General features: G+C 68.0%; 55 protein-coding genes (2 of these 55 only partly in view). 32 read left to right on the plus strand and 23 right to left on the minus strand.

What is annotated here, in order from left to right:
• Nucleotides 1-280, plus strand: partial view of a methylglyoxal synthase gene (locus tag MZV50_RS08150; RefSeq protein WP_252633909.1) — the 3' portion only. The gene continues 101 nt to the left of window position 1, outside the view; 280 of the gene's 381 nt are visible here — the last part of the coding sequence; its start codon lies off the left edge, out of view; its stop codon occupies nt 278-280.
• Here MZV50_RS08150 and MZV50_RS08155 read toward each other — a convergent pair whose 3' ends face one another.
• The gene (locus MZV50_RS08155) at nt 281-760 is read right to left on the minus strand and encodes a ribonuclease H (RefSeq protein WP_252633910.1); all 480 of its coding nucleotides are present in this window, start codon (nt 758-760) and stop codon (nt 281-283) included. It abuts the gene before it with no gap.
• Nucleotides 761-1141: 381 nt separating this feature from the next.
• Between MZV50_RS08155 and MZV50_RS08160 the strand changes: the two genes are divergently transcribed.
• Both MZV50_RS08160 and MZV50_RS08165 read left to right on the plus strand, forming a co-directional pair.
• Nucleotides 1142-2521, plus strand: coding sequence for a hypothetical protein (locus MZV50_RS08160; protein ID WP_252633911.1), 1380 nt, complete (start codon nt 1142-1144; stop codon nt 2519-2521).
• Between the two features lie 61 nt (nt 2522-2582).
• Complete coding sequence (locus MZV50_RS08165) at nt 2583-2885, plus strand: energy transducer TonB (RefSeq protein ID WP_252633912.1); 303 nt, start codon at nt 2583-2585, stop codon at nt 2883-2885.
• An 85-nt stretch (nt 2886-2970) separates the two neighbouring features.
• Here MZV50_RS08165 and MZV50_RS08170 read toward each other — a convergent pair whose 3' ends face one another.
• Both MZV50_RS08170 and MZV50_RS08175 read right to left on the minus strand, forming a co-directional pair.
• Complete coding sequence (locus tag MZV50_RS08170; protein WP_252633913.1) at nt 2971-4503, minus strand: PAS domain-containing hybrid sensor histidine kinase/response regulator; 1533 nt, start codon at nt 4501-4503, stop codon at nt 2971-2973.
• Between the two features lie 19 nt (nt 4504-4522).
• Entirely contained in the window at nt 4523-5329 is an 807-nt protein-coding gene (locus MZV50_RS08175) for an alpha/beta fold hydrolase (RefSeq protein ID WP_252633914.1), read from the minus strand.
• Nucleotides 5330-5579: 250 nt separating this feature from the next.
• Here MZV50_RS08175 and fliQ point away from each other — a divergent pair, with 250 nt between their 5' ends.
• The 5 genes from fliQ to MZV50_RS08200 all read left to right on the plus strand — a co-directional run bounded on the left by fliQ (nt 5580) and on the right by MZV50_RS08200 (nt 11511).
• Nucleotides 5580-5843 (plus strand): flagellar biosynthesis protein FliQ, encoded by a 264-nt coding sequence (gene fliQ, locus MZV50_RS08180; RefSeq protein WP_252633915.1) that lies wholly within the window; start codon nt 5580-5582, stop codon nt 5841-5843.
• Nucleotides 5844-5865: 22 nt separating this feature from the next.
• Nucleotides 5866-6621: a flagellar biosynthetic protein FliR gene (fliR, locus tag MZV50_RS08185; protein ID WP_252633916.1), complete on the plus strand. Its 756-nt coding sequence runs from the start codon at nt 5866-5868 to the stop codon at nt 6619-6621.
• A gap of 9 nt (nt 6622-6630) precedes the next feature.
• Nucleotides 6631-7728 carry a flagellar biosynthesis protein FlhB gene (gene flhB, locus MZV50_RS08190; protein WP_252633917.1) on the plus strand — a complete coding sequence of 366 codons (1098 nt, stop codon included), beginning with the start codon at nt 6631-6633 and terminating at the stop codon, nt 7726-7728.
• Nucleotides 7729-7829: 101 nt separating this feature from the next.
• Entirely contained in the window at nt 7830-9914 is a 2085-nt protein-coding gene (cckA, locus tag MZV50_RS08195) for a cell cycle histidine kinase CckA (protein WP_252633918.1), read from the plus strand.
• A 52-nt stretch (nt 9915-9966) separates the two neighbouring features.
• Nucleotides 9967-11511, plus strand: coding sequence for a DUF5605 domain-containing protein (locus MZV50_RS08200; RefSeq protein WP_252633919.1), 1545 nt, complete (start codon nt 9967-9969; stop codon nt 11509-11511).
• Here the strand turns inward: MZV50_RS08200 and MZV50_RS08205 are convergent.
• The 3 genes from MZV50_RS08205 to MZV50_RS08215 form a co-directional block, all read right to left on the minus strand.
• Nucleotides 11508-12026, minus strand: coding sequence for a DUF4199 domain-containing protein (locus tag MZV50_RS08205; protein ID WP_252633920.1), 519 nt, complete (start codon nt 12024-12026; stop codon nt 11508-11510). The genes MZV50_RS08200 and MZV50_RS08205 overlap by 4 nt on opposite strands.
• Nucleotides 12027-12144: 118 nt before the next feature.
• Nucleotides 12145-12558 carry a response regulator transcription factor gene (locus MZV50_RS08210; RefSeq protein WP_252633921.1) on the minus strand — a complete coding sequence of 138 codons (414 nt, stop codon included), beginning with the start codon at nt 12556-12558 and terminating at the stop codon, nt 12145-12147.
• 43 nt (nt 12559-12601) lie between these two features.
• Nucleotides 12602-12931, minus strand: coding sequence for a hypothetical protein (locus MZV50_RS08215; protein WP_252633922.1), 330 nt, complete (start codon nt 12929-12931; stop codon nt 12602-12604).
• Nucleotides 12932-12965: 34 nt separating this feature from the next.
• Between MZV50_RS08215 and MZV50_RS08220 the strand changes: the two genes are divergently transcribed.
• Nucleotides 12966-13310 (plus strand): (2Fe-2S) ferredoxin domain-containing protein, encoded by a 345-nt coding sequence (locus MZV50_RS08220; RefSeq protein ID WP_252633923.1) that lies wholly within the window; start codon nt 12966-12968, stop codon nt 13308-13310.
• Nucleotides 13311-13686: 376 nt separating this feature from the next.
• Here the strand turns inward: MZV50_RS08220 and MZV50_RS08225 are convergent, their stop codons facing one another.
• Entirely contained in the window at nt 13687-14211 is a 525-nt protein-coding gene (locus tag MZV50_RS08225) for a GNAT family N-acetyltransferase (protein WP_252633924.1), read from the minus strand.
• 71 nt (nt 14212-14282) lie between these two features.
• On the opposite strand from MZV50_RS08225, the gene MZV50_RS08230 reads away from it, so the two are divergent.
• Entirely contained in the window at nt 14283-14660 is a 378-nt protein-coding gene (locus tag MZV50_RS08230; RefSeq protein ID WP_252633925.1) for a YybH family protein, read from the plus strand.
• Nucleotides 14661-14870: 210 nt separating this feature from the next.
• Nucleotides 14871-16694, plus strand: a complete 1824-nt coding sequence (locus MZV50_RS08235; RefSeq protein WP_252633926.1) for a DUF885 domain-containing protein — start codon at nt 14871-14873, stop codon at nt 16692-16694.
• A 48-nt stretch (nt 16695-16742) separates the two neighbouring features.
• On the opposite strand, the gene MZV50_RS08240 is transcribed toward MZV50_RS08235, so the two are convergent.
• Nucleotides 16743-18347: a sensor domain-containing phosphodiesterase gene (locus tag MZV50_RS08240; RefSeq protein WP_252633927.1), complete on the minus strand. Its 1605-nt coding sequence runs from the start codon at nt 18345-18347 to the stop codon at nt 16743-16745.
• A 261-nt stretch (nt 18348-18608) separates the two neighbouring features.
• Between MZV50_RS08240 and recA the strand changes: the two genes are divergently transcribed.
• The 3 genes from recA to MZV50_RS08255 all read left to right on the plus strand — a co-directional run bounded on the left by recA (nt 18609) and on the right by MZV50_RS08255 (nt 23378).
• The gene (recA, locus tag MZV50_RS08245; protein WP_252633928.1) at nt 18609-19679 is read left to right on the plus strand and encodes a recombinase RecA; all 1071 of its coding nucleotides are present in this window, start codon (nt 18609-18611) and stop codon (nt 19677-19679) included.
• Nucleotides 19680-20096: 417 nt separating this feature from the next.
• Entirely contained in the window at nt 20097-22742 is a 2646-nt protein-coding gene (alaS, locus tag MZV50_RS08250; RefSeq protein ID WP_252633929.1) for an alanine--tRNA ligase, read from the plus strand.
• A 123-nt stretch (nt 22743-22865) separates the two neighbouring features.
• Nucleotides 22866-23378: a hypothetical protein gene (locus MZV50_RS08255; RefSeq protein WP_252633930.1), complete on the plus strand. Its 513-nt coding sequence runs from the start codon at nt 22866-22868 to the stop codon at nt 23376-23378.
• Between the two features lies 1 nt (nt 23379).
• Here MZV50_RS08255 and MZV50_RS08260 read toward each other — a convergent pair whose 3' ends face one another.
• The 4 genes from MZV50_RS08260 to MZV50_RS08275 form a co-directional block, all read right to left on the minus strand.
• On the minus strand, nt 23380-24687 hold the full coding sequence (locus MZV50_RS08260; protein WP_252633931.1) for a PepSY-associated TM helix domain-containing protein: 1308 nt from the start codon (nt 24685-24687) through the stop codon (nt 23380-23382).
• Nucleotides 24688-24700: 13 nt separating this feature from the next.
• A complete protein-coding gene (locus MZV50_RS08265) occupies nt 24701-26800 on the minus strand; it encodes a TonB-dependent siderophore receptor (protein WP_252633932.1) in 2100 nt (699 codons plus the stop codon).
• Nucleotides 26801-26885: 85 nt separating this feature from the next.
• Nucleotides 26886-27830 (minus strand): AEC family transporter, encoded by a 945-nt coding sequence (locus MZV50_RS08270; RefSeq protein ID WP_252635208.1) that lies wholly within the window; start codon nt 27828-27830, stop codon nt 26886-26888.
• Between the two features lie 27 nt (nt 27831-27857).
• Nucleotides 27858-28436: a DUF2939 domain-containing protein gene (locus tag MZV50_RS08275; protein ID WP_252633933.1), complete on the minus strand. Its 579-nt coding sequence runs from the start codon at nt 28434-28436 to the stop codon at nt 27858-27860.
• 347 nt (nt 28437-28783) lie between these two features.
• On the opposite strand from MZV50_RS08275, the gene MZV50_RS08280 reads away from it, so the two are divergent.
• On the plus strand, nt 28784-29401 hold the full coding sequence (locus MZV50_RS08280; protein ID WP_252633934.1) for a CAP domain-containing protein: 618 nt from the start codon (nt 28784-28786) through the stop codon (nt 29399-29401).
• A 70-nt stretch (nt 29402-29471) separates the two neighbouring features.
• On the opposite strand, the gene MZV50_RS08285 is transcribed toward MZV50_RS08280, so the two are convergent.
• Nucleotides 29472-30686 (minus strand): NADP-dependent isocitrate dehydrogenase, encoded by a 1215-nt coding sequence (locus tag MZV50_RS08285; protein WP_252633935.1) that lies wholly within the window; start codon nt 30684-30686, stop codon nt 29472-29474.
• 128 nt (nt 30687-30814) lie between these two features.
• Entirely contained in the window at nt 30815-31810 is a 996-nt protein-coding gene (locus MZV50_RS08290) for a serine hydrolase (RefSeq protein WP_252633936.1), read from the minus strand.
• Nucleotides 31811-31885: 75 nt separating this feature from the next.
• On the opposite strand from MZV50_RS08290, the gene MZV50_RS08295 reads away from it, so the two are divergent.
• From MZV50_RS08295 to MZV50_RS08305, 3 genes are all read left to right on the plus strand, one after another.
• A complete protein-coding gene (locus tag MZV50_RS08295; protein WP_252633937.1) occupies nt 31886-32683 on the plus strand; it encodes an RNA methyltransferase in 798 nt (265 codons plus the stop codon).
• Between the two features lie 108 nt (nt 32684-32791).
• Nucleotides 32792-33208: a host attachment protein gene (locus tag MZV50_RS08300; protein ID WP_252633938.1), complete on the plus strand. Its 417-nt coding sequence runs from the start codon at nt 32792-32794 to the stop codon at nt 33206-33208.
• A gap of 106 nt (nt 33209-33314) precedes the next feature.
• A complete protein-coding gene (locus MZV50_RS08305; RefSeq protein WP_252633939.1) occupies nt 33315-34598 on the plus strand; it encodes a DUF1254 domain-containing protein in 1284 nt (427 codons plus the stop codon).
• A gap of 8 nt (nt 34599-34606) precedes the next feature.
• Here the strand turns inward: MZV50_RS08305 and MZV50_RS08310 are convergent, their stop codons facing one another.
• Nucleotides 34607-35011: a Dabb family protein gene (locus MZV50_RS08310; protein WP_252633940.1), complete on the minus strand. Its 405-nt coding sequence runs from the start codon at nt 35009-35011 to the stop codon at nt 34607-34609.
• A gap of 49 nt (nt 35012-35060) precedes the next feature.
• Complete coding sequence (locus MZV50_RS08315) at nt 35061-35951, minus strand: LysR family transcriptional regulator (RefSeq protein ID WP_252633941.1); 891 nt, start codon at nt 35949-35951, stop codon at nt 35061-35063.
• Nucleotides 35952-36065: 114 nt separating this feature from the next.
• Between MZV50_RS08315 and MZV50_RS08320 the strand changes: the two genes are divergently transcribed.
• The 7 genes from MZV50_RS08320 to htpX all read left to right on the plus strand — a co-directional run bounded on the left by MZV50_RS08320 (nt 36066) and on the right by htpX (nt 41020).
• Complete coding sequence (locus MZV50_RS08320; RefSeq protein WP_252633942.1) at nt 36066-37175, plus strand: S-(hydroxymethyl)glutathione dehydrogenase/class III alcohol dehydrogenase; 1110 nt, start codon at nt 36066-36068, stop codon at nt 37173-37175.
• A complete protein-coding gene (locus MZV50_RS08325; RefSeq protein ID WP_252633943.1) occupies nt 37175-37522 on the plus strand; it encodes an energy transducer TonB in 348 nt (115 codons plus the stop codon). Before MZV50_RS08320 ends, MZV50_RS08325 begins: the two co-directional genes overlap by 1 nt.
• Entirely contained in the window at nt 37519-38367 is an 849-nt protein-coding gene (gene fghA / locus MZV50_RS08330; RefSeq protein WP_252633944.1) for an S-formylglutathione hydrolase, read from the plus strand. Before MZV50_RS08325 ends, fghA begins: the two co-directional genes overlap by 4 nt.
• A 39-nt stretch (nt 38368-38406) precedes the next feature.
• Nucleotides 38407-38679: a hypothetical protein gene (locus MZV50_RS08335; RefSeq protein WP_252633945.1), complete on the plus strand. Its 273-nt coding sequence runs from the start codon at nt 38407-38409 to the stop codon at nt 38677-38679.
• A gap of 175 nt (nt 38680-38854) precedes the next feature.
• A complete protein-coding gene (gene rpsD / locus MZV50_RS08340; RefSeq protein WP_223393853.1) occupies nt 38855-39472 on the plus strand; it encodes a 30S ribosomal protein S4 in 618 nt (205 codons plus the stop codon).
• A 281-nt stretch (nt 39473-39753) separates the two neighbouring features.
• Nucleotides 39754-40062: a TFIIB-type zinc ribbon-containing protein gene (locus MZV50_RS08345; protein ID WP_252633946.1), complete on the plus strand. Its 309-nt coding sequence runs from the start codon at nt 39754-39756 to the stop codon at nt 40060-40062.
• Nucleotides 40063-40072: 10 nt separating this feature from the next.
• The gene (gene htpX, locus MZV50_RS08350; protein WP_252633947.1) at nt 40073-41020 is read left to right on the plus strand and encodes a zinc metalloprotease HtpX; all 948 of its coding nucleotides are present in this window, start codon (nt 40073-40075) and stop codon (nt 41018-41020) included.
• Nucleotides 41021-41026: 6 nt separating this feature from the next.
• Here htpX and MZV50_RS08355 read toward each other — a convergent pair whose 3' ends face one another.
• Nucleotides 41027-42166, minus strand: a complete 1140-nt coding sequence (locus MZV50_RS08355) for a serine hydrolase domain-containing protein (protein WP_252633948.1) — start codon at nt 42164-42166, stop codon at nt 41027-41029.
• 93 nt (nt 42167-42259) lie between these two features.
• Here MZV50_RS08355 and MZV50_RS08360 point away from each other — a divergent pair, with 93 nt between their 5' ends.
• Nucleotides 42260-42637, plus strand: coding sequence for a hypothetical protein (locus MZV50_RS08360; protein WP_252633949.1), 378 nt, complete (start codon nt 42260-42262; stop codon nt 42635-42637).
• Here MZV50_RS08360 and MZV50_RS08365 read toward each other — a convergent pair.
• Genes MZV50_RS08365 through MZV50_RS08380 form a run of 4 tightly spaced genes read right to left on the minus strand, consistent with a single transcriptional unit; the run spans nt 42621 to nt 44552 of the window.
• Nucleotides 42621-43040 (minus strand): acyl-CoA thioesterase, encoded by a 420-nt coding sequence (locus MZV50_RS08365; protein ID WP_252633950.1) that lies wholly within the window; start codon nt 43038-43040, stop codon nt 42621-42623. The genes MZV50_RS08360 and MZV50_RS08365 overlap by 17 nt on opposite strands.
• Before the next feature lie 7 nt (nt 43041-43047).
• Nucleotides 43048-43389: a Grx4 family monothiol glutaredoxin gene (gene grxD / locus MZV50_RS08370; RefSeq protein ID WP_252633951.1), complete on the minus strand. Its 342-nt coding sequence runs from the start codon at nt 43387-43389 to the stop codon at nt 43048-43050.
• 51 nt (nt 43390-43440) lie between these two features.
• The gene (locus tag MZV50_RS08375) at nt 43441-44307 is read right to left on the minus strand and encodes a hypothetical protein (protein WP_252633952.1); all 867 of its coding nucleotides are present in this window, start codon (nt 44305-44307) and stop codon (nt 43441-43443) included.
• Between the two features lie 8 nt (nt 44308-44315).
• Nucleotides 44316-44552: a BolA/IbaG family iron-sulfur metabolism protein gene (locus tag MZV50_RS08380; RefSeq protein ID WP_223393871.1), complete on the minus strand. Its 237-nt coding sequence runs from the start codon at nt 44550-44552 to the stop codon at nt 44316-44318.
• Nucleotides 44553-44628: 76 nt separating this feature from the next.
• On the opposite strand from MZV50_RS08380, the gene MZV50_RS08385 reads away from it, so the two are divergent.
• On the plus strand, nt 44629-45561 hold the full coding sequence (locus tag MZV50_RS08385) for a M20/M25/M40 family metallo-hydrolase (protein ID WP_252635209.1): 933 nt from the start codon (nt 44629-44631) through the stop codon (nt 45559-45561).
• 115 nt (nt 45562-45676) lie between these two features.
• Complete coding sequence (locus tag MZV50_RS08390) at nt 45677-47506, plus strand: PAS domain-containing hybrid sensor histidine kinase/response regulator (RefSeq protein ID WP_252635210.1); 1830 nt, start codon at nt 45677-45679, stop codon at nt 47504-47506.
• Nucleotides 47507-47580: 74 nt separating this feature from the next.
• On the opposite strand, the gene MZV50_RS08395 is transcribed toward MZV50_RS08390, so the two are convergent.
• Entirely contained in the window at nt 47581-49368 is a 1788-nt protein-coding gene (locus tag MZV50_RS08395; RefSeq protein WP_252633953.1) for a methyl-accepting chemotaxis protein, read from the minus strand.
• Between the two features lie 354 nt (nt 49369-49722).
• Here MZV50_RS08395 and MZV50_RS08400 point away from each other — a divergent pair, with 354 nt between their 5' ends.
• The 4 genes from MZV50_RS08400 to MZV50_RS08415 all read left to right on the plus strand — a co-directional run bounded on the left by MZV50_RS08400 (nt 49723) and on the right by MZV50_RS08415 (nt 56156).
• Nucleotides 49723-51018, plus strand: coding sequence for an MFS transporter (locus tag MZV50_RS08400; RefSeq protein WP_252633954.1), 1296 nt, complete (start codon nt 49723-49725; stop codon nt 51016-51018).
• Nucleotides 51019-51072: 54 nt separating this feature from the next.
• Nucleotides 51073-52221, plus strand: a complete 1149-nt coding sequence (locus MZV50_RS08405) for an ROK family transcriptional regulator (protein ID WP_252633955.1) — start codon at nt 51073-51075, stop codon at nt 52219-52221.
• A gap of 99 nt (nt 52222-52320) precedes the next feature.
• Nucleotides 52321-55071, plus strand: a complete 2751-nt coding sequence (locus MZV50_RS08410) for a TonB-dependent receptor (RefSeq protein ID WP_252633956.1) — start codon at nt 52321-52323, stop codon at nt 55069-55071.
• A gap of 113 nt (nt 55072-55184) precedes the next feature.
• Nucleotides 55185-56156 carry a glycerophosphodiester phosphodiesterase family protein gene (locus tag MZV50_RS08415; RefSeq protein ID WP_252633957.1) on the plus strand — a complete coding sequence of 324 codons (972 nt, stop codon included), beginning with the start codon at nt 55185-55187 and terminating at the stop codon, nt 56154-56156.
• Between the two features lie 68 nt (nt 56157-56224).
• On the opposite strand, the gene MZV50_RS08420 is transcribed toward MZV50_RS08415, so the two are convergent.
• Nucleotides 56225-56739 carry the 3' portion of a hypothetical protein gene (locus MZV50_RS08420; RefSeq protein ID WP_252633958.1) on the minus strand. 217 nt of this gene lie beyond the right edge of the window, so only the last 515 of its 732 coding nucleotides appear in the window; its start codon lies beyond the right edge, outside the window — the gene reads right to left on this strand; its stop codon occupies nt 56225-56227.

The raw sequence follows: 56739 nt of genomic DNA on the forward strand, positions 1-56739 counted from the left end.
GCTGTTCGCCACCGGCACCACCGGCGGCCGGATCCTGGAGGCGATGCCGCTACTCAATCTGGTGCGGCTAAAGAGCGGGCCGCTGGGCGGCGACCAGCAGCTGGGCGCGATGATCGCCGAGGGGCGGCTGGACGTGCTGATCTTCTTCGTCGACCCGCTGTCGCCCCAGCCGCACGACGTCGACGTCAAGGCGCTGATCCGCCTGGCGACCCTGGCCGACATTCCGTTCGCCTGCAATCCGGCGACGGCCGACCTGATCGTGGCCTGCCGTCCGGCCTGATCAGCCCGGGAACTTCATCAGGTTCGGCTTGGGGATCGCGGCCTTGAAGCTGCCCCGCGACTTGGACGTATCCAGCCCGAATTCGGCCCAGGCGTTGAGAAACCCGGTCGGCGCGTCGGCGGGGGCGGCGGGAACCAGTTCCAGAACGGGACGGGCCGCGACGGCGGCGCGGGCGGCGGCCCAGGCCTCGGGCTCGGCGCTGGCGTAGTCGCCGTCCGAGGCCACCAGCTGGCCGGCGAGATCGGGATCCAGGAACCGCAGGGTCACCGCCGCATCGGCGGCCACGTCGGAGAGCGCGTCCAGCGCCTCGGCCAGGGCCGACAGGCTCATCCTGGCGCTGCTGGCTCGGCGCTCGCCGCCGGCCGCGCCCCTGATCGCGGCGGCTCCGGTCTCGCCGTCGGTTCGCCGCACCCAAGCCCAGCCGCCATAGCCCGGATCGGGACGGCAGAGGCTGGCGATCCAGACGGTGACGGCGGCCATGAGAAAGCTCCGGAATCGACGATGGTCAGCGTTTTCTAGACCGTTTTTCAGGAATGAGGGGAGGGCGTCCGTGAACGAAAGGTAAACTTTGGCTTAAAACTTAGGGTTAACGTCATTTTTAGTTCGGTGAACAAAGTTCTAAGATTTTAGCCCTTCAGGCACTCAGACCTGTATTCGTCGCAGCAAGAAGTGTGCCATTTCACTACGTGTTCAACCATTTTGGCTGGAATTGGGGTACAGGTATAAAAATATGGAAAATATCTATGGTTAACGCGCCGTAAACACCTCTTAACCACTTGTTAAGTGTGCTGGCTCCGGTTTTGCTGATGACGCGTTGAACCTCCGTTGGGCTGTCCCGACGTGGGACGATCCGCAGGCGGAGTGCGCGAAGCGATGTTCGAATTCGGACGGGATCTGAAGCGGTTGTTCGGCGTCGAGGCCGAAGGCGGTTTCAAGGGGGCCTGGCGTGAGGGCCTGACCGGCGGCGACACCTCGCTGCTGGAGCTGCTGGACATTCGTCTGCTGACCAACGAGGCCCGCTCGGCCGACGTGGTCGCCGGCCGGATCGGCGCCAAGGATCGCGGCGCGCGCCTTCTGGAGGCCGCCGTGGTCTGGCGGGAGATGGCCCGCCGCAGCGGCGACGCCGCCGCGCTGCGCAAGGGCGCCGTCCAGGCCGAGGCCGCCGTGAAGCTCTTCGAGACCGAGCGCCGTCATGACGCCCTGGCCGCCGCCCGTTGCGAGCAGGCGGTGCTGGCCGTGCTAGGCGCGGACCTGTTCGGCGACGAGGGCCTGGTGGCCGCCGCCACCGCAACCCTGGCCCGCACGCCCGCCAACCAACGCACGGCCCTGTGCGGCGCCCTGGCCGCCGGCCTAGAGGGGCGCGCGGCGCTGGCGGAAAACGATGTCGACCGGGCCTTGGCCGCGGTCCAGGCCTATGACGCGCCGCTGCGCGCCCTGGCCGCCGCCAAGCGCGTGAAGGGCGGCGCCGCCCGCCTGCAGCTGGCCGACCAGCGCGGCGCGCGGATCGAGCTGATCCTGGCCTGCGCCGAGCGCCTGAAGGACCGCGCCCTGGCGCAACTGGCCGTGTCGGAGGCCAAGAGCGCCGCCGGCGTGCTGGATCCCGATTTCGAACCGCTGGCCTGGGCCCGCCTGGAGGGCCTGCGCGGCTCGGCCCTGGCGCTGCTGGGCGAGCTGGACGGCGAGCTGTCGCTGCTCGCCGACGGTGTCGAGGCGCTGAGCGCGGCCGTCGACGTCCTGGCGGTCGACCACAGCCCGATGGACTGGGCGCGGCTGCACGCCGCCATGGGCTCGGCCCTGCAGGCGGTGGGCGAGGCCTCGACCAGCGAACGCGCCTTCGAACAGGCCGTCTCGGCCTATGACCGCGCCACCCAGATCCTGAAGATCCAGCCGGCCCTGGCCCTGCGCGCCGTGGTCGCCAACAACCGGGCCCTGTGCCTGGCGCGCTGCGCCGAGCTGACCGCCGACCTGGCGGTGCTGGACGCCGCCGAGCTGTCGTTCAAGGCCGAGCTGGCCGCCGCGCCGGGCGCCCGCGACCCGGCCAGCTGGGCCGTGGCCCAGATGAACCTGGCCCGTCTTTACGAGGCCCGGGTCGAGATCACCGGCCGCGACGATGGCCGCCTGGCCCGCGCCGGGGCGGCCCTGGCCTGCGCCTTCGACGTCTTTTCCGAGCTGGGTTTGCGCTCGCTCACGGACTTGGCGGCACAAGGCCTGCAACGTCTGAAGCAGGCCCAGGCCGCCTGATCCGAAACGGGACAGGTGGCCAAGAGGCCAGCCGATAAAAGACAAAGTAAGGGATGAACTCGTGATCGCTTCGCTCGTTTTCGCCGCCGCCGTCGTGACCAGCGCCGCTCCGGCCAAGGCCCCGTCGGACATGCTGACTCCCGTCTCCGAGCCGCGCGTCGCCGTCGCCCTGCTGAACTGCCTGGTCAAGCGGGACGGTCACCTGACCGCCTGCACCGTCCAGCAGGAGAGCCCGAACGACCTGGGCGTCGGCCAGGCCGCCCTGTCGATGGCCTCGCAATTCCAAGTCGATCTGCTGGGCCCCGACGGCAAGAGCCGCGAAGGCTCGTACATCCAGGTGCCGGTCAGCATCCGCATTCGCTAGAGCGGAAGCACCCTTGGGTTCGATCTGGGCCCCGGCTTTCGCCGGGGAAATCGGATTTGGGGTCGCTCGAAGTTCAATGTTGGCCCTAGCCGGCGGCGAGGGCCGTCTGGATGCCTTCGAATAAGCCGCTGGCCGAGATCGGCTTGGCGATATGGATGTCGGCGCCGGCCGCGATCGCTTCGGCGCGATGATGGTCCATCGCATTGGCGCTCAGCACCGCGATCGGCGTCCTGGGCCGGTCCGGCCGCCGCGCCTCCTCGGCCCGCATGGCGCGGATCGCGGTCAGCCCGTCCATGACCGGCATCTGCATGTCCATGAGGACGAGGTCGAAGTCCGAGGCGCGCCAGGCGTCCAGCCCTTCGGCGCCGTTGTTGGCCATGGCCAGGTCGACGTCCGCCTCCGCCAGGATCATGCTGACGACCCGCTGGTTGGTCTCGTTGTCCTCGACCAGCAGAATCCGCAGCGGTCGCTCCATCTCCGCGGCCTCGACCGGGGCGGCCTCGGGCGTCTCGGTGATGGCCTCGAGCGGCGCGCGCACCGTGAAGGCGCTGCCTTGGCCAGGTGTCGAGGTCGCCTCGATCGCGCCGCCCATCAGATCGACCAGGGCCTTGCAGATCGACAGCCCCAGGCCGACGCCGCCGAACCGGCGACTGATCCCCGCGTCCGCCTGCTGGAAAGGCTGAAACAGCGCCTCGGCGTCCGCCGGATCGAAGCCGATGCCGGTGTCCTCCACGGTCATCACCAGAACGGCGCTGTCCATCGTGTCCTCGACGGCGACCAGGACCCGCACCGTTCCGCGCTCGGTGAACTTGATGGCGTTGGAAGTCAGGTTGTTGAGGATCTGCTTGAGCCGGACGGCGTCGCCGAGGAACCGGTGTTCCAGCCCGGCTCCCCGGACCTCCTCGAACGCCAGGCCCTTGGCGTGCGCCGAGAGCCGGGCAAGGTCCAGGACGCCGCCCAGGTCGTCGATGGGCCTGAACGGGCGAAGATGCAGCGCGAGGGCGGCGGCCTCGACCCTGGAAATCTCCAGGATGTCGCCGACGAGCCGCTCCAACGTCACGGCCGACGATTCGATCAGGGCGACCATCTCGCGCTGCTCGGGCGTCATGTCGGTGCGCTGCAAGGCCCCGACCACGCCCACCACGCCGTTCAGCGGCGTGCGGATCTCGTGGCTGACATTGGCCAGGAAGTCGGCCTTGACGCGCTGGGCCGCCTGGGCCTCCTGCCGCGCCTTGGGCGCCTCGGCCTCGTAGGCGCGCTTGGCGACCGCGCGCAGGATCGACATGTGCACCAGGCCGGGGCCGCCGTCGGCGTCGCGTTCCTGCATCGCGTTCATCATCACCGGCACGCGCGCGCCGTCGGGGCGGGCGATGTCCAGCGCGATCTCCTCGACCCGCCCGCCGAGCGCCAGTTGGGCCTGCAATCGTCCCTGGACATAGATGCGGCTGGCCACGGTCAGCAGGGCAAGGAGGGACGGCGGATCCGACGACCCCTCCGCGCCCACGCCGGCCAGCTCCCAGAAATAGGGGTTGGCCGACAGGACGGTCAGTTCCCGGTCCAGGGTCAGCAGGCCGCAGGGCGCTTGTTCGTAGAGCCGGCCTAGCGCGTCGAGCGGCATGGAGCGCATCGCCGGAGCCTCAGCTGGCCGTGGTCGGGCTGGCCTGGGTCTCCAGGAAGTCTCGCATCGCGGCGACCACCGCCGCGGGCGACGTCAGGTGCGGGCTGTGGCCGGTGGCCTTCAGGATCACGCGACGACTGCCGCCGATCGCCGCTTGCACGAACGCGCCGACCTGGGCCGGGGCCAGGGTGTCGTCGCTGCATTCGATCAGCAGGGTGGGGGTCGTGACTTGGCCGCAGTCGGCGCGATGATCCGACAGGAAGGTGGCCCGCGCGAAATCCCCGGCGATGACAGGGTCGACCCGGCACACGCTCTCGCGCCATTCCGATTGCCAGGCGGCGTCGTCGACCACCGCCGGGGCGATGGCCGCGGACCAGTCCAGCTGGTTCTTCTCCAGCAGGTCGAGCAGTTCCTCCAGATCCCGCATGTCGAAGCCGCCGACATAGTCGCCGTCGTTGGCGAAGCGGGGCGAGGCGCCGATCAGCACGAGGCCAGCGAACAGATCGGGCCGACGCGCGGCGGCCAGGACGCCGATCATCGCGCTGACGGAATGCCCGACGAACACGACGTTCCGGAGGTTCAGGGTCTCGCAGATCTCCAGAACGTCGTCGGCATAGCCGCCCAGGCCGGCGTATTTCTCGGGATCATAGGCGCTGGCGTCCGAACCGCCCGCGCCGATGTGGTCGAACAGGACCACCCGGGTACCGTCGAAATGGGGAGCCACAAGCCGCCACATGGTCTGATCGCACCCAAGGCCATGGGCGAACAGCAGGGTTTGTTCGCCTTCGCCGTGGAGGGTGACGTTGTTCCGGCGCAGCACATCCATCGGCGAGGCCTTCGAGCGGTTGCAACGGACGCGGATGCCGTCACCCACTTGAGGTGGTAGTGCGACAGGCGGGGGGAGACAAGGGACGCACGCCCCCGGGCGTCTCCGAATCGGGGCCCGCGACCCACCGTCGCGCCTCGCGTTTCAGGCGTCCCAAAGGGCAACTCCTAACGCCCTGTTAACCATATTTCGCCCATCTTCCAGCCTCGAATCCAAGCGGCCAGTACGGCCGATTCCCACGAGGCTTTGCATGACGGGCGCCGAGGTTCTTGATGTCGGCCGCGACGCGATCTGGCTGACGCTTCAGCTCTGCGCGCCCTGCCTGATCGTCGGCCTGGTGGTCGGCGTCGCCATCGGTCTGTTCCAGGCCCTGACCCAGATCCAGGAACAGACCCTGGTCTACGCCCCCAAGATCGTCGCCATCTTCGTCTCGCTGCTGATCTTCCTGCCGATGATGGGCGCGCTGATGAGCGGCTTCATGCGCCAGATCGCCGCCCGCATCGCGGGCATGTAGGCGGAAAGGGCAGGGGCCACCCGTGAACTCATTCGCCACGGCGTTTCAGGTCTATGTCGCCGCCCTCGTGTTCTCGCGGGTGGGCGCCATGGTCATGACCATGCCGGGCATCGGCGACCAGTCGGTGCCGCCGCGCATCCGCCTGTCGTTCGCCCTGCTGATGGCCCTGCTGTTGGGCCCGCTGGTGGCCAACACCGTGCCGCCGATCCCCAGCACCCTGGGCGGCCTGATCGGGGCGGTGATCCACGAGATCCTGATCGGCCTGATGATCGGCTCGGTGCTGCGCCTGTTCATGATCTCGCTGACCACGGCCGGCGAAATCATCTCGATGCAGACGACCCTCAGCTTCGCCCAGAGCGTGAACCCCTCGATGCAGGGCTCGAGCACGGCGGTGGCCACCTTCCTGTCGATGCTGGGCCTGACCCTGATCATGGCCACGGGCCTGCATCACCTGTTCATCGGCGCGATCGTCAAGTCCTACACCCTGTTCCCGTTCACCCGCCCCGTGCCGATCAACGACGCCGTCACCCTGGCGGTGCGGACCGTGGCGCAGTCGTTCACCCTGGGCGTCCAGCTGGCCGCGCCGGTGATCGTGTTCTCGCTGGTCTTCAACCTCGCCACGGGCCTGGTCGGCCGGGTCATGCCCGCCTTCCAGATCTTCTTCGTGGCCTCGCCGCTCAGCGTGATCCTGGGCCTGTCCCTGCTGGCGCTGTCGCTGGGCGGCATCGCCATGGTCTGGACCGACCGCTACCGCGAACTCCTGAACGTGTTCAGCTAGGGGCGGGGCATGGCGGACGATACGGATCCCGAGTCGAAAACAGAAGAACCGTCAGCCAAGAAGCTGTCGGACGCCCGCGCCAAGGGCGACGTCGTCAAGTCGGCCGATATCGCGCAGCTGGCCTCGCTGGCCGGGGCCGTGTCGGTGATCCTGATCGCCGGCGGCTGGCTGACGCGCGACCTGATGGCCGCGCTCTATCCGTTCATCGCCCACGCCGGGACGATCGAGCTCAGCAGCGGCGGCGCGATGCTGGTCATGAAGCAGGCGACCCTGGCCGCCCTGCCGCCGCTGGTGCTGGTCATGGTGGTCAGCGCCGCCCTGGGCGTCATCGCCAACGTCGCCCAGACCGGCTTCATGCTGACGCCGGAGAAGATCAAGCCCGACCTCAACAAGCTGGACCTTCTCAAGGGCCTGGGCCGCATCTTCGGCATGGACGGCATGGTCCAGTTCGCCAAGTCGATCGTGAAGATCGGCGTCACGGCGTTCATCGCCTGGATGGTGCTGAAGCCCAATGTCGGCGAGGTCCGCAACCTGGTCGGCCTGGACGTCGCCTCGATCATCCCCGAGGTGCTGAAGCTGTCCAAGAAGCTGCTGATCATGGTGATCATCTTCCTGGTCGCCACCGCCGCCTTCGACTGGTTCTGGCAGCGCATGCGGTTCATGAACCGCATGCGGATGACCCTCCAGGAGGTCAAGGAAGAGTTCAAGCAGTCGGACGGCGACCCGCACATCAAGGGCAAGCGCCGCCAGATCCAGATGCAGCGCTCGCGTCAGCGGATGATGCAGGCCGTGCCCAAGGCGACCGTGGTCGTCATGAACCCGACCCACTACGCCGTGGCGCTGAAGTATGAGCCCGGCGAGACGCCCGCGCCGCTGTGCGTGGCCAAGGGCGTCGACGAGCTGGCCCTGAAGATCCGCGCCGTCGCCGAGGAACACGGCGTCACGGTGCTGGAGGATCCGCCCCTGGCGCGGGCCCTCTACGCCAGCGTCGAGGTCGACGAGGAGATCCCCGTCGAGCACTTCGAGGCCGTCGCCAAGGTCATCAGCTTCGTCATGAACGGCAAGAAGCCGCAGGCCCGCCAACCGGCCCGCGCCCGTCCACTCTGATACAAAACCGCAATAACTGACCTATCGTCTGGGAAAGGCTATTGTTTCTTGGAACATCGGTGAGTCGCAGCCTTGCCGTAACAAAGGTGACCATCCCGCCCATGGCCGATTTTCAGCTTCAGGACAAAGCTTCGACCGGCGCGCCGCGCCGGCGCTTCGATCCGTGGCTGGTGGGCGCGGCGGTATTCTTCGTGGCCGCGGCCGCGTTCTCGGCCGCCCCGGCGCTGAAGGCTGGCCCCACTACCCTGGCGGGGCTGCTGCTGCTGCTGGGCGTGGGAGGCGTGTCGATCCTGGGCCTGGTGGCCATCAAGGGTTCGGGCGCCGCCGCCAGCGACGCTGACCAGGCCGAGGGCTTCATCGACGCCTTGAGCGAGCCGGCCGCCCTGGCCGCCGCCGACGGCCGCCTGCTGGCCGCCAACCCCGCCTGGCGCGAGGTGATGGGCGACCAGCGCCGCCTGCCCAAGGGCGTGGCGGGCTCCAGCCTGTTCGCCGCCCTGGTCCAGGCCCGCAAAGGCCAGATGGCCGAGGGCGTGCTGCGCGCCAGCGGCGTCGACCATACCGCTAAGGTCTCGCGCCTGGCCGGTGGGCGCCTGCTGATCCGCCTGACGCCGATCGCGCCGATCGAACAGGTCGCCGAGTCGTCGATCCCTGCGCCGACGGTCGAGCGCGCCGCGCCGCCGCCGCCGACCTCCCTGGACGCCTTCGCCGGCGCCTCGCCGTTCGGCGCGGCGCTGCTGGATGGGACCGAGCCGTTCAAGTCGCGGATCCTGGAGAACAATCCGGCCCTGACCACCATGACCGGCGCCCAGGTCGGCGGGGTGTTCGGCGACCTGATCGACCCCAACTCGCGCGCCGAGGCCGAGACCCGCCTGAACGAGGGCCGGGCCGGTCCGTTCGAGGTGCGCCTGGCCCGCGACGCCAGCCGCATCGCCCACCTCTATCTCTACCGCGCCGACGGTCGCGTCGTGGCCTACATGATCGACGTGTCCGAGCAGAAGCAGATGGAACTGCAGCTGGCCCAGGCCCAGAAGATGCAGGCCATCGGCCAGTTGGCCGGCGGCGTGGCCCACGACTTCAACAACCTGCTGACCGCCATCCAGCTGCGGCTGGACGAGCTGCTGCACCGCCATCCGGTCGGCGATCCGTCGTACGAGGGCCTGAACGAGATCCGCCAGACGGGCGTGCGCGCCGCCGACCTGGTCCGCAAGCTGCTGGCCTTCTCGCGCAAGCAGACCGTGCAGCGCGAGGTGCTGGACCTGGGCGAGCTGATCAGCGAGTTCGAGGTCCTGCTGCGCCGCCTGCTGCGCGAGGACGTCAAGCTGATCACCGACTACGGCCGCGACCTGCCGCGGGTGCGGGCCGACAAGTCCCAGCTCGAGACGGCGGTCATGAACCTGGCCGTCAACGCCCGCGACGCCGTGCGTGCGGCCAAGGGCGGCGGCGTCGTGCGCATTCGCACCGCCCGCCTGACCCGCGACGAGGCCATCCAGCTGGGCTTTCCGGCCGCCGAGGGCGACACTGCCTTCATCGAGGTCAGCGACGACGGTCCCGGCATCCCGCCCGACGTGATGGGCAAGATCTTCGACCCGTTCTTCACCACCAAGCCGGTGGGCGAGGGCACGGGCTTGGGCCTGGCCACGGTCTACGGCATCGTCAAGCAGAGCGACGGCTGGATCCATGTCCACAGCCGTCCGGGCGAGGGCGCGGCGTTCCGCATCTTCCTGCCGGTGCACGAGCCGTCCACAGCCGCCCTGGTCGCCGCCGAGGCCGCCGCCGCCGAACCGGTCAAGCCGCGCGCCGCCCGCGACCTGTCGGGCGCCGGCCGCATCCTGTTCGTCGAGGACGAGGACGCCGTGCGCAGCGTCGCCGCCCGCCTGCTGCGCGCCCGCGGCTACGAGGTGCTGGAGGCCGCCGACGGCGAGGAGGCCCTGATCATCGCCGAGGAGAACGCCGGCACGATCGACCTCTTGATCTCCGACGTGATCATGCCTGGCATCGACGGCCCCACCTTGCTCAAGAAGGCGCGGGGCTATCTGGGAACCGCGCCGGTGATGTTCATCTCCGGCTACGCCGAGGCCGAGTTCAGCGACCTGCTGGAAGGCGAGACGGGCGTGACCTTCCTGCCCAAGCCGATCGACATCAAGACCCTGGCAGAGCGGGTCAAGCAGCAGTTGCAGGCGGCTTGATCCTGATCCTCCCTCGCTTGGGGGAGGATCATGAATCGTGCCTACTGCGGCCATGCGTTCGCTTTCCCTGACCCGCCGCGCCGCCACCGGCTTCGGCCTCGCCGCGCTCGCCGCGCCGGCCATCGCCGCCGGTCCGACCGTCCCGCGCTGGGGCGTGCACGAGATCACGCTGAAGGCGGCCGTCCCGGGCAATCCGTTCGACGTCGCCCTGACCGCGACCTTCACCGACGGCAGAACGACGCTGAAGGTCCGGGGCTTCCATGACGGGGAGGGGATCTGGCGCCTCCGCTTCAGCCCGCCCCGCGAAGGCGTCTGGCGCTGGCGCACGACCAGCCCGGTCAGGGCGCTGAACGGCCAGGCCGGAACGGTGAGCGCGACGGCGCCGCGCCTCGGCGACCACGGCCCGCTCCACGTCGCCGGCGGCTACCACTTGGCCCACGCCGACGGGACGCCCTTCCGCCAGGTCGGCACCACCGCCTATGCCTGGGCCCAGCAGAGCGACGCGTTGTGCGACCAGACCCTGGCCACGCTGCGGGCTTCGCCGTTCAACAAGGTGCGGATGTGCGTCTTCCCGAACGTGGCCGCCGAGCCGATCTTCCCCTTCGAGAAAGCCGGCGAGGGCTGGGACTATGACCGTCTGAACCCGGCCTATTTCCGTCGGCTGGAAGACCGTGCCCGACGGCTGGGCGATCTCGGGATCCAGGCCGACCTGATCCTGTTCCATCCGTATGACGGCAAGACCGGCTGGCACGCCATGACGCCGGCCCGCGACGACCGCTACGTCCGCTACATGGTCGCCCGCTTCGCGGCCTTCTCGAACGTCTGGTGGTCGCTGGCCAACGAGTGGGATCTGGTCAAGGCCAAGTCGGTCGCCGACTTCGAGCGCCTGGGCCAGCTAGTCAGGGCCGAGGACCCTTACGGCCGTCTCTGCTCCATCCACAACTGGCGCGAACTCTACGACAATGGCCGCCCGTGGATCAGCCACGCCAGCATCCAAAACGGCGCGGCGGTCATGGACGACACCCGAGCCGAGCTGCTGCGCAGCGTCTGGAAGAAGCCGGTGATCTATGACGAGGTCCGCTACGAGGGCGACATCGACAAGCGTTGGGGCGACCTGACGCCCCAGGGCATGGTCGAGCGCTTCTGGCACGGCCTGGTCGCCGGGACCTATGTCGGTCACGGCGAGATCTATAAGGGCGACGACGGCTGGACGGCCAAGGGCGGCCGGCTGCATGGCGAAAGCACGCCGCGCCTGGCGTTCCTGAAGTCGGTGATGGACGCCGGCCCGACGCCCGGCTTCGAGCCGATCGACAAGTGGTGGGACCAGCACCTGGGTGGCCAGCTCGGGAGCTATTACCTGCGCTATTTCGGCGAGACGGCCCCGACCGAATGGACGCTGGCTTTGCCCAAGGAAGAACTGAAGGGCGGCGAGCGCTTCAAGGTCGATGTGCTGGACAGCTGGAGCATGACCATCACGCCGGTCGATGGCGAGTTCGTCATGGCCAGGAAGGACGCCTACTTCATGCATGACCCGAACCGGCCGGCCGTGGCGCTGCCGGGCCGGCCGTGGATGGCGGTGCGGGTGACGCGGGTCTAGGTCCGCGCCGGCAGGAAGCGCGGATTGCGCAGCAGCGCCGCGCTGACCAGGGCGACCAGCGCGCCGACCGGGAAGATCTCCGTGAACGTCATCGGCATCCGATACAGCGGATTGGCGTAGTTGCGCTTCATCTGAGCGGTCTCGGCGACCAGCTTGTCCCAGGCCGCGCCGGACAGGCCCTCGGCCTTCTTGGCGGCCAATATGCTGGCCGTGTAGTCGTCCATGAAGCGGTAGTGGGTGAGCGCCAGATAGGCCTCCCAGATCGCCACATAGGCCACCCCGGCCACGACGGCGACGCCTAGGCCGATCAGCAGGGCGGGCCAGAACCTGATCACCCCGCCCAGGGTCCGGTCACGGTGCGACTTGATCGCCAGCAGGATCGCCGACAACCCCACCAGCATGATCAGATAGCCCAGCCACAGGCTGTGCTGGGCCGACAGCACGATCGTGCTGATCATGCCCAGGATGATGATCGTCCCCGAGACGAGGCCGTAGGTCAGTATGGTGCGCGACATCGGATTTCCCTCCTCAGCGTCGCCCTCAGTGCGACGCGTCCCGACGCTGCCTGTCCGGCGCGCCGGGCGGTATCACCCGAACGGGTGAATTCGATCGTCCGCGGCGTCCGGCGACGGATTAAGGGATCAGCGCCAGCGCGCGCGCCTTGCCGACCGCCTGGGTTCGCCGACTGACCTCCAGCTTGCCGTAGAGATTGCCGACATGGGTCTTGACGGTATTGGGCGACAGGCCCAGGTCGCGGGCGATCTCCTTGTTGGAGCGACCGGCCGCCAGGCGCTCCAGCACCTTCACCTCCTGGCCGGTCAGGCCCAGCGAGGCGAGGGCGGCGTCGTTGCGGGCGAAGGTCTCGGGCCGCGCGCGCGCGGCCAGCCTCCAGCCGAGCCAGACGCCGCCGGCCGCGAAGACCAGGCCGATCAATCCGACATAGACCTGCCAGGAAAAGGCGCGGACCAGGAACCGGTACTCCAGCCATTGCAGCGCGAAGGCGCCGAGGGCCAGCACCAGCGCCCAGAGGAGGACGGTGCGGATCATGGCCGCGAGGGTGCGCGATCGCGCGGCGGCGTCAATGGGGCCTCTAGCCGAGACGGGCCTTGGCTTCGGGCGGGGCGACCTGGTCGAACAGGATCTTCAGATGCTGATCCTTGGCGTGGTCGTTGTGCAGCTCCCACGACAGCGAGACCGGCAGGCGCAGGCGGCCGCCGTCGGGCAGGCGCGCGACCAGCACCCGCCAGGAAAAGCCCTCGCCGGGATCGCCCAGCGGATCCTTGAACTCGACCAGCGCCGGGTCGCGCAGGCGGAAGCGCCGCTCGGGATGGGCTTCGAACCAGGCGCGGTCGGCCTCGGCGGTGGGATCGCCGACCAGCTTGTTCTTCGAAACGGTCTTGGCGGTGACTTTGCGAACCATGGCGTCGTCCTAGCACCGTTCCCATCTTCAGGTCATGAGCGATCCCCTTGAAAGCAGGCCGATCAAGCGCGTGAAGGCCGACTGGCGCGAGGTGGTGCTGGTGTGCCGCAAGTGCTCGAAGAAGCTGAAGGGCGGTTTTGGCGCTGATGGCGACCAGACGCTGGCCAAGGCCTTGCGCAAGGCGCTCGGCGTCAAGGGCACGGGCCGCAAGACGCCAAACCGCAAGGCCAGCGCCGCGGTGATCGAGGTCGATTGCCTGGACGTCTGCCCCAAGGGCGCGGTCGTGGTGGTGCGAGCCTCGGCGCCGGGCGAGTGGGTGGTGACGCCGCGCGGAACGCCGGTGGCGGCGGTGTTGGCGCGGCTGGAGCTGGGCGAGTAGCGACGTTCCAGGACCAGCGCCGCATGCCCCCACCTGACCACGCTCTGCGTGGTCGTCCGCCCCCAAAGGGGGCGGAAGGTGATCCGTCTTCCCCCTCCGGGGAGGAGCGCCGCAGGCGCGGAGGGGGCGAGAAGACGAGGGGGCGGCCAGCCAAACCAACGCGTGTCATCCCGGCCGAAGCGCAGCGTAGAGCCGGGACCCAGGGGCGGGCGGCACAGCGTTCACGCCCCCCATCCTCACGGCCAAGAACAGCCTGGCGGAGCGGACGTCCGAGCCGAAACGCAAAACAACACTCACGGTCTCCGGGTTCGCCCGGCCGCTCCGTCGCCTCCCCAGCAACCTTCAGCGGTTTCCGCGTGAAGCCGAGATGTCGTGTCTATCGCCGCCGCCGTTCCATCACCACGATCGGCGAGCCCTTGTAGGTCGCGTGGGTCTTGATCACGAAGCCCATCTTGGCCGCCAGGGCCAGGGAGGCGGCGTTTTCGACGTCGATGATGCAGGGCACGACCTCGGGCGCCAGGGCCTGGTCGATCCAGGCCAGGCCCGCGCCGACGGCCTCGGTCCCGAAGCCCTGACCGTGCGACCAGGCCGCCAGCACCCAGCCCATTTCCGGCAGGCCGTAGAGGCTGGGCTCGAGCTCGCGACGCAGGTCGGCGAAGCCCACCTCGCCGACATAGCGGCCGGTGGCGGTCTCGCGCACCGCCCAATAGCCGAAGCCCAGCAGGTCCCACAGGCCGCGCGCCCGCATCAGGCGGGTCCAGCTTTCCTCCTCGGTGAAGGCGCGGCCGCCGACATGCTTGACGACCAGCGGGTCGGCCCACATGGTCATGCTGTCCCCGAAGTCCGACAGCCGGGGCGGCGACAGGGTGAGGCGGGCGGTGGTCAGGGTCGGGGCGATCATGACGACTCGGGTTTGCGGAGACGGCGCGCCGCAAGCTACACCGGCTGGCCCAACAGAAAAGCCGCGCCGCCATGACCACGCCCGAAGACGCCATCGCCGCTCGCCGCAAGCTGACCAACAAGCTGATCGCGGCCAAGGACGCCGCGCGCCTGAGGCCGTTCTTCGATCCGCGCATGACCCTGATCGCCGGCGACGGCTCGCTGCTGCTGGGGGCCGAGGACGTGCTGGCCGCCTTCGCCAGCCAGTTCGCCGATAGGGGCTTCGTGGCCTATGTCCGCACGACCGAGGACATCCGCGTGAACGCCGAGGGGACCCGCGCCGCCGAGCGTGGGCGCTGGGTGGGATCCTGGAAGGACGCGGCCGAGCAGTCGGGGACCTATCTGGCCACCTGGAAGAAGGTCACCGGCCAGTGGGTGATCGAGAACGAGCTCTATGTGACCCTGGCTTGAGTGGCTTGAGCGCAATCATGGCTGGATTTCGCTGCATGACTCGGAATTAATTTCGCCAAAGCTGGGCGCTAGGCGTACGCCTTCGCCCTCCAATCCGGCTCCCCGAAGCAAGATCGCTTCGCGAGCCTTGCTTCAGAAACGAATATTTTGAGCGTGACTGTCGCCGAAACCGCTCACACTTTCGGCTGTCACGCTCAAGGAGGGAAAGCCTTGCTCAATCGTCGTCATATGATGTTCGCCACCGCCGCCGCGGGCTTCGCGGCCACGGGCGGCCTGCCGTCGCTCGCCCTGGCCCGCGAGGGCGAGGTCGCCAAGCTGAACGCCTTGTTCGACGACATGATGGCCAAGCAGCTGCGCCAGTCGCCGGAGACGGCCACCGGCCTGGGTCTGGACACCGGCGACCTGGCCTGGACCAAGGGCCTGCTCAGCGACCGCTCGTTCGCCGCCATCAAGGCCGGCGCGGCCCAGACGTCCGAGCAGCTGGCCGCCCTGCGCGGCATCGATCGCCGCGCGCTCAAGGGCATGGACGCGGTCAATTACGACACCGTCGAGTTCGTCCTGTCGGTGCAGGACGAGGGCAACAAGAAGTTCAGCTATGGCGGCGGCGGTTCGGGCGCGCCCTACGTCCTCAGCCAGCTGACCGGCAGCTACCAGTACATGCCCGACTTCCTGGACACCCAGCACAGCATCGAGACCAAGGCCGACGCCGACGCCTATCTGGCGCGGATGGAGGGTTTCGCCCGCCTGATGGATCAGGAAAGCGCCATCGCCAGGCAGGACTACGCCGACGGCGTGATCCCGCCGGACTTCATCATCGACAAGGCCCTGATCCAGATGAAGGCCTTCGCCGGCACGCCGACGGCCGACGCGCCGCTGGTGAAGTCGATCGCCCGCCGGACCAAGGAAAAGAACATCGCCGGCGACTGGGCGGCCGAAGCCTCCAAGGTCTACGAGAACTCGGTGCTGCCGGCCCTGAAGCGCCAGATCGCCCTGCTGGAAAGCGTTCGCGCCCAGGCCACGCACGACGCGGGCTGCTGGCGGCTGAAGGACGGCGGCGACTACTACGCCGTGTCGCTGAAGAACTACACGACCTCGGACCTCAAGCCCGATGAGATCCACCAGCTGGGCCTGGACCTGGTGAAGTCGATCTCAGCCGAGGCCGACAAGCTGTTCAAGAGCATCGGCATGACCAAGGGCAGCGTCGGTGACCGCATGCGCGAGCTGGGCAAGGACATCTACGAGAACACCGACGCGGCCAAGGAACAGCTGATCAAGGACCTGAACGTCAAGGCGGCTTGGATCCAGAAGCAGCTGCCGGCCTATTTCGGCGCCCTGCCCAAGGCCCCGCTGGAGATCCGCCGCGTGCCCAAGGCCATCGAGGCCGGCGCGCCGGGCGGCTACTACAATTCGCCCTCGCTGGATGGCAAGCGCCCGGGGATCTACTGGATCAACCTGCGTGACACGGCCGAGCAGGCCAAGTTCACCCTGACCACCCTGACGGTGCACGAGGGCGTCCCGGGCCACCACCTGCAGCTGTCGATCTCGAACGAGGCCAAGGGCCTGCCGCTGATCCGCAAGGTCGTCGGCTTCTCCGGCTATATCGAGGGCTGGGCGCTCTACGCCGAGCAACTGGCCGTCGAGATGGGCATCTACAAGACCGACCCGCGCGGTCATATCGGCATGCTGCACGACGCCCTGTTCCGCGCCGTGCGCCTGGTGGTCGACACCGGTATGCACGCCAAGAAGTGGAGCCGCGAACAGGCCGTGAAGTACATGGCCGAGACCATGGGCGACGAGGAAAGCGGCTCGATCACCGAGATCGAACGCTACGTCGTGTGGCCGGGCCAGGCCTGCAGCTACATGATCGGCAAGATCACCTGGCTGCGGGCCCGCGCCAAGGCCCAGAAGGCCCTGGGCAAGAAGTTCGACATCCGCGAGTTCCACGACGCGGGCCTGCTCTCGGGCGCCACCCCGCTGACCACCCTGGAACGGGTGATCGACGACTACATCGTCAGCAAGGGCGGCAAAGCCTGAGGCTGATGGATTTCTCCTCCCCCGCGATGCGGGGGAGGAGATTTCAGTCTAACCCCAGCTGTCCGACGCGCCGGCCCGGCGCGCCACGGCCTTGATCGGGGCGCTGGGCCGCAGGGCGGGCATCGGCTTGTCGGCCGGCTTGCCGTAGAGCCAGCCCTGGGCGAAGTCGACGCCCGCCTGGCGGACGATCTCCTCGACTTCGAGGGTCTCGACCATCTCGGCCACGGTGCGGATCTTGAGGTCGCGGCACAGCTCGACCAGCCGCCGCACCAGGGCCCCGTCGCGGCCGTTGTCGGCCAGCTCGCGGACATAGCGGCCGTCGATCTTCACGATGTCCAGCTGCAGCTGCTGCAGGTAGGCGAACGAGGACGAGCCCGCGCCGAAGTCGTCCAGGCAGACCAGCGAGCCCATGCCCCGCAGGCTCTGGATGTGCTGGTTGGCGGCGGTCAGGTTGTCGATCGCGCAGGTCTCGGTGATCTCGAAGATCAGCCGGCCCTTGGCCTCATCGTACTTGGCCAGCAGGCGGCCGACGTGGTCGACGAAGGTCTCGTTGCCGATCGTGCGGCCCGAGACATTGACCGCCAGCCGCAGCTTGCGCTCGTGATCGTTGGCCAGCTTCTTGACCACCTGCTCGACGATGGCGTGGTCCAGTTCCTCGATCAGGTCGAATTCCTCGGCCAGGCGGATCATGGCGAACGGGCTGCCGCCGCCCTCGAAGCGCACGAGGGCCTCGTGATGGTGCGCCAGGCCCGTGGCCAGCGAGACCACCGGCTGGAACGCCAGGGTGAAGCGCCGCTGGCTGACGGCCGCGCCCAGGGCGCCGGCGCGGGCCAGGGTGCGCTTGACCGATCGGTTCATCGCTTCGGCCAGCGTCGTTGGCGCCTCGTCCTTCAGGCCCTCGCGCAGGAAGTCGTCGAGGGCGTAGCGCAGAGCCCGCATGGCGCGCGACCCGCCGCCGGACTCCAGCGGCACGACATGGGCGCTGACGTCGGCGCTGACCATCCTAGTCAGGCGCTTGACCATGTTCTCGGGCCGGTCGTCGCGCTGGCGCAGCAGGGCGAAGCGTTCGGGCGACAGCCGGGTCGCGGCCGAACCACCGTGCGACTCGGCGCGGACGGCGCTGGCGACGCGGACGTCCAGGGCGGCGACCTCGCTGGGCGCCAGGCTCTCGCGCAGGGCGCCGAGACCCGCGAACTCGACCATGGCCAACTCCAGCTCAAGGCCGGTGACGCGCGCGGCCTCGAACAGGCCTTGGGCGATGTCGTCGAACGACTCGCGGGGCTGCAGGCTGTCGGCGGTCAGCGGCGGGCCGGCGGACTGGGCGGCGGTGGCGGCGCACGAGACGCGGCCTTCGTTCTCCGGCAGGGCGCGCAGGATCACGCGAACGCAGCGATCCTCCTCCCCGTTCAGGCGCAGCACGACGGGGCCGCGCCGCGCGCCGTCGTCGGCGCAGTTGAGCATGGCGTCCATCAGCGGGCGGTCGTCGGGATGGAACAGTTCGCTCCAAGCCTGACCCATCAGACCGACCTCGGACTTGCCCATGACCTTCTGCGCCGCGCCCAGCGCCAGGCGCACGCGGCCGCTCTGCAGCTCCACGAGCAGGTCGGCGCTGGCGAAAGCCAGGCCCAGAAGGCGACGTGGATCGATCGACAAGACGGCAATCCTCCAGGATGCGCGGAGCTTGCATCACTTGGCTTAAGGAGCTGTTGCGCTCGGATGTTCCGGCGTCTCCGCTTCTGGCCTCCACGCACCGCGTTCGCCCTACGACAGAAACGGACGTTCCTTAGGTTGAGAACATCTTGCGAACATGGAACAAAGCATGTACGCATTAAACATGTTCCACAGGTCGTTGGGACGCGGCGCGGGAAGCGCCGATCGGACGATCGGAATCATGGGATAGAGGGCGGACCAACAATGACCAGTCAGGCGGCTTTGAAACTCGTGGGCAAGGAAGAAGGCGACAAGCAACGCGCGCTAGAGGCGGCTCTCGCCCAGATCGACCGCGCGTTCGGCAAGGGCTCGGTGATGAAGCTGGGCGAGAAGGGCAAGGTCGAGATCGAGTCGGTCTCCACCGGTTCGCTCGGTCTGGATATCGCCCTGGGCATCGGCGGCCTGCCCAAGGGCCGGATCATCGAGGTCTACGGTCCGGAAAGCTCGGGCAAGACCACCCTGGCCCTCCACGTGGTGGCTGAGGTTCAGAAGGCCGGTGGCACCGCCGCCTTCGTCGACGCCGAGCACGCGCTGGATCCGGGTTACGCCCACAAGCTGGGCGTGAATCTCGACAACCTGCTGGTCTCGCAGCCCGACAACGGCGAACAGGCCCTGGAGATCACCGACACCCTGGTGCGTTCGGGCGCTGTCGACATCGTCGTGATCGACTCGGTCGCGGCCCTGACTCCGAAGGCCGAAATCGAAGGCGAGATGGGCGATAGCCTGCCGGGCCTTCAAGCTCGCCTGATGAGCCAGGCGCTGCGCAAGCTGACCGGTTCGATCAACAAGGCCAACACCATTGTCATCTTCATCAACCAGATCCGTCACAAGATCGGGGTGATGTACGGCAGCCCGGAAACGACCACGGGCGGCAACGCGCTGAAATTCTACGCGTCGGTGCGCCTGGACATCCGCCGTACCGGGTCGGTCAAGGTCCGCGACGAGATCATCGGCAACAACGTCCGGGTCAAGGTGGTCAAGAACAAGGTGGCCCCGCCGTTCCGCGAGGTCGAGTTCGACATCATGTACGGCGAGGGTATTTCCAAGCTGGGCGAAGTCATCGACCTGGGCGTCAAGGCCGGGATCATCGACAAGGCTGGCTCGTGGTTCTCGTACGGCAGCCAGCGTATCGGCCAGGGCCGCGACAATGTCCGCGAGTTCCTGAAGACCAACCCCGACGTGGCCGCCGACATCGAAAAGGCCGTCCGCAAGTCGTCGCAGAAGATCGAGGAAGAGCTCCTGGTCGGCGGTCCCGAGGATGGCGAGGAGGAATAGCCTCCTCGCAAGGTTTCGCGGCCCTCGCCCAGCTCCGGGCGTTCCCCGCCTTCAACACGCCCGCGGCCGGACCGCCGCGGGGGCCGCGATTTCAGGCCGCCTGGACCCCATGCCAGGCGGCCTATTTCTTTGGATCCTCCCCTGTGAAACGGGAGAGGTGATCCGGAGGGCCGGAGGGAGCTAGCAAGTATCCGTCCGGCTTGCCCCTCAGCGCGGAGTTTATCCTCGAGCCGACCTTCGGTCGGTCCTGGGGGGCGACAAGCCCCTCGCATCGCGTGGGAGCATCTCCAGCCTCCGACCTCGCTCTTTTCAGCCCCATCCCGGGTCCCCATCTTCGAGTCGGTTTCCCCTTCGCGAAAAACCGCGCTATGAGCGCCCGACTCCGGCCGCTCGCCGGCGCCTAGACTTGAGACGCTCATGCCCAGCTTGAACGAGATCCGCAGCACCTTCCTCGACTACTTCGGCAAGGCCGATCACGCCGTCGTGCCGTCCGCGCCGCTGGTGCCGCAGAACGATCCGACCCTGCTGTTCGTCAATGCCGGCATGGTGCCGTTCAAGAACGTGTTCACCGGCGCCGAGACCCCGGCCCATCCGCGCGCGGCCAGCTCGCAAAAGTGCGTCCGCGCCGGCGGCAAGCACAACGACCTGGACAATGTCGGCTACACCGCCCGCCACCACACCTTCTTCGAGATGCTGGGTAACTTCTCGTTCGGCGACTACTTCAAGGAACAGGCGATCCACCACGCCTGGACCCTGCTGACCAGCGAGTTCAAGCTGCCCAAGGAAAAGCTGCTTGTCACGGTGTACCACACCGACGACGAGGCGGCCGACCTCTGGAAGAAGATCGCCGGCCTCTCCGACGAACGCATCATCCGCATCCCGACCAGCGACAATTTCTGGTCCATGGGCGACACCGGCCCGTGCGGCCCGTGCTCGGAAATCTTCTACGACCACGGCGAAGGCATTCCCGGCGGCCCTCCCGGCAGCCCCGATGAGGACGGCGACCGCTTCATCGAGATCTGGAACCTCGTCTTCATGCAGTTCGAGCAGCTGGCCGGCGGCGAGCGCGTCTCGCTACCCAAGCCCTCGATCGACACCGGCATGGGCCTGGAGCGGGTCGCGGCCGTGCTGCAGGGCGTGCACAACAACTACGACGTCGACCTGTTCAAGGCGCTGATCGCCGCGTCGGTCGAGCTGACCGGGGTGAAGGCCGAGGGCGACCAGGCCCCGTCGCACCGCGTCATCGCCGACCACCTGCGCTCGAGCTCGTTCCTGCTGGCCGACGGCGTCACGCCGTCGAACGAAGGTCGCGGCTACGTCCTGCGCCGCATCATGCGCCGCGCCATGCGCCACGCCTACCTGCTGGGCGCCAACGAGCCCCTGATACACCGCCTGGCCCCGACCCTGGTCGCCGAGATGGGCCAGGCCTATCCGGAGCTGCGCCGCGCCGAGGCTTCGATTGTCGAGACCCTGCGTCAGGAGGAAGAGCGCTTCCGCGTCACCCTGGGCCGCGGCATGGGCCTGCTGGACGAGGCCACCGCCAACCTGACGAGCGGCGGCGTGCTGGACGGCGAGACCGCCTTCAAGCTCTACGACACCTACGGCTTCCCGCTGGACCTGACTCAGGACGCCGTCCGCGCCAAGGGTCTGACCGTCGACACCGACGCCTTCGACGCGGCCATGGAAAAGCAGCGCCAGATGGCGCGCGCCAACTGGGCCGGCTCAGGCCAGCAGGCCGGCGCGGCCGCTTGGTTCGCGATCAAGGAAAAGGCCGGCGCCACCGACTTCGTCGGCTACGAGACCACCGAGACCACCGGCGTGGTCAAGGCGATCGTCGTCGACGGCGCCGAGGTCGAGAGCGCCACGGGCGGGACGACCGTCGAGGTGCTGCTGGATCGCACCAGCTTCTACGCCGAGAGCGGCGGTCAGGCCGGCGACACCGGCGTGCTCGAAGCCAACGGCCGCGAGAACCGCGTCGTCGACACCCAGAAGCAGGCCGGCGAACTCTATGTCCATCGCGTCGAGCTGTCGGGCGAGCTGAAGGTCGGCGACCAGGTCGTGGCCTCGGTCGACGCCGAGCGCCGCCATACCACCCGCTCCAACCACTCGGCCGCGCACCTGGTGCACGCCGCCCTGCACCACGTGCTGGGCCCGCATGTCGCCCAGAAGGGCCAGATGGTCGACGGCGAGCGCATGCGCTTCGACTTCAGCCATGGCGGCCCGCTGACGGCCGAGGAACTCGATAAGATCGAGGCCGAGGTCAACGCGGTCATCCGTCAGAACGTCCCGGCCGAGACCAAGGAGATGGCCCCGCAGGAGGCTATCGAGGCTGGCGCCGTCGCCCTGTTCGGCGAGAAGTACGGTGACAGCGTCCGCGTGCTGACCCTGGGCAAGTCGCTGAGCGACGAGGCCAAGGCCTATTCGGTCGAGCTGTGCGGCGGCACCCACGTGGCCCGCACCGGCGACATCGCCCTGTTCAAGATCGTCTCGGAGCAGGGCGTCGCCGCCGGCGTGCGCCGCATCGAGGCCCTGACCGGCGAGGCGGCTCGCCGCTTCCTGCTGGACCAGGCGGGCGTGGCCAAGTCGCTGGCCGATCAGTTCAAGACTCCGGTCGCCGAAGTGGGCGCCCGCGTCGACGCCCTGATCGCCGACCGCAAGCGCCTCGAGAAGGAACTGGCCGACGCCAAGAAGCAGCTGGCCCTGGGTGGCGGCGGCGGCGCGGCGGCCGGTCCCGAGGATGTCAACGGAACGGCCCTGATCGCCCGCGTCCTGGACGGCGTCGGCGGCAAGGAGCTGCGCGGCGTCGCCGAGGAGTTCAAGAAGCAGCTGACCTCGGGCGTCGTCGCCCTGGTTGGCACCTCTGACGGCAAGGCCGCCGTCACCGTGGCCGTGACCGCCGACCTGACCGGCAAGTTCAGCGCCGCCGACCTGGCCAAGGCCGCCGTGATCGCCATGGGCGGCCAGGGCGCCGGCGGCAAGGCCGACTTCGCCCAGGGCGGCGCTCCGGATGACAGCAAGGCCCAGGAAGGCCTCGCGGCCGTCAAGGCGGCCCTCGCGGGCTGATCGGCTAGCCGCTGACGAAGAGACGAGGGGGCGTCGAAAGGCGTCCCCTTTTTCGTGTCCGCTTGACGGCGTCGCGGCTTCCAGCTCAATTGAATTACGAATGTAGTTCTTGCGGAGGGGCGCATGTTGCGGAAGGGCCTGATGTTCGCCGGTCTGCTGCTGGCGCTGGCCGGTTGCGACCAGAAGTCCGGACAAGCGGATGCGCCGAGGCATTTCACGCCGCCCGCGCTGTGGCGGGTCGAGGTCGTGGAGGATTCCGGCGGCCAGACCGGCGTGGTCCAGGTCTGCGCCAATCCCGAGCTGATCAGTTCGTTCACCCGCGTCGAGCCTCGGGTGAACGGCCAGCCGTGTCAGACCTACGGCAAGGTCGCCAAGGACGACGCCGACGAACACATCGAGCGCTGCGCGGCGGGGGGCTTACGCTACGGGCTGTACGTCACGACGCAACGCCGGAGCGCGGACGACTTCACGGTCCGTTTCGCCCTGCAGCCGCTGCAGGCCGCCGGCGGCAAGGTGGTCCAGGCCCGCCGCTACCAGCGGATCGGTGACTGCCCCTCGGGCTGGAAAGCCGGCGACCAAGGCAAGCCCGGCGGCGCGCCGACGTCGAGCCTGCTGAGCGGGCAGGGACCCGGCTGAGCTAGTCCTTCGCCCGACGCGCCACCCGCGCCTTGCGCTTCTTCCACCAGATCACCACGCCGGTGACGCTGAGCGCGGCGACGACCAGGCCGGTGAACGAGATCAGGATCCGCCCCGGCAGGCCCAGGATGCGGCCCGAGTGCAGCGGGAACTGCGCCTGGACGAAGATGTCGGCGGCCGTGCCCACCCAGGGCAGGCGCTCACCCGCCGGCAGGCCGGTCGTGCTGTCGTAATAGAGATAGGGCGTACCGACGCCGGCCGCGCCGTGGTCGCCGCCGGGCTGGTGGAAGGTGACGCCATAGACGCCGTAGCCCGGCGCGTAGAAGGCGCCGCCGACCGGATCGGTCCAGCCACGCCTCCTGGCTTCCGTCTCGGCCGTGGCGATGACCTCGGCATAGGTCTTCCTGGCGACGATCGGCTGGTCCAGCGGCGCGGGCGCGCGCAGCTCGAACGGACCGGGCGTGGTCTTCGAGACCTTGGACAGCACCGGATAGAACACCTCGGTATAGAGGTTCAGCGAGAAGGCCGTGAAGGCGACGGTGAACAGGACGCCCCACAGCCACAGGCTGAAGGCCCGGTGGATGTCGAAATTGATCCGGTAGGCGCTGGCCTTGGTCTTGATCTGCCAGGCCGGCTTCCAGCGGCTCCAGAAGCTGTTGCCGCTCTTGCCATTCTTCCCCTTTTGGGCCGAGGCGCGCGAGGGCAGGGTCAGGTAGGCGCCGGCGAAGCAGTCGATCGTCCACAGCACGGCGATCACCCCCATCAGCCAGACGCCCCAGCGGTCGACGCCCCACAGGGCCGGGATGTGCAGGCTGTAGTGCAGCACATAGAGGAAGGAGACGAAGGTCTCGGTCGTGATCGGCCAGGCCGCGCCCCATTCGCGCCGCCCCAGTTCCTCGCCCGTCGCCGGGTCGAGGAAGATCTGGTTGTAGCCGGGCGTGAACAGCTTGCCCGTGGCGGGGTCCTGCCTGGGGCTGACGCCGAAGGCGTAGGCTTCGCCCGGTTCGGGAGCCAGGGGGACGAAGGTGACCTGGACGCGCGGGTCGCGGGCCTCGATAACCTTGGCCAGTTCCAACGGCGCCTTGGAGGGGCCTTCGGCGCGGGCGTGCATCAGGTGCGGATTGAGGATGTCGTCCAGCTCGTGGTCCCACGAGATGACCGCGCCGGTGACGCCCGAGATGAACAGGAAGCCGGCCATGACCAGGCCGACCCAGCGGTGCCAGAAGCCGATGATCGGGCGCATCGGCGGCAGGCGGAATGTTCGGTTCTCGGTCTTCCGGGCGATGGCGGGGGGCGTGCGGGCGTCCATCTCTTGGTCGACCCTAGAAGGCGTAGTCGAGACGCAGCGACACGCTGCGCGGGGCGGCGTAGTACGACTGGTCCCACATCAGGCTGGTCAGGTAGGTCTTGTCGGTGGCGTTCTTGACGTTGACGGTGGCGCGCACCTTGTCGGTCACGTCGATCCCCGCCATCAGGTCCAGGACGCCGTAGGCCTTCTGGGTGACCGTGACGGCGCCGGCGCCCTCGATGTCGCCCTGCCAGCGCAGCTGGGCGCCCAGGGTCAGGTTGCGCGCCGACGGGATGGTGTAGGTGGTCGAGGCCTTCAGCGTCTTGCGCGGGGTGTAGAGGCGGGTCTTTTTGCCCTCGGCGTCCTCGATCTTCAGGTCGGTCCAGCCCAGGCTGACACGCCACTGGTCGTTGATCGCACCGACCGCCTCCAGCTCATAGCCCTTGGCCTTGGTGTCGACGCCCACATAGTAGCTCTTCAGCGTGTCCTCGAACGATCCGGCGTACTCGGCCAGGCCATCCTGGCGCGACGTGAAGACCGCGCCGGTCAGATAGAGGCGCTTGTCGAACCACTCGCTCTTGAAGCCGGCCTCGTAGCTCTTGCCGTGAGCGGCGGCCAAGGTCTTGTGGTTCACGTCCACTTCGGACTGCGGATTGAAGATGTCGGTGTAGTTCGCGTACAGTGACACGTTCTGGGTCAGGTCGTAGACCACGCCGGCATAGGGGCTGACCTTGTCCTCGTCGCGCGGCGTATCGACCCCGTACGAGAAGCCCTTGGACTTCAGCTTCAGGGCGTTGAAGCCGGCCACGACCTTCAGCCTGTCGCTGACGTTCAGGTGGGTGGCGGCGTAGAAGCGGGTCAGGCGGTCCTGCTGGTCGGAGGCCAGGTAGGCGTCGGGAAAGGTCGGCTCTGCGGGTTGCAGGTGATCCCAATCCGTGACGGGGCCATAGACGATCGCGTCGTTCGAGAAGGCCTCGTACTCGTGGCCGTGGGCGCGCGAGGTCTGGCCGCCGATCACCAGCTGATGCTCGCGGCCGAACAGCTCGAACGGACCCGACGCGTAGGCGTCGAGGATGTAGCTCTCGTAGATCGACGGATAGACGCCGGCCATCCCCGCGACGCCCAGGCCCGTGGCCTTGTCGGGCGCACCGTAGGCGTACAGCAGCTTGGCGTTCTCCTCGAAGCGCTTGTAGGTGCCGATGGTCTTCAACTGCCAGCCGTTGTCGAACCGCCAGGCCAGTTCGCCGAAGGCGCTCTGGTCGCGGACGTTCCAGTGCGTCCAGTCGGCCGAGGTCGAGGCCGAGCGCGGATAGTCGATCCGCGTGCCGTCGCTGTAGACCAGGGGCAGGGCGCCCCAGTTGTTGCCGCGGGCGCGGTTGTCCTGCATCGACCAGCCGACCGTGGCGGTCAGCTTCGGCGTGGCGTCCCAGGCCAGCAGGGCGCCGTAGACGTTCCGGTTGACCTTGTAGTGGTCCAGATAGCTGTCGGTGTCCTCGTTGGCGTAGATCAGCCGTCCGGCCAGCGTGCCCGAGGCGTTCAGCGGCCCCGAGACGTCGGCCTCGAGGCGATAGTCGTTCCACGAGCCGTATTGCAGGGCGGCCGAGGCCTGGAAGTCGTGGGTCGGGCGCTTGCGGACGTAGTTGATCGTCGCCGACGGATTGCCGGTGCCGGTCATCATGCTGTTGGCGCCGCGCACGGCCTCGACGCGCTCGAACAGCACGGTGTCCAGCGAACCGAATTGGATGCCCCAGATCAGCGGCAGGCCCACGCCATCGACCTGGAAGTTGGTGATGTCGAAGCCGCGCGCGTTGTAATAGGTGCGGTCGGTCTCGACCTTCTCGACATTGATGCCGGTGACCTGCGCCAACAGTTGGTTCACGTCGGTCAGGGCGAAGTCCTTGATCCGGTCCTGGTTGACGATCGACACCGACTGAGGGGTCTCGCGCAGGCTCATGTCCAGGCCGGTCACCGCCGAGGTGCGCGTGCGGGCCCCGGTGATCACGACGCCTTCCACCTGGTTGCCGTCCGCGCCGGTCTCGGCCGCGCCCGCCTCTTTCGCCGAGGTGAGGCCGCAGACGCTGACACTGGCCAGCGTCACGCCAGCGAGCATGAGGGCGCGGAAGGATGGGGACATGTTGCGCCTCTATGCGAACGATAATGACTCGCAAACGCAATATCGGGCGAGGGTACCGGTGTCAAACACGCGAGAGGTGCTCAACTCAATTTAGAGGATGTCCCGCCTTCAGCAGGAGAGCGACCACAGCCAGGGTCGCCAGCGACAGCGCCGTGGTCAGGGCCACGGTGCGCGCCGCGCCCCGGGCGAAGACGCCGTAGGCGCGGGTCTGGATGAAGACGTTCACCGCCGTCGGGGCGGCGGCCAATAGCGTCGCGCCGGCGCGGAACGCAGGCGGGGCGGGCGTCAGGCCGATCGCCAGCCAGGCCAGCAGCGGAAAGGCGACCAGCTTGGCCACGGCGGCCAGGGCGACGGGACCCCAGGACGGCGCCGCCTCGTCCTCGGTCTCTCTCAGGCCCAGAGCCGCGCCCAGGGCGACCAGGCCCACGGGGCTGCCCGAGGCGGCGGCCATGCCGACGGCGCGGTCCAGGGGCTCGGGCAGGGCGATGTCCAGCAGGGCCAGGGCGACCCCGGCCAGGGCGGCGGCCACCACCGGGTTGCGGAAGGCCTGGAGCGTCGAGCGCCAGACCGAACGGCCCGCCGCCCAGCCCAGCAGGCCGACGCCCATGGCCGCCATCACGACGAAGTCGATGGCCACGACGCCGGCGACCAGGCGGGCGGTCTCCGCGCCCAGGACCGCCCCGGCGATCGGCAGGGCCAGGAAGGCGCTGTTGCCGACGCTGGCCGCCATGGCCGCGCCAGCGCGCTCGGCCTTGCTCCAGCCGGGCGGCCGACCGGCCAGCACCACGGCGGTGGTGACGACGAGACCGGCCCCGGCATAAGCCGCCAGGCCCAGGACCAGGTCGTGCCCAGGGCGTCCCAGGCGCGACAGCGAATGGACCAGCAGGGCGGGAAAGCCGACCCAGTAGACATAGGCCGACAAGCCCTGGGTCATCCGCGCGTCCAGCAGGCGCAGGCGGCTTAGGGCCAGGCCCGCGGCGACCAGCAGGAAGAACGGCCAGACCCGCGCGACGATATCGAGAACGAGGATAAGCACGAAATCAAAGGCCCCTGGACGTCAGCCCCGCCGCTCGTCGCTCGGCAGGCGGATATGCACCAGCTTCCAGGTGAACAGCGCCCGGCGCTCGAACGTGAAGACGGTGATCTTGCCGTCGCGGCCTGGGCGCCTGACCGCGATGCGCACGCGGTTGGGATCCCAATAGACGATGCCGGGATAGGGGCCCTTGACCGCGTTGGTGATCTGACTGCCCAGCGAACCGTCGCCCGACGCGGCGGGCGGGGCGGCGCCCGGCGCATAGCCGCGTGTCAGGGCCGAGACGCCGGCCACGGTCAGGTAGCGATCGACCTTGGGCTCGGGCGGGGCGATGGGCTCGATGGCCTTCTTGAAGACGCCGAGCGGATCGCGCCAGATCGACGGCGGCTCGGGCTTGTTGGCTGGGGCGTCGACGACCAGCTGGCCCGTGAGGCCGCGGCGGACGGCGGGGAAGTCGACCAGCTCGCCGATCGCCTGGACGTCCTCGTACTGGGCGGCGGCCTTCAGGGCGCGAAAGGCGAACCAGGGCGCCATGGCGAAGGTGGTGGCGAAGACGAAGATCGCCAGAACGATCAGGTCCCAGATCCGCTTCTGCAGGGTCATGCGGCCTCCGAAAAGGTAAACGGGGATAGACCAGCTATCGGCGTTTGCCGCAAGGGCGGCCCTGGTCGAGCCAGGCGGGGGCTGCTGGGAGACAAAAAAGAACGCCGCTTCCGAAGGGGAAGCGGCGCGGGAGGGGGATCCAGCCGGGGAGGAGGGCTCGACCGGATCACGGCCGAGGCGCCCCGGCGGACCGGGACGACTTGCACCTAATTGAACTCTTCATAGTTGCATATGTCAATTATCGCTCAAGGATTGTCGCGCGACGCGACAACGCGCGCGTCGTCAGGCGCGCCGAGTCCTGCTATCAGCGTCGCGGGGAACGTCAGTATCGAGAGTCACGACACGTGTTGCGCCGTCCTCCTCGCGACAGCCGGGCGCTCGCCCGCGCGCGCTCGGCCGCCATGCTCGCGGCCATCTTCCTGATCCCCGCAGTCGTCAATCCCACCATCGCTCGGGCCGCAGACCTGGAAGAGGCGGTGCTGGACGAGGTCAACTATGTCCGCGCCCGCCCGGCCGAATACGCCCGCGAGCTGCGCCACGCGCCCGATTGGGCGTTCGAGCAGGAGGAGGCGGGCGCGGTGGAAGAGGCGATCGACTTCCTGGAGCGTCAGCCGCCGCTCGCCCCGCTGAGAGGGGATCCGCGCCTGGACGCCGCGGCCCGGGTCCACGCCCAGGCCCAAGGCGCGCGCGGCGACGTCGGCCATGGGGCGGCGGGCAGCCTGGGCGGACGCCTGCGCACCGCCGGGATCTTCGCCGGCCTGTGCGCCGAGAACATCTCCTACGGCTCCGACGATGCTCGCGCGATCGTGCGCCAGCTGGTCATCGACAGCCGCGTGGCCGGGCGCGGGCATCGCCGCAACATCTTCTCCAGCGGCTACAGCGCCGCGGGCGTGGCCTGCGGGGCGCATCGCCAGTGGGGCTCGATGTGCGTGATCGACTTCGCCGGCGCGATCGTCCAGCGCTGAGCGGGTCCAGAAACGAAAAACGCCCCGGGAGAGGTCCCGGGGCGTTCTTGTCTTTGACCTTGAGGTCGCCTTAGGCGGCCATGGCCTTCTTCAGGTTCTCGTCGATCTTGTCGAGGAAGCCTTCGGTCGTCAGCCAGCCTTGCTTGTCGCCGACCAGCAGGGCCAGATCCTTGGTCATGTAGCCGCTCTCGACGGTGTCGATGCAGACCTTTTCCAGGGTGGCGGCGAAGTCGGCCAGTTCCTGGTTGTTGTCCAGCTTGGCGCGGTGAGCCAGGCCACGGGTCCAGGCGAAGATCGAGGCGATCGAGTTGGTCGAGGTGCTCTCGCCCTTCTGATGCTGGCGATAGTGGCGGGTGACGGTGCCGTGGGCGGCTTCGGCTTCCACCGTCTTGCCGTCCGGCGTCATCAGAACCGAGGTCATCAGGCCCAGCGAGCCGAAGCCCTGGGCGACGATGTCCGACTGCACGTCGCCGTCGTAGTTCTTGCAAGCCCAGACGTAGCCGCCCGACCACTTCAGCGCCGAGGCGACCATGTCGTCGATCAGGCGGTGCTCGTAGTGGATGCCCTTGGCCTTGAACTGGTCGGCGTATTCGGTGTCGAAGATCTCCTGGAAGATGTCCTTGAAGCGGCCGTCATAGGCCTTGAGGATCGTGTTCTTCGTGGAGAGATAGACCGGATAGCCGCGGTTCAGGCCGTAGGCGAACGAGGCGCGGGCGAAGTCGCGGATCGAGTCGTCGAGGTTGTACATCGCCATGGCGACGCCCGCGTCCGGGGCCTTGAACACTTCGTGCTCGATCGTCTGGCCGTCTTCGCCGACGAACTTGATCGACAGGGTGCCCTTGCCGGGGAACTTAAAGTCGGTGGCGCGGTATTGGTCGCCGAACGCGTGGCGGCCGACGATGATCGGCTGGGTCCAGCCCGGCACCAGGCGCGGCACGTTCTGGCAGATGATCGGCTCGCGGAAGATCACGCCGCCCAGGATGTTGCGGATCGTGCCGTTCGGCGACTTCCACATCTTCTTGAGCTTGAATTCCTCGACGCGGGCTTCGTCCGGCGTGATGGTCGCGCACTTGACGGCGACGCCGTGCTTCTTCGTGGCGTTGGCCGCGTCGATGGTCACCTGGTCGTCGGTGGCGTCGCGGTTCTCGACCGACAGGTCGTAGTAGTCCAGTTCCAGGTCCAGATACGGGAAGATCAGCTTATCCTTGATGAGCTTCCAGATGATCCGGGTCATTTCGTCCCCGTCCATGTCGACGACGGGGTTGGCGACTTTGATCTTGGCCATTGCGGGGATGTTCCTCTGGCGGTGGCGCGCCTATGGCGATCTGGCGCACAGGGCCAGGAAGCGGCGCGGACCGGGAGGCTATAGACTGTTGCGTCGCGGGGGAAAAGCCGGAGGCTTCACCGCGCGCGCTAGAACTCCTCCAGCACCGCCTTGCCGACATCGGTGACGATCCGCTCGCGCGTGGCCCCATCGGCCGTCGAGGCAGTCAGGAAGACGACGAAGGCGATACGGCGGCCGTCCTTGAGTTCCACGAAGGCGAGGGCATGGCTGGTCGGCGAGACGCCCAGATCCGGCGGCGCGGCGCCGGCCGACTGGATGATCTTGGCGTCCTTCGGCAGGGCGTTGGCCAGATAGCCCGGATCGCGGCCGAGCAGCCTGGCGGGGTCCGGCTTCTGGACCAGCTCGCGATTGATGAAGGCTTCCAGCAACCGGATCATGCCGACGGGCGTGGCGGTGTCGCGCGGGTCGCGCCCTCGCTCGCGGCCAGCCTGGGCGCGCTGCTCGGCTGGCACGGCGTTAACGGCGCGGCGCCAGGCCGCCTCGCCCTTCCAGTCGGCCCGGAACGAGGCCAGGCCTCGCGCATCGGTGGCGATCTGGCGGCGATAGCGGTCGACGCTGACGTGGTCGATCCGCTTGACCAGAAGCCAGCCGTCCACGCCGCCCGGGCCGCCGACGCGCTTGATCAGCAGGTCCAGGGCGGTGTTGTCGCCGTTGCGGGCCAGGCGTTCCAGCTCGGCGACGCTCCAGGTCCGGCGTGTGGGCCAGGCGTCCGCGACCGCGCTGGGCGGCGGCGACAGGTCGACGTCGCGGACGGTCAGGACCTCGCTTTCGGGCAGGCTTCCCGCCTCGATCTCGGCCATCACGGCGGCCAGGATCGGGATGCGCGCGGCGCCGCCCAGCGAGAACGGCCGGTCGCCGTTGAACGCCCAAAGCTGCCGGGTGCCCAGATCCTCGACCGCCACGCCCAGCACGGCCGGCTGGGCGCGGATGGCGATAGCCTCGATCCGCTTCTGCAGCCGCTTGGGCTGCATCGCGGGCTCCTCCTGGCCCAGCATCGGCTTTTCATGGCAGGCGTGCAGCAGGGGCAGGGCGAGGAGGGCGGTCAGGAGGGCGCGGCGCGACATGCGGGCTAAACGCGGCGGCGGCGGTTCGGCTGCTAAAGCTTGCATCCGGCGTCCAGTCAGCGGCAAAGGGTGCGGATGACCGAAGACTTCAAGCCTGTCCCGCCTTGCGTGATCCTGAACGAGCCTCAGCTGGCCGAGAACATCGGCTCGGTGGCCCGGGTGATGGCCAATTTCGGGCTGTATGACTTGCGCCTGGTGCGGCCGCGTGACGGCTGGCCGCAGGAGCGGGCCTGGGCTAGCGCCTCGGGCGCCAACTGGCCGCTGGACGACGCCAAGGTGTTCGACAGCCTGGAGGCGGCGATCGCCGACCTGAAACTGGTCTACGCCACCACGGCTCGCCCGCGCGAGACGCGCCTGCCGGTCTACACCCCGCGCGAAAGCGCCGGCCATCTGGCGGACGAAGTCGCCCAAGGCCGCAAGGTCGGCCTGCTGTTCGGCGGAGAGCGCGCGGGGCTCGAAACCCACGACATCGCCCTGTGCCAGGCCATCGTCTCGATCCCGATCGACGAGCGCTTTCGCTCGCTGAACCTGGCCCAGGCGGTGTCGATCAACGCCTACGAATGGAAGATGACCCAGGACGATCGGCCCTGGAAGAAGTTCGAGCACAATGTCGAGGAGCCCGCCGATCAGGCGACGCTGCTGGGGTTGTACGAGCACCTCGAGGACGAGCTGGACAAGGCTGGCTTCTACCATCCGCCGGAGAAGAAGCCGTCGATGGTCCGCAATCTGCGCGTTCCGTTGGCGCGCGCGCGCCTGACCGACCAGGAGGTCCGCACCTTCCGGGGCGTGATCACCGCGCTCAGCAAGGGGCGCGGCCGCGTCCTGGCCAAGCTGGCCGAGAAGGCGAAGGGCGGCGAGGGCGAGGCTCCTTAAGGACGCCCCGCTAAGGAGGCGCGGCGACCGGCGGAATTGACCTCGATCATCCGCCGCTGGACGGGGCGGGCGCACGGTTCCTGGCGTGGTCAAGCCAAGGAGTTGCGGATGACCCCCGATGCAAGAACCCTGATCGTCGTCGCCGACGGGCGCCGCGCCCGCTTGCTGGAGCAGCCGCGCATCGGCGGCTCGCTGCACGATCGTCCCGAATGGCTGTCAGGCCTGAAGGAGCATCACGAGCACGACGGCCCCAGCCACATCACCCATCCGGGCGACGCGCGGGACCGAGCCGAGAAGGCGTTCCTGCGCGATCTGGCCAAGCGCCTGGATGACCTGAACGCCCGCCACGGCTTCGACCAGGTGATCCTGGTGGCGCCGCCGCGCGCCCTGGGCCACCTGCGCCGAGGCCTGTCGACGGCGGTGGCCCGCAAGGTCATCGGCTCGGACGCCCACGAGCGCGTCGACGCCACCATCATCACCCTGCAGAGCGTGGTTCAGGCCGCGCGCTTCGCCGACGCCGCCTGACCGTGTGGGGGCGGGGAAGGGCTCGGCCCTTCCCCGATCCGCGCCTCTTGCGCGCTCGTCCGATCACGCGTTCACTGCCCTCAAACAGATGTTCGGGGAGGGCGGCATGAACCGTCGGGAACTGCTGGCCGTGGCTGGCATGCTGGGCTTGGCGCCGACCCTGGCGCGCGCCGCCGGCCAAGGGGGCGACGCGACCGCCGCGCGGGACGCCTATCTCTACACCCTGCCGCTGATCGAGATGGCCACGGCCCGAGAGCGGATCCTCAAGATCCCCGGCGCAGCGATCAACACGCTGAGGCACACCCGCACCCTGTCGGACCACACGGCCCGCTGGGTCACGACGCCGAACAACGACACCCTCTATTCACCGGCCTTCCTGGACCTGACCAAGGGCCCGGTGACCCTGACCATCCCGCCGATGGGCAAGCGCTACTACTCGGCGGCGGTGATGGACATGTTCACCAACAACAACGTCGTGCTGAGCACGCGCACCGTCGGTGGCGAGGGCGGAACCTTCACCCTGGTCGGGCCCGGCCAGGCCTCGACGGGCCCCAATCCCACGCGCATCGCCACGCCGCACGCCTGGCTGCTGATCCGAACCCTGACGGACGGTGGCGACGATCTGGACGCCACGCACAAGTCCCAGGACGGCTTCAAGCTGACCGGTCCGGCCGGCGCGCCGACCGCGACCTACGCCAACCGCGACGCCAAGCCGGCCGACTATTTCGCGGCCGCCCGCGCCTTGCTGGCCAGCGATCCGGCCCCGCCGACCGATCAGCGGATCCTGCGTCGCACGGGCGCTTTCCTGGGCGATGGCTCCTTCGATGAGGCCGCGGCCGCCGCAGGCGTCGAGCAGGCCCGCACGATCGCCGTGTTCGCCAAGGACAGGATGGTCTTCACTGGCGGCTGGTCGTACCCGCGCGCCAATCTCGGCGACTATGGCCAGGACTACCTCTATCGCGCCATCGTCGCCCAGCAGGGCTTGGGCGCGCTGCCGGTGGCCGAGGCCATGTACATGAAGGCCGCTGGCGACAATGGCGCGGGCGTGTTCACCGGCGATGGCCTCTATCGCCTGACCCTGCCCGCCCAACTGCCGCTGGACGGTTTTTGGTCGCTGTCGATGTACGAGGCCACCGCCGACGGCCAGTTCTTTTTCACCGACAATCCGCTGAAGCGCTACGCGATCGGCGACCGCACGGCGGGGCTGAAGCGCAATGCCGACGCGACCCTGGACCTGTGGATCGGCCGGACCGACCCGGGCGGCGAGCGAACGCCCAACTGGCTGCCCGCGCCCAAGGCGGGCCCGTTCGCGATGTATCTGCGCGCCTATCTGCCGCGCGCCGAATTCCTGGACGGCCGCTTCCGCCTGCCGGCGATCGTCAAGGCTTAGCCCAAACCTCAGGCCGAGATGGAGTCGTAGACCACCACCTTCGCCCAAAGGTGGCCGCAGTCCTTGACGAACTTCAGGTGCAGCGGATGGTCCTGGTAGAGCTTCTGGTCCTCGACGCTCTTGAAGACCATCAGTTCCGAGACGTCGTAGCTGTTGTCGACGACGTCGCGTTTCTCGGTCGAGGCCGGGACGCCGATATGCAGCTGCTGGATGACCTCGATCCCCCGCAGGGGCTTCAGGCCGGCGATCAGCTGATCGCGATCGGCTCTCGAGCCGGCGTTCTTCAGCCAGAAAAAGACGTGGTGGATCAAGGTCGGCGCTCCGGAGGCTTCAGCGGCCGTGGCTGTCGAAACGGCGCCGACGCCGGCCGCGAGGCCGCCCGACAGCAGGACGCGACGATCGAAAGACGGCATGGGGGATCCTTTGGTCTTGGGCGTTACCTGCGCGCGCACCCTAGGCAAGCTAGCCGGCGACTGCCAGACGGTGTTCCAGATGCTCGACCAGCAGCCGCACCTTGGCGGGCAGCAGGCGCAGGTGCGGATAGACGGCCCAGACGCCCTCGTCGGCCGGGCGGTGGGTTTCCAGCAGCGGGACCAGGCGGCCTTCGGCGATGGCCGTGTCGACGTAGAAGTTCGGCAACTGGCAGACGCCCAGGCCCTGCAAGGCGGCGTCCAGCACGGCCTGGCCGCTGTTGCAGCGCCAGCGGCCTTGCGGCTTGAACGCGATCTCGCGCTCGCCGTCGGGGCCCGTCTCGCGGAACGGCCAGGTCTCGGCCGCGCCGAGAACGCAGGCGTGGTTGACGAGGTCGGCGATCGTCCGGGGCGCGCCGGTCCGCGCCAGATAGGCCGGGGCGGCGGTGAGGCGTCGGGTGCGCGAGGCCAGGCGCTTGGCGATCAGGCGGCTATCGGTCAGCCGGCCGAAGCGGATGGCCAGGTCGAAACCCTCGCTGACGATGTCGCGGACCGCGTCGTGCAGGTCGATCTCGATCGACAGCTTGGGATGGGCCAGGGCGAAGGCGTTGACGGCGGGGACGACGAACCGCTCGCCATACGCCGTCGAGCAGGTCATCCGCAGTTGGCCCTTCAGCTCGCCGTCCTCCTCGCCGACCACGGCCAGGGCCTCGTCGCGGTCCAGGATCAGCTGGCGGCAGCGGGTCAGGAAGGCGCGTCCGGCGTCGGTCAGGCTGACCCGGCGGGTGGTGCGATAGAGCAGGCGGGTCTGCAGTCGCTCCTCCAGCGCCGCCACCGCCCGGCTGACGCCGGAGGTCGACAGGCCCAGCCGCCGCGCGGCCTGGGAGAAGCTCTCGGCCTCGGCCGTGGCCACGAATTCGTCGATCCCGTCCCAGCGGCTCATGCGCCAGCGATGCGCCGATTGTTCAATCTGAGCAACAATGTTTTGCGCATGCAGGGATTATCGACGCGGCCGGCGCGGCGTACCAAGATCGCGCAAATTTCTGGAGACCTGACGATGAAGACCCGCGCCGCCGTCGCTTTCGAAGCCAAGAAGCCGCTGGAGATCGTCGAGGTCGACCTGGAAGGGCCCAAGGCCGGCGAGGTGCTGGTCGAGATCAAGGCCACCGGCGTCTGCCATACCGACGCCTACACCCTGGACGGCCTGGACAGCGAAGGCCTGTTCCCATCGATCCTGGGGCACGAGGGCGCGGGCGTGGTGGTCGAGGTCGGCGCGGGCGTGACCTCGGTGGCCGTCGGCGACCACGTGATCCCGCTCTACACGCCCGAATGCCGCCAGTGCAAAAGCTGCCTCTCGGGCAAGACCAACCTCTGCACGGCCATCCGCGCCACCCAGGGCAAGGGGCTCATGCCCGATGGGACGAGCCGCTTCTCGTACAAGGGCCAGACCATCCACCACTACATGGGCTGTTCGACCTTCTCGAACTACACGGTCCTGCCCGAGATCGCCGTCGCCAAGATCCGCAAGGACGCGCCGTTCAAGACCGCCTGTTACTGCGGCTGCGGCGTAACCACGGGCGTGGGCGCCGTGACCAACACCGCCAAGGTCGAGCCGGGCGCCAACGCCATCGTCTTCGGCCTGGGCGGCATCGGACTGAACGTCATCCAGGGCCTGAAGCTGGTCGGGGCGAACATGATCGTCGGCGTCGACCTCAACCCGGCCCGCGAGGAATGGGGCCGCAAGTTCGGCATGACCCACTTCGTCAATCCGAACGACGTGCAGGGCGATCTGGTCGCCCACCTGGTGGCCCTGACCGATGGCGGCGCCGACTACACCTTCGACGCCACCGGCAACACCGGCGTCATGCGCACGGCGCTGGAGGCCTGCCACCGCGGCTGGGGCGAAAGCATCATCATCGGCGTGGCCGAGGCGGGGAAAGAGATCGCCACGCGTCCGTTCCAGCTGGTCACCGGCCGCGTCTGGCGCGGCACGGCCTTCGGCGGCGCGCGCGGCCGCACCGACACGCCCAAGATCGTCGACTGGTACATGGACGGCAAGATCCAGATCGACCCGATGATCACCCACGTCCTGCCGCTGGAGGACATCAACAAGGCCTTCGACCTGATGCACGCCGGCGAGAGCATCCGCACGGTGGTGACGTTCTGATGCGCGCGGTGGTTCTGGCCGCCGCCCTCGCCATGGCCGCATCCTCGGCTCTGGCCGCCCCGTCCTGCCTGCCCACCCCTGCGGAGGAAGAGCTGGTCGGCAAGACGATGATGAGCGTCAAGGAGCCCGACTTCGCCAGCCTGCCGCCGCTGGCCGGCTGCGGGATCTGGTCGCTGGAGATCAGCGCCGACGGTCGCGTCGGGGCGGTGAAGGTCGTGCGGCTGAACGGCGACGAGGCCCTGCGCCGCGCGGTCGAGAGCTGGATCAAGGCCCTGCGCTTCGAGCCCGCGTCCGCCGCCTGGACGGGGCTGATTCCAGTGACGCTGGAAAACGGAAAGAGCGAATGACCGTCGAGACCCTCGCCACTCACCGTCTTCACGGCGGCACGCTGCGCTACTGCCGGCATGCCTCGACTAGCACCGGCACGCCGATGAAGTTCACGGTGTGGACACCAGCCAGAGATAGCCAAGGGGGCGAGGGGCCGTTCCCCTATCTCGTCTGGTTGTCGGGCCTGACCTGCACCGAGGACAATTTCACGGTGAAGTCGGGGGCCTACGAATACGCCGCCAAGCACGGGATGGCGATCGTCGCGCCGGACACCAGCCCGCGCGGTGAAGGCGTGGCTGACGACCCGGCCTACGACCTGGGGCAGGGCGCCGGCTTCTATGTCGACGCCACCCAGGCCCCGTGGGCGCCGCACTTCAGGATGTATTCCTACGTGACCAAAGATCTGCTGGAAGCCGTCGACGGCGCCTTCCCGCTGGACCCGGCGCGGCGGGGGATCTTCGGCCACTCGATGGGCGGCCACGGCGCGCTGACCATCGCCTTGCGCAACCCCGGGCTCTTCAACTCGGTCAGCGCCATCTCGCCGATCGTCTCGCCGCTGAACTGCCCGTGGGGCGACAAGGCGATGACCGCCTATCTGGGCGCCGAACGCGCGGCCTGGCGGGCCCACGACGCCTGCGCCCTGATCGAGGATGGCGCAGGGGAGAGCTTCGACGAGATCCTGATCGACCAGGGCCTGGCCGACAGCTTCCTGGAAAGCCAGCTAAAGCCCGAGCTGATCGAAGCCGCCGCCGCCAAGGCCGGCCGCAAGGTCACGGTGCGGCGCCAGGAGGGCTACGACCACAGCTACTTCTTCATCTCGACCTTCATCGGCGAGCATGTGAGCTGGCATGCCGAGCGCCTCTAGGTCGTAGACGTCGGCGCGCGGAGGTTGCATCCTCGCGCCATGTACATCCAGCTGCACCGCATGGCGGAATGGATTGTCGACGGAGGACCCAAGGGCCTCTGGCCGCGCATCGCCGCCGTCGTCGGCGGGCAATATCTCTGTTTCCTGGTTGATGACTGGAACGATGGTCACCTGACGAACAGCTGGTGGCTGAAGGCGACCGCCACCTCGCTGTTCACGGCGTCGGCGTTTTGCTTGTGGCGCTTTGCCGAGTATCGGCGACGGGTAGCGCGCAAACGCGCGAAATCCGTGGTTCCGCTGGCGCTGGGCTAGGCCGCGGGCGGCCTTGGCGCATTGACTCCCTAAGCCCATTCCCCCATAAGCCACCCCTTCACGCCGCCGGCTCGCCGCGCGGCGCGATGACCTTATGACGGATTGACCCGAAGCCGCCGTTGCGATCGCACCTCTCTCGAGGGGAGCCGGCCCGGATCGTTTTGAAAGACTGACTATGTCGAAGCGCCATAGCGCCAAGTACAAGATCGACCGCCGCATGGGTGAAAACCTGTGGGGCCGTCCGAAGTCCCCGGTCAACTCGCGCTCGTACGGCCCCGGCCAGCACGGCCAGCGCCGCAAGAGCAAGGTTTCGGACTTCGGTCTGCAGCTGCGCGCCAAGCAAAAGCTGAAGGGCTACTACGGTAACCTGACCGAGAAGCAATTCTCGCGCACCTACGAGGAAGCTGCTCGCCGCAAGGGCAACACCTCGGAGAACCTGATCGCCCTGCTCGAGTCGCGCCTGGACGCCATCGTCTATCGCGCCAAGTTCGTGCCGACCGTGTTCGCCGCCCGCCAGTTCGTGAACCACGGCCACGTGACCGTGAACGGCAAGCGCGTGAACATCCCGTCGTACCGCTGCAAGCCGGGCGACGTGATCGCGGTCCGCGAAAAGTCGCGCAACATGGCTCTCGTGCTCGAAGCCGTCGCCTCGAACGAGCGTGACTTCGCCGAGTACGTCTCGGTCGACGCCAAGGGCCTGTCGGCCACCTTCGTCCGCGCTCCGGAACTGTCGGAAGTTCCGTACCCGGTGAAGATGGAACCGAACCTGGTCGTCGAATTCTACGCTTCGTAAGCGTCGGATCCGAACCGATACGGAAAAGGCCCCGGAGCGATCCGGGGCCTTTTTTGTTGGGTCCTTAAGGGCTTAGGGCCCCTTGAAACCCCCTTGGCCTCATCCCAGCTTAATAGGGCGGGACCGGGCCCCTCTGGCGAGCGATGCAAGCGCTCGTGATGTCGGACCGCATCGGGTGTTCTCGATGTCACTGGGTCCGGCCGCCTTCAGCCCCCCTCCCCAAAGGCGCCGCCTCCGACACGAGGACACCCGATCCATCTTTTTGGACCGGAGGTTCTTACGTGCCCCTTCTGATGTGCCCCAACTGCGACGGCTCGATGCACTCCGTGCAGCGCGCCGGCGTCGAGTTCGACATGTGCCCGCGCTGCCGTGGAGTCTGGCTGGATCGCGGCGAGCTGGAGAAGCTGATGGCGTTCGAGCGCGAGGAGACGCAGGCGACCTACAACGCGCCGCGTCCATACGTCCGCCCCGACCATCATGCCGACCATCAAAGGCGCGACCGCGATGACGACGACGACCGCTATCGCCGCCATGGCCAGTACGGTCATCAGAAGAAGAAGCGCTTCGACCTCTTCGACATTTTCGACTGACGATAACGCGATGAACCACTTCAAGACCTACATGCTGCTGGCGGGCCTGACGGCCCTGTTCATGGGCGCGGGCTATCTGATCGGCGGGCCGACCGGCATGCTGATCGCCCTGGCGTTCGCCCTGGCCCTGAACGCCTTCTCGTACTGGAACGCCGACAAGATCGTGCTGCGGACCTATGGGGCGCAGGAGGTCGATGAGAGCCACCCCGAGCCGCTGATCCGCAACTACGTCGTCGACGTGGTCGAAATGGCGGCCAAGGCGGGCCTGCCGCGTCCCCGCGTGACGGTGATCGACAGCGACCAGCCCAACGCCTTCGCCACGGGACGGGACCCGGCCCACGCGGCGGTCGCCGCGACGACGGGCCTGCTGCAGCTGCTGACCCGCGACGAGATCCGGGGCGTGATGGCCCACGAGCTGGCCCACGTGAAGAACCGCGACACCCTGACCATGACCGTGACGGCGACCATCGCCGGCGCGATCTCGGCCCTGGCCAATTTCGCGTTCTTCTTCGGCGGCTCGCGCGACGAGGAGGGCAACGGCGGTGGCTTGGGCGGCATGATCGGCGCGATCGCCATCGCCATCCTGGCGCCGATCGCCGCCATGCTGGTGCAGGTGGCGATCAGCCGGGCCCGCGAGTACGAGGCCGACCGCATCGGCGCCCAGATCGGCGGCGACTCGGAAGCCCTGGCCCGCGCCCTGGAGAAGATCGAGGCCTATGCCCGCGGCGGCTACGTGAACCACGACGCCGAGCGCAATCCGGCCACGGCCCACATGTTCATCATCAACCCGCTGAACGGGAAGGGCGCGGACAATCTGTTCTCGACCCACCCGGCGACCCACAACCGCGTCGAGGCGCTGATGCGGCTCGGTGTGGGGCAGGGGGCGCGACGAGCGGCGGTTCCGGTGTCGGAGCCGGCGGTGCGGCTGCCGAGCCGTGGCGCCGGTCCCTGGGGATGACAGCGCCTACGGCGCCACCGGCAGCACGGGATTGTACTCCCAGCTCCAGGGCATGCCGACATCGCCCAGGGCCGCGTTGACCAGAGGCGGGAAGATCCGACGGCCGACGCCGCTGTTGCTGAGCAGGACGACGCATCGCCGACCCTTCTCAACGCAGATCAGGACGTTGTCGGTGATGTCGTTGTGGCCGCCCTTGTAGAAGACATGACCTTGCGGGCCGTCGAACACCACCACGCCGATCCCGGCGGCCAGGCCGATCTTTCGGTTGTCGGGATTGTCCTTGATCAGGAACGGCGGAAACTGGTTCTGGCTGACGATCGGGAAGCTTCCCCTCGCCAGTTCCGCCCGCGCCTTGGCCGACAGGCCCCAACCCGAGGTTATGGCCGCCGCCAGCTTGCTCATGTCGCTAATCGTGGTGTCCAGCGAGCCGGCCGCGCGGACGCTGGAGCGATCGTCATGCTGCTCCCACCGGCCGTCTTCGTGCTGCCCGTCGGCCAGGTCGCTCCTGAAGTCGTCGCGCCAGATCATGTTTGAGCGGGTCATGCCCAGCGGCTGGAACAGGCGGCGGTCCATCTCGTCGCCGACCTTCAGGCCCAGACCCTCCTCGATGACGAACTGCGCCAGGTTCACACCCTCGTTCGAATAGGCGTACCGGCTGCCGGGCTCCAGGTTGAAGCGAAACTTGTTCTCCGGATCGTAGAAGCGCTGGTCGGCCAGGCCCGAGCTGTGGGTCAGGAGGCGGCGCAGGGTGATCGTCTTCCAGCGCTCGTCGACGCCGAGGTCGGCGTACTTCGAGTAGTCCGGCAACGGCTTGGGCAGGTACTCGGCGATCGGCCGGTCGAGGTCCAGCCTGCCCTCGTCGACCAGCATCATGACGTAGTAGGCAAACGTGGCCTTGGTGATCGAGGCGGCATACATGACGGTCGCAGGCGTCAGCGGATCGCCCCGGCCGTTGCGTACGCCCTTGGCGACGACGTGAGTGACCTTGCCGTTCTCGATCACGGCCATTGCCAGGCCCGGAACCTTGCCGACGGCCATCAGCCGGTCGATCTCGACATCGAGTTTCCGGCCGTCCACGGCGGCGAGCGCCGGGGTCGCCAAAGCGCCGGCCAGGGACGCGACCAGCAGAACCGAACGAAGACGCAAGATACGCTCCCCAGACAAAAGGCGCTCGAGGCTGGTCATGCCGCCAGCCGTGGGCGATCTTCAACCCGGTTTTGTCGGTTCGTACAGAGGTCGATGAGCGTCGTCTTTTCGCGCAGGGGTTTCGTGCTGGCTGGAACGGCCCTTGGGCTGGCCGGCTGCGCGACCATGCCCGTGCTGACGGCCGCCGCGCCCGGAGAGACCTTTACGGAGCTGGAGCCGCTGCTGGCGGTCGAGGCGCGGCCTGACGCCCTGGTCATCCGGGTGACGTCGAAAGGCTGCGCGACAAAGGCCGACTTCGTGTTCCACGTCGATCGCCAGCGGGGCCGCGCGGTGGTCGCGTTCGCGCGGCGGCGGCTGGAGACCTGCAAGGGGCCGGCAGGAACCCTCGAGTTGCGGTTCGGCTACGACGAGCTGGGTCTGACGCGCGGCGAGCGCATCATCATCGCCAATCCGATCAGCCCCTCGGCGTGAACCGTTCGATCATCCAGGGCAGGACGCGCGCGGGGCGCTTGGTGACGATGTCGAGCAGCACCCAGTCGGTGCGGCTCTGGGCGCACATCTCGCCGTCCGGGCCGTCGATGCGGACATAGCGCTCGAAGCGCGGGCCCCTCAGCTCGCCGACCCAGGTACAGCCCGTGGCGATTTCGCCGGGCAGCAGTTCACGGCGGTAGTCGATCTCGTGGCGGCGGGCGATCCAGCTCCAGGGCGCGCGCTGCTCGTCGCTCGCCCAGGCTTCCCAGTGGGCGATGGCCAGGTCCTGGGCCCAGGCCAGATAGACCACGTTGTTGACGTGGCCGTTGGCGTCGATGTCCGACGCCTTGGGCTCGAAGGTCAGGGAGAACGCGTCCGATGGCGGGACGAAGAGCCGGCTCACGCGCGGATCACGCGGCGAGGACGCCTTGCTCGGTGAGGAAGGTCTTCAGCTCGCCCGACTGGAACATCTCGCGGATGATGTCGCTGCCGCCGACGAACTCGCCCTTCACGTACAGCTGCGGGATGGTCGGCCAGTCGGTGAAGGTCTTGATGCCCTGGCGCAGGTCGTCGTCCTGCAGGACGTCGACGCCGACGAACTCGACGCCCAGGTGATCGAGGATCTGGACGACGACCGACGAGAAGCCGCAGCGCGGCTGGTCCGGCACGCCCTTCATGAACACCACCACCGGATGCTCGGCGACGGTCTTGGCGATGAAGTCCAGGGCGGGGGAGGAGGCGACGTCGGTCATGATAATTTCGTCCTAGGCGAAGTCTTCAGCTAGGCGCCATGGGGCTTTGGGTCAAGTGCGACCCGCTGCCTTCTCGCGTTCCTGGGCCGAGAAACGGGCCATATCGATCTGGGCGCGGACGTCGTCGGGCAGGTCGCGCTCGACCCCGCAGGCCAGGCGTTTGACGTCGGCGGGGGTGTCGGCGATGACCAGCACGGTGGCCAGGGAAGGTTCGGTCAGGGCGTAGGCCAGGCAGATCGCCTCGTCGCTCCAGCCGGGCGTATCGCGCAGGAACCCATAGCCGCCCACGTCGGCCAGCGGGTCGGTGCGCCGTCGCCACAGCGACGGCCTGGGCGCGGACCGTTCGCCGCCGTCGCGCAGGGTCTGCGGCCAGAAGTCCTCGCCGATCACGGCCAGGTCGGCCTGAGCGGCTTGGCGGAGGCGCTGACGGTCCGCCCAGCCGGAAGACAGGTTGAAGGGCAGAGAGACCGCCGTCACCAGGTCGTTCTCCAGCAGGCTCGGATCGATGTCGCCGCGGCTGGCGACGCCAAGACCTCGCAGGGCGTGGCTTTCGTGCAGCGACCGCAGCCCTGCCTCGATGGTCGGCGGCAGCGACGGGCCGCGCGGGTCGTTGACCAGGACGAGATCGAGATAGGACAGGCCCAGCCCCTCAAGGGCCTGCCGCTCCAGGACGGCGGCGTCATCGCGCATCCGCCAGGTCAGGAACAGCCGGTCGCGTTCGACGGACGCGAACGCTTCGCCCGCGCCCCTCAGCAGCTCGGGGGAGGCGCCCTCGATCTGGAAGCTGGTGACGCCGTGCTCCAGCGCCGCCAGCACCAGGGCGCGCCAGTTCTGGGGCCCCAGGCGCGCGCCGTCGACCAGACGCAGGGTCAGCGCCGAGACCGCCGGGCCGGATGCGCCGAAGGGGCGATAGCGCAAGGCGTCTCCTACTCGGCCGGGGCGGCCGTTTCGAGGGCCAGGGCGTGCAGGGTTCCGCCCAGCACGTCGGCCAGGGCCTTGTTGACCAGTTGGTGCTGACGCACGCGGGGCAGGCCCTTGAAGGCGGGCGAGACGATGCGGGCCTTCCAATGGTCGTTATCGCCGGCCAGGTCGGTCAGCACGATCTCGGAGTCGGGAAAGGCCGCGGTGAGGCGGGCCTCGAGTTCGGCATGGGACATGGGCACGGGAAACGCTCCGATCTTTGGTCGCTGGGAGATTTAGTTGAATTCGCCGCGCGGCGCACGGCATGTAGTCGGCATGATCGTCATTTCCCGTCGCCCGCTGGCCCTGATCGCCGCCGCTCTGTTCGTCGCGGCCGCCGCGCCGGCCCTCGCGGGCCCGGGCGACAAGGCCCTGGACGACGTTCGCATCCTTTCCGCCGACGACATGCAGGGCCGCGCGCCCGGCACGCCGGGCTCTGAGAAGGCCCGGGCCTATATCCTGTCGCGCTTCGCCGAGATCGGCCTTTCGCCCCTCGGCGACCGGTTCGAGCAACCGTTCACCTTCGCCAAGCGCGACGGCTCGACCGTCCAGGGGACCAATCTGATCGCCCGCATCAAGGGGACCGAAAGCGGCAAGGCGATGGTCGTCTCGGCCCACTACGACCATCTGGGCGTCCGCGACGGCCAAATCTACAACGGCGCCGACGACAACGCTTCGGGCGTGGCCGGCTTGCTGGCGGTGGCCGAGGCCTTCAAGGCCAAGCCGCCCAGGCACGACGTGATCCTGGCGGTGGTCGACGCCGAGGAGGGCGGTCTACGCGGCACCAGGGCCTTTGTCGCCGCGCCGCCGGTCCCGCTGGCGACCATCGCGCTGAACGTCAACTTCGACATGCTGAGCAAGAACCAGAAGAACGAACTCTATGTCGCTGGTACCGCGCCGTTCCCCTATCTGAAGCCGATCCTGGTCAAGGTCGCCACGACCGCGCCGGTGACCCTGAAGCTGGGCCACGACACCGACGCCGACGGCAAGGAGAACAACTGGACCAATCAGTCCGACCACTACGCCTTTGGCGAGAAGGGCGTGCCCTGGGTCTATTTCGGGGTCGAGGACCATCCCGAGTACCACAAGCCGACCGACGACTTCGCCACCGTGCCCCAGGACTTCTTCAAGCGGTCGGTGGCGACCGTGGTCCAGGCCAGCCAGGCCCTCGAACGCGATCTGGACGACGTGGCCAAGGCGTCGGGGCGCTAAGCTCCCGGTTTCATTGAAAATTCGCGTCGCGACCAATTGTCGCCGCGACGGGCGGGCCAGCATGGCGTCTCCTTAGATGAGGAGGCGTCAACGTGAGTCCCCGAGTAGCCGCGTGATCAATCCGGCCATCGTGAAAAACCGAATCCTGCAGACCGCGCCGGCGGTCGCCGTCATCGTGGGCGCCGCCCTGGCGGCGGACTATGCCCTCAACGTGCTGTTCCTGCGCCGGCCCGAGCACTTCACGCCGCTGACCACCTTGGCCATCGCCACCATCGTCGCCACGCCCCTGGCCTATTGGTGGACCAGCCAGCGGCTACGGGTCGAGCAGATGCGCGACGATCTGAGCGCCAGCGTCCGGGCCAAGCAGAAGGCGATCGAGGGGGCCGAGGAGGCCCTGGCCAAGTACCGCGAGGCCGAACGCCTCTACCGGCTTCTCGGCGACAACCTGACCGACCACGTGGCGCTGTGGTCGCCGAAGGGCGAGCGCCTCTACAGCTCGCCCAGCATCCAGCGGATCACCGGCTACAGCGCCGAGGAGTTCATGGCTCTGCCGCCCTCGGCCATGGTCAGCCCAGCCGACTTCAAGCGCGTCCAAGGGATCATCCGCGGCCTGACGCCGGGTGGCCCGCCGGTCAGCGCCGACTACGAGTGCTTCCGCAAGGACGGCTCGACGATCTGGCTGGAGAGTTCGTATTCCCGGCTGGGGGATGGGTCGAACATCCTGCTGGTCACCTCGCGCGACATCACCGAGCGCAAGCGTCTGGAGCTGGACATCGCCAAGGCCCTGGAGCTGGCCGAGGCGGCTTCGGCGGCCAAGTCCGACTTCCTGGCCAACATGACCCACGAGCTGCGCACGCCCCTGACGGCGATCATCGGCTTTTCCGAGGTGCTGCGGCGCTCGCGCGGCCTGAACAAGACCGCCGCCCGACAGGTCGGACACATCCTGGACGCCAGCCACACCCTGCTCAGCGTCGTCAACGACGTGCTGGACTTCTCGCGGCTGGAGGCGGGCGGGCTGGAGCTGGATCCGGGTCCGTTCGATCCGGCCGCCATGGCCTCGTCCTGCGCGGCCCTGGTGGAGGAGCGCGCGACGGCCAAGGGCATCCAGGTCGTCATCCGGACCGGCAAGGCCCTGCAGCCGATGAACCTGGATGGCCCACGCCTGTCCCAGGTGCTGCTGAACTTCCTGTCGAACGCGGTGAAGTTCACCGCTCGTGGCGCGATCACCGTGGCGCTCAGCCAAGTAGTCGAGAGCGAGGGCGATGGCCGTTGGGCGCTGCTGCGCGGCGAGGTGATCGACACCGGCATCGGCATCTCGCCCGATAACCGCGAAGCCATCTTCGATCGCTTCTCCCAGGCCGACGCGGCGGTGTCGCGCCGGTTCGGCGGCACCGGCCTGGGCCTGGCCATCTCGCGGCGGATCATCGAGCGGATGGACGGCAAGATCGGTGTCGACAGCGTCGAGGGCGAAGGCTCGACCTTCTGGTTCGAGGTGCGCGGCCCGCTGGCCGAACTGCCCGCGCTGGAGTCCGAGGCGATGTCACCGTTGGGCGCCGAGGCCGGGGTGCGCCTGCTGCTGGTCGAGGACAACGCCGTCAATCGCGAGCTGATCCACGCCATGCTGGAGCCGTTCGGCGTCGAGGTCGAGACCGCCAACGACGGCGTGGCCGGCGTCGAGGCCATGCGCCAGGGCCACTACGACCTGGTGCTGATGGATGTGCAGATGCCGGTGATGGACGGCCTGACCGCCACCCGCAAGATCCGCGCCATGGAAGGCGCGCGGGGCGCGGCCACGCCGATCGTGGCCATGACCGCCAACGTCCTGCCCGAACAGATCACCAACTGCCTGGCCGCCGGCATGGACGACCACCTGGGCAAGCCCATCAACCCGACCCGGCTGCTGGAGATGGTGGCGCGGTGGTCCGGCCGCACGCACGGGGCTTAGGGGAGCTGGAAACGCCTGACGCCGATCTCGAAGGAGATCAGCTCAAGCTGACCCTGGCTGGGAGGGATCGCGCATCAGAACTCTTCCCAGTTCTCGGTCTTCAGGGCGGCGTTGCCGTCCATGCCTGGACGATTGGCGGCGAAGGCCTGGGCTCTCTGCTGGGCGGCGTGAACGGGCGAGGCTTGCGGTCTGGGCGCGGGACGCGCGGCCTGGCCGGCGCCACCGAACTGGAACTGGCCGATCAGATCGCCCAGCACCAGCGTCTCCTCACGCAGCGAGTGGGCGGCCGCGGTCGCTTCCTCGACCATGGCGGCGTTCTGCTGGGTGACCTGATCCATCTGGTTGACGGCGGCGTTGACCTCGTTGAGGCCGGTCGCCTGCTCCTGGGACGAGGTGGCGATTTCGGAGATCAGGGCGTCGATCTGGGCCACCTTGTCGACGATCATGGACAAGGCTTGGCCGGTGTCGCCCACCAGTTTCACGCCACGGCCGACTTGGGACGTGCTGCTGGCGATCAAGGTCTTGATCTCCTTGGCGGCGTCGGCGCTGCGCTGGGCCAGGGCCCGCACCTCCTGGGCGACGACCGCGAAGCCGCGGCCAGCCTCGCCGGCGCGAGCCGCCTCGACCCCGGCGTTCAGGGCCAGGAGGTTCGTCTGGAAGGCGATCTCGTCGATGACACCGATGATCTGGGTGATCTGACCCGAGCTTTGCTCGATCTCGCCCATCGCCTGCACCGCCTCGCGCATCACCGCGCCGGATTGCTCGGCTTCGCCGCGCGTACTCGAGGCGGCGGTCGAGGCTTGCTTGGCGTTCTCGGCCGCGCGTTTGACGGTGGCCGTGATCTCGTCGAGCGCGGCGGCGGTCTCCTCCAGACTGGCGGCCTGCTGCTCGGTGCGCTTGGAAAGATCGTCCGACGAACTGCGGATCTCCTCGGTGCCGGCCTTGATGGTTTCGGCCGTGCGCCCGACCTGCTGCATGGCGCTCTGCAGGGTCTCGAGCGCTTGGTTGAAGTCGAGACGCAGCTGATCCAGTTCGGGGATGAACGCCTTGTCGATCCGTTGCTGCAAATCCCCGCGCGCCAGTAACGTAAGCGCCTCGCCGATCTCGTTCACCGCCTCGACGCGCTTGGTGACGTCGGTGGCGAACTTGACGATCTTCATCACCTTGCCGTTCTCATCGATGATCGGATTGTACGAGCCTTGGATGGTGACGCTCACGTCCCCCTTGCCGACACGCTTGAACTCCGCGGCCTTGTATTCGCCGCGCGTCAGGCTGCTCCAGAAGTCCGCATAGTCCTGGCTGTCGCGGTAAGACGGCTCCACGAACATGCTGTGCTTGCGGCCGACCACCTCGCTGGCCGTATAGCCCATGGTCTTGAGGAAGTTCTCGTTCGCCTCGATGATCGTGCCGTCCAACTCGAACGCGATCATCGCCTGCGATCGCCCGATCGCGGCGATCTGCGCGGCGTAGTCCACGTTCAGCAAACGCTCCTTGGCGTTAGCCCATTCGACCACGAACCCGGTAACCTTGCCGCCTTCGAGCAGCGGCGTGACCAGCAGATCGAACGCCAGGGCGCCGACGCGGATCGTGGCCGTGTGCGGCTTGGTCAGCTTGGCCAGCATGTTCCGCTGGTGCGACGGGTTCTTGTGGAAGATGTCGATGTTGCTGCCGACCAGCTTTGCGACGCTGAAGTTGGGCAGCTCCTTGCGGATATCCGCCTCGTTCTCGCTCAGCAGCGCCGTCACGGCGCTGTTCAGGTACGTAATGTTGAGGTTGGCGTCCGCGACCATGACATTGGCGCGCAGCGCTTCTATCACCTTCACGCCGTCCAAGGACTTCCGAATTCTCATCGATTTCAGCATTGACCGACAATCCCGCTTTGTTTCGCTGAACGCTAAAGCAGCGCGACTGCAATCAGGGCGCGCGGATGACAAACTGAAATCCAATACAGTATGAAATGGTTAAGGCATCGCTTAGTGGGCGTCGGAGCTTCTCGTGTGTGCAGATATGTCGCACCAATACCTAGCCCGTAGTGACGTGGAATTCTTCCGTTAAAGCCACGATAGAGAAGAGGCGCTTCAAACCTGGGGTCGAATACGCTTTCGCGTGTCATGTACCTGGTTTCAACCTCAGTTTGCGCGTCGTGCGACGAGACAACCAGCTGGGTGATGACCTCGGTGCGCTGTCTTCGAACGGTCTGTCATCGAACCGTTTTGGTGCCGCGTCATAGACGCCGCATGGCGGCGATCGAGCAGCGGAGCCGCGAAGGCGGCGTGGAGCGGGAGGCGCTGCAGCGCTCTGCCTATGGTGCGGGGCACTTCGCCAAGAGCCTGGCCTGGACGTTCACTGACCTGCTGCTGGCCTATTACGCGAATGTGCGCGTGGGGCTGTCCGCGCGCGAAACCGGGCTGCTGCTGTTTCTGTCGATGGCCTATGGCGCGGCGCTGGACGCGGTCGTCGCCTATGTCTTGCGTCATGCCGAGGGAAGCCGACGCCGCATTCTGCAGATCCAGTTCCTGGCGGGACTCGTCACGGCCGCCGCCCTGCTGGTGGTGTTCCTGCCGCGCTTCGGGAGCGTCGCGCCGTTCACCTACCTGATCGTCACGCTCGGCCTCTTGCGCACCGGCTACGCGGTCTATGACGTCGCCCAGAACGCCCTGGTTTCGCTACTGCCCGCCGACGAGGCGGACGCCCATCGTTACGTGGTGCTGCGCCAGACGCTTAGCGCCGTGGCGCGGCTTTGCGTGGCGGCGCTGTCATTCCTGATCGTGGACAAGACCGCGCCGGCCGGGCGGGAGGTCCTGCTGGCGGGCGCGATCGCTATGTTAATCGTGGCAACGGCAAGCTGGATTTTGGCCTGGGCCGGTCCTGCGCGGGCGGTTCCCCAGCGCCCGGCCGCGGTCGGCCTTCGTCTGCCGCGCGGGGCCGCTCGCCTGCTGCTGGCCGCCGCCGTTCATTCCGGGCCGTTCAGCATGACGGCGCGCATGCTGACTTTCGTCGAACGCGGCGGTCCCGACGACCATACGGGCGCATCTCTACTGTTCGCCCTGGTCCTGGGAACCCTGATCGGCCCAATCACCATCGGTCGCCTGCGACATGAGGCGGGCGGACCTGGAGTCGCTCTAGCCTTCGCCGCGCTCGGCGTCGTCGCCGGCGCCGGGTTCCTGGTCGATCCTTGGTCCGGCGTGCCCGCGCTGGTCGCCTGTTGCGCCTACGGCGTCAGCCTGGGCGCGACCATGACGCTGTTCTGGCGCGGCATGAGCGCGGTGGTCCGAGACCATGCGCGTCGCACGGGCGAACGCACCGACCTTGCCGCCTTCGCCCTGCTCACGGCTTCGCTGAAACTGGCTTCGGCGGTGTTTGGCGGCGCCGTGGGCCTGTCGCTGGACGGGTTCCGAGCGGGCCAGTGGACGACGTTGCTGGGACTGGGCGTGGTGACGACCCTGGGCGGCGTCTGTTTCGTCGCCCTGATCGCGCCGGTTGAAAGGGGCCGCGCACCCCAGCACGTTTAATAGTTCACACAAAAGAAATAAGGGCGAAGGCCCGTCCCACGCCCTGGAGCGCCCATGCGGTCGTCGCCCGCCATCCACCTTTCCGAGGATCAGAAGCGCATCGTCTGGCGCCTGCGGACAGGCGGGCCGGCGTCGCGGACCGAGCTGGCGCGCGATCTTGGCATTCACAACGGCGCCTTGACCCGTCTCAGTCGGGAGCTGATCGCGCTCGGCGTGGTCGAGGAGCAGGATCAGGGCGAACGGCCGGCGCGGGGACGGCCCACGATGCCGCTGACCGTGTCCGACCGCGCCGGCTATGCCGCCGGCGCCACGGTGCATCCCGGCTGGCTCGAGCTGTCCCTGGTCAATTTCGCCGGCGAGGTCGTCGCGCGCGACATCGAGCCGATCGAGAGCGACGATCCCGCCGATTTCGCCGAAGCCGTCGGGCGGCGGCTGCGCGGTCTGGCCGTGAGCCACAATATGCTGCGCTCGCGGTTCCTGGGGCTGGGCGTGGGGATACCGGGACCGGCGATCATCGCGCGCCCCAATCACTGGTGGGCCGTCGAATGGTTGCGAGGCTGGCGTGATCTGGATCTCGCCGCCTTCCTGAGCGAACGCCTCGACCTGCCGGTCTGGCTGCAAAACGACTCCAGCGCCGCGGCCCTGGCCGAATACTACACGGGCAGCCTGATCCGCGTCTGCGACTCCGCGCTGGTGCTTTTCATCGGCCATGGCGTCGGCGGCGGGGTGATCGCCGGGCGCGAGATGTTCGTGGGCGAGTATGGCAATGCTGGCGAGGTCGGACGTCTGTATCCCGGCGGCGGGCGGCCGCGTCCGTCCGGCATCGACCTGCTGGCCACGCTGCGCGCGGCGGGCGCGGAGGTCTCGTCCTTGCTCGAGGTCGAGGATTGCCTGCGGACCCATCCCGGCGTGATCGCGGACTGGATCGGCCGGGCGGCGACGCAGCTGGAACTGGTGGTCAACGCCGGTCTGGTCTGGATGGACCCCGGCGCCGTGGTGATCTCGGGCGCGCTGCCTCTGCCTGTTCTGGACGGTCTGGCGAGACACCTGGAGCGTTCCACCCGAACCTTCATGACGCCGGAGGAACCGCCGCATCTGTCGCCGCCGCTGGTCAAGGCCTCGACCCTGGGCAGCAGCGCCGTGTCGATCGGCGCGGCGTTGTTGCCGATCCATGAAATCGGTCGCCCCGGTTCCAATGGCTGATCCGATTTATTTCCAAAGAAATAAATAAATCTGTCGCCGCCCAGCCTTACTCGGCCCTCCCATAGCGCCGTCCGGCGCACGAAAATCTGGGGTTGGGCCATGAAAAAGCATCTCATCCACAGCGTCGCGATCGGCGCGGTTCTCTGCGCCGCGACGCCGGCCTTGGCGCAAACCCGAGACGATCCGGCCGCGACGGTCGATGCGATCGTCGTCACCGGCATCCGCCGCGCCAACGTCAAGGCGATCGACAGCAAGCTGAAGGCGAGCGGCATCGTCGATGTCGTGGGCTCCAACGAGGTCCAGGCTCTGCCCGACCTGACCATCGTCGAGGCCCTGCGCCGTGTGCCTGGCCTGTCGGTCCTGCCGGCCACGGACAATGAGCACCCGCGTGATGAAGCCGCGACGCCGGTGATCCGGGGCCTGGGCCCGGCGTACAACAATGTCACCATCGATGGCTCGCCCATCGCCTCGCCGGGCACGCCCAACGGCAATCTCGGCTCGATTGGCCGGGGCGTGCGCCTCGACATCCTGCCCTCGTCGATGATCAGCGAGATGGCGGTGACCAAGACCTTCACCGCCGATCTCGACCCCAACGCCGTGGGCGGAGCGATCGACCTGCGCACCCGCAGCGCCTTCGCCGGCGGCGGCAAGCCGTTCTTCACGTTCGAGATCGCCGGCGGAGGCGCCAACGACCAAGGCCAGCCGCGCAAGCAGTCGCCGATCGGCGGCCGCGTCCAGACCACGGGCAGCTTCACCTTCGGTCCGGACGGCAGATACGGCCTGACGGCCTCGGCCAACTATCAGAAGCTGGACACCTTCACCGAGACCCATATGACCACCGACACGGTGCATGCGGGGTTCTACAATGACGCGGGCGTCCTTCAGAGCGGCGAGAACCTGGGCAACGGCTTCGCCGTGCCGCAGCAGGATAAGTATTGGTACGTCCAGGACCGCCGCGCTCGCTATGGCCTGACCCTGAAGGGCGAGGCCAATTTCACCGACACGCTCTACGGCTTCGTCACGGGGGGACTCTACCGCTTCCAGGACACCATGGAGCGCAACGAGATCATCCTGGACTCCAATCAGCGCGGGACGGTGCTGAACCAGACCGCGACCAGCGGCCAGTACGCCAAGGGCGACGTCGAGGTCGGCTTCGAGCACGCCAACATCATCACCAACACCCAGCTGATCCAGGCTGGGCTGGACTGGAAGATCGGCGACGACCAGGTGCTGACCGCTCGCGGATCGATCTCGCGCGCGACCTATCGCGAGCCGATGACGATGATCAAATACATCACCAACGCCGCCTATGGCGCGCCGGGCACGAGCACCGGGGCCAGCGTCGTTCCCACCGCCGCCTACGCCTTCACCTACGACACCAGCCGGTTCAACCAGCGGTTCAACATGAACCCGGCGGCGTTCTACGACCTCTCCGCCTACAAGGCCTTCTACTACCGGCCCGACTACAAGCGCTCGGCCAGCGACAATATCTACAGCGGCCGGATAGACTGGCGGAAGAACCAGGATCGCGACGCGCGCGGCTGGGGCTTCGCGGCGGGCGTCAGCTACGTTCAAGACACGCCGGAATACAACGTCTACCGGGTCGAGTACGGGCCCAACACCAGCGCGACGCCGTTTACGCTGGCGACCGCGGCGGGACCCGCCGGCGCGCCGCTGCGCTATTCCGACGGCCTGTTCCTGCTGACCATCGATCCGGTCAAGGCCGCCGCCCAATGGGAGGCCGCCCGCGCCGCTGGCGGCCTGAACCGCACCGACCAGAGCAATTTCAGCAACCAGGACAATTTCGAACACCGCGAGCGAACCCTCGGGGCCTATGGCATCGTCGCCTACGCCACCGACAAGCTGAAGGCGCAGTTTGGCCTGCACGAGGACTCGACCAGGCAGGACACTACCGGTCGCGCGCGCGTCGCCAACGTTTGGACCAGGCTGCCGACCCAGTCGTCCTACGACTTCCTGCTGCCCTCGGGACTGGTGACCTACGACATCACGCCGACGATCGATCTCCGCTTCGGCGCTAGCCAGACCATCGGCCGCCCCAGCTACGACAGCTACGCGGCCCGGACCGCGATCAACTTCACCCAGACCAGCGACAAGGGAAATCCCAATGCGACGGGTGTGAGCGTCACGGTCGGCAATCCGGACATCAAGCCGCGCCTGTCGACCAATCTCGACCTGGCGTTCGACTGGCGCCTGTCCAACCGCTACGGCGGGCTGGTCTCGGTTGCGGTGTTCAACAAGGACATCAAGGACGAGATCTTCAACACCGCTTCGCAGGGCTTCACCTATGACGGCGTGACCTATGTCAACGCCGTGGTCTCCCGGCCGGTCAACGCCAGCAAGGCCTCGGTGCGCGGCGTCGAGGCCAACCTGATCGTCAACTCCCTGGAGTGGATCCATCCCTGGCTGAAGGACGTGGGCGTCAGCGGCAACTGGAGCCAGTTGGACGGCGAGCTCAAGGTGCTGCGCTCCAGCGGCGTGACGCGCACGCTCGATCGTCTGACGGGGCAGCCCGACCAGACTCGCAACGCGACCATCTTCTACAGCCATGCGGGCCTGGAACTGCGGGCCGCCTACAACCACCAGGGCAAGGCTCTGCGCTCGATCACGCCGGACATTGCCTGGCAGGACCTCTATTGGGCGCCGTGCGATCAGGTGGATGTCCAGGCGACTTATGAGGTTCGTCCGGGCCTGACGGTCTATGGCCAGGCCAGCAACCTGACCCACACCCGCATGACCAGCCTCTACGGACCTTACAAGAACCTGCTGAAGGACACCTATTCGGTGCCCACCGTCTTCTGGCTGGGCGTGCGCTTTACGCCACGTTTCTAGCCGAAGGGCAGGCGTGCGGGCGGACCGCGCGCCTCGCGGAGCGGCGCTTCATCCCCTGGCGTCGCTCCGCGCCCCTTTTCCAAAGAAACCCCGACGCCACGGAGATGGCCGCCATGCGCGAACACACAAGCCGGCTCGCCGGCCTCATGACGATGCTGCTGATGACCGGCGGCCTGGTCTCGGCGGCGCAGGCGTCGCCCGAGCAGGCGCTGCGCAAGCTGAACGACCCGAACGGCGGAGTCTTCGTGGTGGCGCACCGCGGCTGCCACAACGCCGCGCCATCGCGCGGCCTCTATGATCCGACGCCGGAGAATTCGCTGCGGGCCTTGGACCGGTGTGTCGCCTTGGGCGTCGACATGGTTGAGACCGACGTCCGTCGCACCAAGGATGGCGTGCTCGTGATCATGCACGACGAGACCGTCAATCGCACGACCAATGGCGCGGGCCGGGTGGCAGACATGACGGCGGCCGACTTCAAGCGCTTGCGCCTTCGCCAGAACTTCGGTGGCGCGATGTCGCCGATGCTGACCGACGAGGCGCCGTCCACCCTGGATGAATACATGGCGCACGCCAGGGGCCGCATCATGCTGAACCTGGACATCAAGGAGCCGATACACGCCGAGGTCGCGGCCGCGGTGGTCAAGGCGGGGTTGGCCGACCAGATGCTGATCAAGGCCGACGCCCTGCCGGACACGCCGCCCCTGACCGACGCGGCGCCGTTCCGCGACACGTTGTTCATGCCGATGATCAATGCGGTGAAGCCGGGGCAGGGGCCGGACCTCGCCGCGGTCGTGACGCGGCAGGCCTCGGGCCATCGCAAGATCCCGGCGGTAGAACTGGTGTTCCTCGCGCCCGAGAGCTTTGTCGCGGTTCGACAGGCCGCTCGCCAGGCGGGGCTGAGGCTCTGGAACAACACGCTGACGGCGGTCGGGGTGATCGGGGTGACCAGTTATGGCGGCGACCTGGACGCCTTGCGCGCTCCGGACCTTGTTTGGGGACGCCAGATCACGGCGGGTGTTTCGATCTTCCAGACCGACGAGCCAGCGGCGCTCCTGGATTATCTGGCGACTCGGAAGACGAACTAGACCGGCCGGCCTCGGAACGACGACCTCGCCTTCCGCGCGCCTGCCAGGCGGCGGATCGCCGTAGGCCTCTATTCCCGAGGCTCGCCATTCTCCCAGAAATAGGCGTCGCGGACCGGGTCGTAGAAGTAGAAGCGGCCAACGTAGCGATCGAAGAACTGGCGACGGTTCGGCGCGTAGGGGCGGGCGTCGGTCCTGGCCGTCGGGCGCTCCTCGACGCGATCGGTGGCGATCTCGTTGTTGTCGTCGGCCGGGCCGGCGGCGTGGTCGGTCGCGTGGGCCGGGGCTTCGTAGAACACCGTCGCGCCGGTCTCGCCCGCCACCGTGGCGGCGAAGCGCGAGGTGTCGGCGCCAACCAGGGTGATCAGCTTGGAGAAGCGGTTTGCGCCGTACTTCTCGTCATTGGTCACGTCGAATTCCAGGCGCAGTTGCACCTCGCACAGCAGGCCGTTGGGCTTCACCTCCTGGGTGATGCGGGCGACACCGCTGAGGCGGTCGTGCACCGCCTCGCGGCACGTGGCGTTGTCGGGCCACAGATAGTAATAGCGACCGATCAGGTCGTAGTTGGCGTTGGCCTCGTTGCGGC

The sequence above is a fragment of the Caulobacter segnis genome, assembly GCF_023935105.1.
Classification (GTDB): Bacteria; Pseudomonadota; Alphaproteobacteria; order Caulobacterales; family Caulobacteraceae; genus Caulobacter; species Caulobacter segnis_B.

Bases quoted from the DNA above. Each gene is read 5' to 3' on its own strand.
- MZV50_RS08230 (WP_252633925.1), top strand. From the start codon at position 14,283: ATGACCACGCCCGAAGACGCCATCGCCGCTCGCCGCAAGCTGACCAAC.
- rpsD (WP_223393853.1), top strand. From the start codon at position 38,855: ATGTCGAAGCGCCATAGCGCCAAGTACAAGATCGACCGCCGCATGGGT.
- MZV50_RS08275 (WP_252633933.1), bottom strand. From the start codon at position 28,436: ATGACCCTGCAGAAGCGGATCTGGGACCTGATCGTTCTGGCGATCTTC.
- MZV50_RS08315 (WP_252633941.1), bottom strand. From the start codon at position 35,951: ATGAGCCGCTGGGACGGGATCGACGAATTCGTGGCCACGGCCGAGGCC.
- flhB (WP_252633917.1), top strand. From the start codon at position 6,631: ATGGCGGACGATACGGATCCCGAGTCGAAAACAGAAGAACCGTCAGCC.
- MZV50_RS08405 (WP_252633955.1), top strand. From the start codon at position 51,073: ATGCGGTCGTCGCCCGCCATCCACCTTTCCGAGGATCAGAAGCGCATC.
- recA (WP_252633928.1), top strand. From the start codon at position 18,609: ATGACCAGTCAGGCGGCTTTGAAACTCGTGGGCAAGGAAGAAGGCGAC.
- MZV50_RS08260 (WP_252633931.1), bottom strand. From the start codon at position 24,687: ATGGACGCCCGCACGCCCCCCGCCATCGCCCGGAAGACCGAGAACCGA.
- MZV50_RS08305 (WP_252633939.1), top strand. From the start codon at position 33,315: ATGAACCGTCGGGAACTGCTGGCCGTGGCTGGCATGCTGGGCTTGGCG.
- MZV50_RS08310 (WP_252633940.1), bottom strand. From the start codon at position 35,011: ATGCCGTCTTTCGATCGTCGCGTCCTGCTGTCGGGCGGCCTCGCGGCC.
- MZV50_RS08325 (WP_252633943.1), top strand. From the start codon at position 37,175: ATGCGCGCGGTGGTTCTGGCCGCCGCCCTCGCCATGGCCGCATCCTCG.
- MZV50_RS08335 (WP_252633945.1), top strand. From the start codon at position 38,407: ATGTACATCCAGCTGCACCGCATGGCGGAATGGATTGTCGACGGAGGA.
- MZV50_RS08415 (WP_252633957.1), top strand. From the start codon at position 55,185: ATGCGCGAACACACAAGCCGGCTCGCCGGCCTCATGACGATGCTGCTG.
- grxD (WP_252633951.1), bottom strand. From the start codon at position 43,389: ATGACCGACGTCGCCTCCTCCCCCGCCCTGGACTTCATCGCCAAGACC.
- MZV50_RS08255 (WP_252633930.1), top strand. From the start codon at position 22,866: ATGTTGCGGAAGGGCCTGATGTTCGCCGGTCTGCTGCTGGCGCTGGCC.
- MZV50_RS08410 (WP_252633956.1), top strand. From the start codon at position 52,321: ATGAAAAAGCATCTCATCCACAGCGTCGCGATCGGCGCGGTTCTCTGC.
- MZV50_RS08215 (WP_252633922.1), bottom strand. From the start codon at position 12,931: ATGGTTCGCAAAGTCACCGCCAAGACCGTTTCGAAGAACAAGCTGGTC.
- fliQ (WP_252633915.1), top strand. From the start codon at position 5,580: ATGACGGGCGCCGAGGTTCTTGATGTCGGCCGCGACGCGATCTGGCTG.
- MZV50_RS08225 (WP_252633924.1), bottom strand. From the start codon at position 14,211: ATGATCGCCCCGACCCTGACCACCGCCCGCCTCACCCTGTCGCCGCCC.
- MZV50_RS08205 (WP_252633920.1), bottom strand. From the start codon at position 12,026: ATGTCGCGCACCATACTGACCTACGGCCTCGTCTCGGGGACGATCATC.
- MZV50_RS08210 (WP_252633921.1), bottom strand. From the start codon at position 12,558: ATGATCCGCACCGTCCTCCTCTGGGCGCTGGTGCTGGCCCTCGGCGCC.
- MZV50_RS08155 (WP_252633910.1), bottom strand. From the start codon at position 760: ATGGCCGCCGTCACCGTCTGGATCGCCAGCCTCTGCCGTCCCGATCCG.
- fghA (WP_252633944.1), top strand. From the start codon at position 37,519: ATGACCGTCGAGACCCTCGCCACTCACCGTCTTCACGGCGGCACGCTG.
- MZV50_RS08200 (WP_252633919.1), top strand. From the start codon at position 9,967: ATGCGTTCGCTTTCCCTGACCCGCCGCGCCGCCACCGGCTTCGGCCTC.
- MZV50_RS08360 (WP_252633949.1), top strand. From the start codon at position 42,260: ATGAGCGTCGTCTTTTCGCGCAGGGGTTTCGTGCTGGCTGGAACGGCC.
- MZV50_RS08395 (WP_252633953.1), bottom strand. From the start codon at position 49,368: ATGCTGAAATCGATGAGAATTCGGAAGTCCTTGGACGGCGTGAAGGTG.
- htpX (WP_252633947.1), top strand. From the start codon at position 40,073: ATGAACCACTTCAAGACCTACATGCTGCTGGCGGGCCTGACGGCCCTG.
- MZV50_RS08320 (WP_252633942.1), top strand. From the start codon at position 36,066: ATGAAGACCCGCGCCGCCGTCGCTTTCGAAGCCAAGAAGCCGCTGGAG.
- MZV50_RS08300 (WP_252633938.1), top strand. From the start codon at position 32,792: ATGACCCCCGATGCAAGAACCCTGATCGTCGTCGCCGACGGGCGCCGC.
- MZV50_RS08265 (WP_252633932.1), bottom strand. From the start codon at position 26,800: ATGTCCCCATCCTTCCGCGCCCTCATGCTCGCTGGCGTGACGCTGGCC.
- MZV50_RS08175 (WP_252633914.1), bottom strand. From the start codon at position 5,329: ATGGATGTGCTGCGCCGGAACAACGTCACCCTCCACGGCGAAGGCGAA.
- alaS (WP_252633929.1), top strand. From the start codon at position 20,097: ATGCCCAGCTTGAACGAGATCCGCAGCACCTTCCTCGACTACTTCGGC.
- MZV50_RS08290 (WP_252633936.1), bottom strand. From the start codon at position 31,810: ATGTCGCGCCGCGCCCTCCTGACCGCCCTCCTCGCCCTGCCCCTGCTG.
- MZV50_RS08285 (WP_252633935.1), bottom strand. From the start codon at position 30,686: ATGGCCAAGATCAAAGTCGCCAACCCCGTCGTCGACATGGACGGGGAC.
- MZV50_RS08295 (WP_252633937.1), top strand. From the start codon at position 31,886: ATGACCGAAGACTTCAAGCCTGTCCCGCCTTGCGTGATCCTGAACGAG.
- MZV50_RS08220 (WP_252633923.1), top strand. From the start codon at position 12,966: ATGAGCGATCCCCTTGAAAGCAGGCCGATCAAGCGCGTGAAGGCCGAC.
- cckA (WP_252633918.1), top strand. From the start codon at position 7,830: ATGGCCGATTTTCAGCTTCAGGACAAAGCTTCGACCGGCGCGCCGCGC.
- MZV50_RS08170 (WP_252633913.1), bottom strand. From the start codon at position 4,503: ATGCCGCTCGACGCGCTAGGCCGGCTCTACGAACAAGCGCCCTGCGGC.